This is a genomic window from Paralteromonas sediminis, from assembly GCF_003820355.1.
Taxonomy (GTDB): domain Bacteria; phylum Pseudomonadota; class Gammaproteobacteria; order Enterobacterales; family Alteromonadaceae; genus Alteromonas_F; species Alteromonas_F sediminis.
Genome location: NZ_RPOK01000004.1, coordinates 286,696 through 344,366, shown reverse-complemented (window position 1 = coordinate 344,366; position 57,671 = coordinate 286,696). Strand labels below are relative to the sequence as shown.

46 protein-coding genes (2 of these 46 only partly in view) are annotated in these 57,671 nt (G+C 44.9%); 16 read left to right on the top strand and 30 right to left on the bottom strand.

Annotated elements, in window-relative coordinates; translation table 11 throughout:
* The 13 genes from DRW07_RS13680 to DRW07_RS13620 all read right to left on the bottom strand — a co-directional run.
* Positions 1–2,500: the 5' portion of a PAS domain-containing protein gene (locus DRW07_RS13680; protein ID WP_124028491.1), read on the bottom strand. Its footprint begins 1,988 nt before the window's first position; 2,500 of the gene's 4,488 nt are visible here — the first part of the coding sequence; the start codon lies at positions 2,498–2,500; the stop codon falls past the left edge of the window.
* Between the two features lie 120 nt (positions 2,501–2,620).
* Complete coding sequence (locus DRW07_RS13675; RefSeq protein WP_124028490.1) at positions 2,621–3,865, bottom strand: tetratricopeptide repeat protein; 1,245 nt, start codon at positions 3,863–3,865, stop codon at positions 2,621–2,623.
* A complete protein-coding gene (locus tag DRW07_RS13670) occupies positions 3,862–4,557 on the bottom strand; it encodes an energy transducer TonB (protein WP_124028489.1) in 696 nt (231 codons plus the stop codon). Before DRW07_RS13670 ends, DRW07_RS13675 begins: the two co-directional genes overlap by 4 nt.
* Complete coding sequence (locus tag DRW07_RS13665; RefSeq protein ID WP_124028488.1) at positions 4,526–4,933, bottom strand: ExbD/TolR family protein; 408 nt, start codon at positions 4,931–4,933, stop codon at positions 4,526–4,528. The genes DRW07_RS13670 and DRW07_RS13665 overlap by 32 nt, the downstream gene beginning before the upstream one ends.
* The gene (locus tag DRW07_RS13660) at positions 4,926–5,477 is read right to left on the bottom strand and encodes a MotA/TolQ/ExbB proton channel family protein (RefSeq protein WP_124028487.1); all 552 of its coding nucleotides are present in this window, start codon (positions 5,475–5,477) and stop codon (positions 4,926–4,928) included. Before DRW07_RS13660 ends, DRW07_RS13665 begins: the two co-directional genes overlap by 8 nt.
* Before the next feature lie 5 nt (positions 5,478–5,482).
* Positions 5,483–6,889: a MotA/TolQ/ExbB proton channel family protein gene (locus DRW07_RS13655; RefSeq protein ID WP_124028486.1), complete on the bottom strand. Its 1,407-nt coding sequence runs from the start codon at positions 6,887–6,889 to the stop codon at positions 5,483–5,485.
* On the bottom strand, positions 6,886–7,656 hold the full coding sequence (locus tag DRW07_RS13650) for a DUF3450 domain-containing protein (protein WP_124028485.1): 771 nt from the start codon (positions 7,654–7,656) through the stop codon (positions 6,886–6,888). The genes DRW07_RS13655 and DRW07_RS13650 overlap by 4 nt, the downstream gene beginning before the upstream one ends.
* A 148-nt stretch (positions 7,657–7,804) precedes the next feature.
* Entirely contained in the window at positions 7,805–8,980 is a 1,176-nt protein-coding gene (locus DRW07_RS13645; protein ID WP_124028484.1) for a DUF5009 domain-containing protein, read from the bottom strand.
* A gap of 137 nt (positions 8,981–9,117) precedes the next feature.
* Positions 9,118–10,302 carry an acetyl-CoA C-acyltransferase family protein gene (locus DRW07_RS13640; protein ID WP_124028483.1) on the bottom strand — a complete coding sequence of 395 codons (1,185 nt, stop codon included), beginning with the start codon at positions 10,300–10,302 and terminating at the stop codon, positions 9,118–9,120.
* A 113-nt stretch (positions 10,303–10,415) separates the two neighbouring features.
* Complete coding sequence (locus DRW07_RS13635; RefSeq protein ID WP_124028482.1) at positions 10,416–11,753, bottom strand: amidohydrolase; 1,338 nt, start codon at positions 11,751–11,753, stop codon at positions 10,416–10,418.
* 98 nt (positions 11,754–11,851) lie between these two features.
* Positions 11,852–13,870 (bottom strand): S9 family peptidase, encoded by a 2,019-nt coding sequence (locus tag DRW07_RS13630; protein WP_124028481.1) that lies wholly within the window; start codon positions 13,868–13,870, stop codon positions 11,852–11,854.
* Between the two features lie 88 nt (positions 13,871–13,958).
* Entirely contained in the window at positions 13,959–14,660 is a 702-nt protein-coding gene (locus DRW07_RS13625) for a LytR/AlgR family response regulator transcription factor (protein WP_124028480.1), read from the bottom strand.
* A gap of 6 nt (positions 14,661–14,666) precedes the next feature.
* Complete coding sequence (locus DRW07_RS13620) at positions 14,667–16,382, bottom strand: histidine kinase (RefSeq protein ID WP_124028479.1); 1,716 nt, start codon at positions 16,380–16,382, stop codon at positions 14,667–14,669.
* A gap of 204 nt (positions 16,383–16,586) precedes the next feature.
* Between DRW07_RS13620 and DRW07_RS13615 the strand changes: the two genes are divergently transcribed.
* Positions 16,587–18,329: a beta-lactamase family protein gene (locus tag DRW07_RS13615; protein WP_240630636.1), complete on the top strand. Its 1,743-nt coding sequence runs from the start codon at positions 16,587–16,589 to the stop codon at positions 18,327–18,329.
* Positions 18,330–18,422: 93 nt separating this feature from the next.
* On the top strand, positions 18,423–20,747 hold the full coding sequence (locus tag DRW07_RS13610; protein ID WP_124028477.1) for a TonB-dependent receptor: 2,325 nt from the start codon (positions 18,423–18,425) through the stop codon (positions 20,745–20,747).
* On the opposite strand, the gene DRW07_RS13605 is transcribed toward DRW07_RS13610, so the two are convergent.
* Both DRW07_RS13605 and DRW07_RS13600 read right to left on the bottom strand, forming a co-directional pair.
* A complete protein-coding gene (locus tag DRW07_RS13605) occupies positions 20,735–21,151 on the bottom strand; it encodes a hypothetical protein (protein WP_124028476.1) in 417 nt (138 codons plus the stop codon). The two genes, DRW07_RS13610 and DRW07_RS13605, sit on opposite strands and share 13 nt — an antisense overlap.
* Positions 21,141–21,383, bottom strand: coding sequence for a sugar ABC transporter substrate-binding protein (locus DRW07_RS13600; RefSeq protein ID WP_124028475.1), 243 nt, complete (start codon positions 21,381–21,383; stop codon positions 21,141–21,143). The genes DRW07_RS13605 and DRW07_RS13600 overlap by 11 nt, the downstream gene beginning before the upstream one ends.
* Before the next feature lie 208 nt (positions 21,384–21,591).
* Between DRW07_RS13600 and DRW07_RS13595 the strand changes: the two genes are divergently transcribed.
* Positions 21,592–21,972 carry a hypothetical protein gene (locus DRW07_RS13595; protein ID WP_124028474.1) on the top strand — a complete coding sequence of 127 codons (381 nt, stop codon included), beginning with the start codon at positions 21,592–21,594 and terminating at the stop codon, positions 21,970–21,972.
* A 3-nt stretch (positions 21,973–21,975) separates the two neighbouring features.
* Here DRW07_RS13595 and DRW07_RS13590 read toward each other — a convergent pair whose 3' ends face one another.
* Positions 21,976–23,187 (bottom strand): helix-turn-helix domain-containing protein, encoded by a 1,212-nt coding sequence (locus tag DRW07_RS13590; RefSeq protein ID WP_124028473.1) that lies wholly within the window; start codon positions 23,185–23,187, stop codon positions 21,976–21,978.
* Between the two features lie 143 nt (positions 23,188–23,330).
* Between DRW07_RS13590 and DRW07_RS13585 the strand changes: the two genes are divergently transcribed.
* The 3 genes from DRW07_RS13585 to DRW07_RS13575 are packed head-to-tail and all read left to right on the top strand — an operon-like array spanning position 23,331 to position 27,164.
* Positions 23,331–24,506, top strand: coding sequence for a hypothetical protein (locus tag DRW07_RS13585; RefSeq protein ID WP_124028472.1), 1,176 nt, complete (start codon positions 23,331–23,333; stop codon positions 24,504–24,506).
* 17 nt (positions 24,507–24,523) lie between these two features.
* The gene (locus tag DRW07_RS13580) at positions 24,524–25,885 is read left to right on the top strand and encodes a PDZ domain-containing protein (protein WP_165870508.1); all 1,362 of its coding nucleotides are present in this window, start codon (positions 24,524–24,526) and stop codon (positions 25,883–25,885) included.
* 49 nt (positions 25,886–25,934) lie between these two features.
* Positions 25,935–27,164, top strand: coding sequence for a DUF885 family protein (locus DRW07_RS13575; RefSeq protein ID WP_165870507.1), 1,230 nt, complete (start codon positions 25,935–25,937; stop codon positions 27,162–27,164).
* On the opposite strand, the gene DRW07_RS13570 is transcribed toward DRW07_RS13575, so the two are convergent.
* On the bottom strand, positions 27,161–27,907 hold the full coding sequence (locus DRW07_RS13570; RefSeq protein ID WP_124028469.1) for a S1 family peptidase: 747 nt from the start codon (positions 27,905–27,907) through the stop codon (positions 27,161–27,163). The genes DRW07_RS13575 and DRW07_RS13570 overlap by 4 nt on opposite strands.
* A gap of 324 nt (positions 27,908–28,231) precedes the next feature.
* Between DRW07_RS13570 and DRW07_RS13565 the strand changes: the two genes are divergently transcribed.
* The 4 genes from DRW07_RS13565 to DRW07_RS13550 all read left to right on the top strand — a co-directional run bounded on the left by DRW07_RS13565 (position 28,232) and on the right by DRW07_RS13550 (position 33,336).
* A complete protein-coding gene (locus DRW07_RS13565; protein ID WP_165870506.1) occupies positions 28,232–30,754 on the top strand; it encodes a reprolysin-like metallopeptidase in 2,523 nt (840 codons plus the stop codon).
* A 280-nt stretch (positions 30,755–31,034) separates the two neighbouring features.
* Positions 31,035–31,865, top strand: a complete 831-nt coding sequence (locus DRW07_RS13560) for an NmrA family NAD(P)-binding protein (protein WP_124028467.1) — start codon at positions 31,035–31,037, stop codon at positions 31,863–31,865.
* Entirely contained in the window at positions 31,862–32,287 is a 426-nt protein-coding gene (locus DRW07_RS13555; RefSeq protein WP_124028466.1) for an anthrone oxygenase family protein, read from the top strand. Before DRW07_RS13560 ends, DRW07_RS13555 begins: the two co-directional genes overlap by 4 nt.
* A gap of 80 nt (positions 32,288–32,367) precedes the next feature.
* On the top strand, positions 32,368–33,336 hold the full coding sequence (locus DRW07_RS13550; RefSeq protein ID WP_124028465.1) for an AraC family transcriptional regulator: 969 nt from the start codon (positions 32,368–32,370) through the stop codon (positions 33,334–33,336).
* A 13-nt stretch (positions 33,337–33,349) separates the two neighbouring features.
* On the opposite strand, the gene DRW07_RS13545 is transcribed toward DRW07_RS13550, so the two are convergent.
* Both DRW07_RS13545 and DRW07_RS13540 read right to left on the bottom strand, forming a co-directional pair.
* The gene (locus DRW07_RS13545; protein ID WP_205665402.1) at positions 33,350–33,868 is read right to left on the bottom strand and encodes a DUF3750 domain-containing protein; all 519 of its coding nucleotides are present in this window, start codon (positions 33,866–33,868) and stop codon (positions 33,350–33,352) included.
* Between the two features lie 105 nt (positions 33,869–33,973).
* Complete coding sequence (locus DRW07_RS13540) at positions 33,974–34,804, bottom strand: helix-turn-helix transcriptional regulator (RefSeq protein WP_124028463.1); 831 nt, start codon at positions 34,802–34,804, stop codon at positions 33,974–33,976.
* Between the two features lie 264 nt (positions 34,805–35,068).
* On the opposite strand from DRW07_RS13540, the gene DRW07_RS13535 reads away from it, so the two are divergent.
* Complete coding sequence (locus DRW07_RS13535) at positions 35,069–35,500, top strand: hypothetical protein (protein WP_124028462.1); 432 nt, start codon at positions 35,069–35,071, stop codon at positions 35,498–35,500.
* A 19-nt stretch (positions 35,501–35,519) separates the two neighbouring features.
* On the opposite strand, the gene DRW07_RS13530 is transcribed toward DRW07_RS13535, so the two are convergent.
* The 7 genes from DRW07_RS13530 to DRW07_RS13500 form a co-directional block, all read right to left on the bottom strand.
* Positions 35,520–36,788, bottom strand: a complete 1,269-nt coding sequence (locus DRW07_RS13530; protein ID WP_165870505.1) for a sensor histidine kinase — start codon at positions 36,786–36,788, stop codon at positions 35,520–35,522.
* The gene (locus tag DRW07_RS13525) at positions 36,775–38,142 is read right to left on the bottom strand and encodes a sigma-54-dependent transcriptional regulator (protein ID WP_124028460.1); all 1,368 of its coding nucleotides are present in this window, start codon (positions 38,140–38,142) and stop codon (positions 36,775–36,777) included. Before DRW07_RS13525 ends, DRW07_RS13530 begins: the two co-directional genes overlap by 14 nt.
* A gap of 74 nt (positions 38,143–38,216) precedes the next feature.
* A complete protein-coding gene (locus tag DRW07_RS13520; protein ID WP_124028459.1) occupies positions 38,217–40,685 on the bottom strand; it encodes an FtsX-like permease family protein in 2,469 nt (822 codons plus the stop codon).
* Positions 40,682–41,398, bottom strand: a complete 717-nt coding sequence (locus DRW07_RS13515) for an ABC transporter ATP-binding protein (protein WP_124028458.1) — start codon at positions 41,396–41,398, stop codon at positions 40,682–40,684. Before DRW07_RS13515 ends, DRW07_RS13520 begins: the two co-directional genes overlap by 4 nt.
* 4 nt (positions 41,399–41,402) lie before the next feature.
* Positions 41,403–42,653, bottom strand: coding sequence for an efflux RND transporter periplasmic adaptor subunit (locus tag DRW07_RS13510; RefSeq protein WP_124028457.1), 1,251 nt, complete (start codon positions 42,651–42,653; stop codon positions 41,403–41,405).
* A 212-nt stretch (positions 42,654–42,865) separates the two neighbouring features.
* Entirely contained in the window at positions 42,866–44,002 is a 1,137-nt protein-coding gene (locus DRW07_RS13505) for a trypsin-like serine protease (RefSeq protein ID WP_124028456.1), read from the bottom strand.
* A gap of 309 nt (positions 44,003–44,311) precedes the next feature.
* Complete coding sequence (locus DRW07_RS13500; protein ID WP_124028455.1) at positions 44,312–45,754, bottom strand: NADP-dependent isocitrate dehydrogenase; 1,443 nt, start codon at positions 45,752–45,754, stop codon at positions 44,312–44,314.
* A gap of 146 nt (positions 45,755–45,900) precedes the next feature.
* Between DRW07_RS13500 and DRW07_RS13495 the strand changes: the two genes are divergently transcribed.
* Positions 45,901–46,812, top strand: coding sequence for a LysR family transcriptional regulator (locus DRW07_RS13495; protein WP_124028454.1), 912 nt, complete (start codon positions 45,901–45,903; stop codon positions 46,810–46,812).
* A 132-nt stretch (positions 46,813–46,944) separates the two neighbouring features.
* On the opposite strand, the gene nhaD is transcribed toward DRW07_RS13495, so the two are convergent.
* Entirely contained in the window at positions 46,945–48,846 is a 1,902-nt protein-coding gene (nhaD, locus tag DRW07_RS13490) for a sodium:proton antiporter NhaD (protein WP_205665401.1), read from the bottom strand.
* Positions 48,847–49,424: 578 nt separating this feature from the next.
* On the opposite strand from nhaD, the gene DRW07_RS13485 reads away from it, so the two are divergent.
* Together DRW07_RS13485 and DRW07_RS13480 are read left to right on the top strand one after the other, a co-directional pair.
* On the top strand, positions 49,425–49,976 hold the full coding sequence (locus DRW07_RS13485; protein ID WP_165870504.1) for a YfiR family protein: 552 nt from the start codon (positions 49,425–49,427) through the stop codon (positions 49,974–49,976).
* On the top strand, positions 49,969–52,401 hold the full coding sequence (locus DRW07_RS13480; protein ID WP_124028452.1) for an EAL domain-containing protein: 2,433 nt from the start codon (positions 49,969–49,971) through the stop codon (positions 52,399–52,401). The genes DRW07_RS13485 and DRW07_RS13480 overlap by 8 nt, the downstream gene beginning before the upstream one ends.
* Positions 52,402–52,488: 87 nt before the next feature.
* Here DRW07_RS13480 and DRW07_RS13475 read toward each other — a convergent pair whose 3' ends face one another.
* Positions 52,489–53,775 carry a DEAD/DEAH box helicase gene (locus DRW07_RS13475; RefSeq protein WP_205665400.1) on the bottom strand — a complete coding sequence of 429 codons (1,287 nt, stop codon included), beginning with the start codon at positions 53,773–53,775 and terminating at the stop codon, positions 52,489–52,491.
* 151 nt (positions 53,776–53,926) lie between these two features.
* Positions 53,927–55,522: an ABC-F family ATPase gene (locus DRW07_RS13470; RefSeq protein WP_124028451.1), complete on the bottom strand. Its 1,596-nt coding sequence runs from the start codon at positions 55,520–55,522 to the stop codon at positions 53,927–53,929.
* A 208-nt stretch (positions 55,523–55,730) separates the two neighbouring features.
* Here DRW07_RS13470 and DRW07_RS13465 point away from each other — a divergent pair, with 208 nt between their 5' ends.
* Both DRW07_RS13465 and DRW07_RS13460 read left to right on the top strand, forming a co-directional pair.
* The gene (locus DRW07_RS13465; protein WP_124028450.1) at positions 55,731–56,249 is read left to right on the top strand and encodes a YybH family protein; all 519 of its coding nucleotides are present in this window, start codon (positions 55,731–55,733) and stop codon (positions 56,247–56,249) included.
* 125 nt (positions 56,250–56,374) lie between these two features.
* Positions 56,375–57,460 carry a serine hydrolase domain-containing protein gene (locus tag DRW07_RS13460; protein WP_165870503.1) on the top strand — a complete coding sequence of 362 codons (1,086 nt, stop codon included), beginning with the start codon at positions 56,375–56,377 and terminating at the stop codon, positions 57,458–57,460.
* Positions 57,461–57,507: 47 nt separating this feature from the next.
* Here the strand turns inward: DRW07_RS13460 and DRW07_RS13455 are convergent, their stop codons facing one another.
* Positions 57,508–57,671: the final stretch of a class I SAM-dependent methyltransferase gene (locus DRW07_RS13455; protein WP_124028448.1), read on the bottom strand. 874 nt of this gene lie beyond the right edge of the window; only the last 164 of its 1,038 coding nucleotides appear in the window; its start codon lies off the right edge, out of view; it ends in the stop codon at positions 57,508–57,510.

The window sequence follows — 57,671 nt, the reverse complement described above, 5'->3', positions numbered from 1 at the left end:
GTTTTTCGTGTTCTTCTTTCAACAATTGTGTTGTTTGCTCGCTTTCAGCCAATTGCTCTTGGGCTTCTTTATTTCTCCGCTCACTGAACTGCAATGCGTCAGCAATCTGATTACGCTGTCGCTCAAGGTGGTTAACTTTATTACTGGAGGCTTCTAGCTGACTTTCCAATTCAGCATTAGCATTTTGACTTTGTGCTAGTAGCTCCCTGTTCCTTTCATAATCACTCTGTAACTCCGACAAATGGTCGGTGATATCTTCATGGGCCTGTTGTAATTCTTTTATTGTAGAAAGCTTTGTCGCCAAATCACTTTCAGCAGCTTCCAGTTTTTGTTGTGTACTTTCTAGTGTTTGTGCGCGACTCGCCAGTAAATCCTGACTATTTTGCAACTGTCGCTGCTTTTCAGCGACTTCTTTTTCTGCCGCCTGACGTAAATTTACTGCTTCAATTCTCGCTGCATTAGCCTTTTTCAGTGCCCTTAGATCAGTCCACATGCACAGCGTAGCGCTGTGTTCTGCTCGACTAAAAAGCGGTACCAAAGTAATCTCACACGGGAGCGTTTCGTCGTGATGTTCATGGGTCCATGAGAAAGACAATACTTGCTTATTTTGCTTGAGTTCTGCAAGGTGCTGGGCCATTTCTTGTGCGTTTTTAGGGCTGGGATTGATTACTTCACTGGCCGGCGACAAGCCTAGCAGTTCGTCTTCTTTCGTTATATCGAAAAACGCACAAGCAGCAGGGTTTAATTTAGTGAAACCATCGTCGTTTAATAAACCGATAGGCATATTGCTATAGGTGATCAGTCGCTCAAGCTGGTGATTTAAATACTCCTGTCTTCTGGCGTCTGTTACCCAGCATACGTAGGCATTTTCGCTGAGTTTATTCACATCTAAACGGGTAGAGAAAACATGGCCATTGGCGTCGATGAAATCGGCCTCAAAGTCTTCGAGTTTTCCAGCCTTGTGCAGATGTTTGGTGGCAACCACCGCGAGCTCAGGTGTATCGAAAAGTGCAGTAAATGTTTGATTAAGCAGGTTGTCTTCTTTCAGTTTTAGTTGGTCGAGCAGCGCCTGATTTACGCGTTTGAACTGGTATCGGTTGTCAAAAATACCCACGCCAATTGGCGCATTGTCGAGAAGCTCTATCACGGTTTTTTCGTGTCTTTGCGCTTCAGCTTCAATGGCTTTTATTGCGGTGAGATCTTCAATTATTACAACGCAACCTTTGTGTTGGGTTGCCGTCATCAGGGGCGCAAAGTGCATGTTAACATCGAGTTGACGACCGTCTTTCATTGTGAGCAGCGCTGACTTCTGGGCGGCTAATGTACCTGTTGCACCTGTATGCAAAGACTTAAAGTAATCATCAAAAGCATCAATATCTTCCAGCCGTTTATTTTTGATACGGTTAACATCTACTTTGAACAAAGTGCCCAGTTTTCTGTTGCATTCGACAATTTGGCTGTTTTCATTCAATACATACATGGGGAAAGGGCTGGCGCTGAGCATGCTTTGAATTAATTTTTGCCCCGCTGCGAGTTTTTCTTTGAGCGAGTGAAGCGGCAATAGGTTAGTGACAACCAAAGTCGCTGCGCTCACGGTGTCCTGATCACCAATAGGTTTGATCTGCGCAGAGATCGAGATGGGAATGATGACCCCTCTAACCAGTATACTTATGTCTAGAGTCTGGTTTTCTCCGTCCTGCAGTTTTGTCCAGAAGCGTTTGAAAGTCAGTGAATCATTATCGTTGAAATACTTGTGCAGCGTGTCTAGTGACAAGGTGCTATTAGGTTCAAGCTTTAAAAGCTCGCATAATGCATTGTTGGGCGTCAGTATCTGGGTTTCAAAGTCTGCATTAGCAATAAGTGTATCGGCATTATCCAAAGTTTCACACAGGTGTTTCTTATCTGCTTCAACGGCAGACAAGTCGCTTTGAAGTTGATTAACATCGTCGATATGAAGGCTTGATGTTATGTCACCCAGCGGCTTTTTGTACCTTACCCAGCGCAACCTGGCATGGCGTTTGTGGTATCCAAGTTGACAGTACAATGTAATCTTACCGGACGATGATTGTTGCGCGTCCTGAAGCTGGCTTGCAAGCTCGTTTTCACACACAGATAACACCGGCTTTCCTACCAGCTCTTCTAACTTTTTCTCTAAAAAGTACGCCGCTGATTGATTAGCGTAGCGGATTACATTGTCATCATCCAGCTGCAAGATACCATCTATAGACAGGTCAATTTGTGCTTGAATTTGTTGCTTTTCTTCCTCGGATGCCTGAAGAGCGGCTTGGCCTTTTTGGGTTCTCTTGAAAAACGTGAAAACGGCCGCTATTAAACCCATAACGGTGATACCGATGAGGCTCAATAAGAGAATAATACTGCTATCGCCCAAGCCGCGTACTGAAGCCGTTATAGCGTAGGCACAGGTAGGCTTTAGCATTACCGCAAGTAATGCCAAGGAATAACTGAAGATTGGCCATCGGCTACATCGAGATGCTGTCATAATGTCTCGTTCTTAAATCGGTGAGATCACAATACTCAAGCATTAACTATATAAAGGAGGCAGACAAATTCAAATCACTGAATGCGTTGCAAGGTGTAAGTTTTTATACGTTTTCTCTGCTTAGGTGGCAGGCATCATGCTATCGCGTTTTCTTTTTTCTCTGGTGATATAGGCAATCCACTGCTCTGCATGACCTTTTGTATCGGCAAAGCGCGCTGCACGTTCACAGGCTTCAATAGCCTGAACAAATTGTTTTAGTTTAAAGCGTGCCATTCCAATTAATAGCCACGCTTCACCGGCTTTTTTGTCTGTTAGACCCTTGTCCAACCCAGCCATTGCTGCCGGGACAACGCTTTTCCATTGCGCCATATCAAAAAGGACATATGCCTGCTTAAGGTAGTTTTCGCCAGTGTCACCTAGTCTGCCTGCGTGCGCATAAGCACTTGCCGCCTTTTTACGTTCAGCAGCCAACTGCCAGGCCTGAGCCAATAGTTCGTAATCTCTCGCTGTCGCTTTTATTTTACCTTCGGTGAGGGCTTTATGGAGCACCATAGCACCTTTGTAGGGGGTTTTTTCTGACATGTAAAGACTCGCCAAATTGCGTAACTGGCTGTATTCGTTCAATTTACCATCGTCGTACAAGGCTTCCATCAATACGGTTTGCTTATCAAGTCGGTCAAGTTGACCATAGATAGAAGCAAGATAAAGAATGTAGCTCTTTTTTGGGTATATACGTATAAGCTCTTCTAAAATTGCTGGCATTTTGTCCAATGCACCAATTTCAAAGTGGGCGGCATTGATAAGCAAAAGAATATTTTCATCCGGCTGTTTTTGCTGTTCATAAGCCAGCGCTCGTCCTGCTTCGCCGGCAGCGAGGGTTTCCTTCCATTGCTCTAACTTGTAGTATGCCTGAGCAAGCAACGCGTAATTAAGCTGGTCAGGTGTTTCGGCTATTGCAACCAGTTGTTCACAATAATTTTTTGCCGATTCATAGTCGTCCTGCATCATGTGCATTTGAGTTAACGTCTTCAGGGTTTGCTCCAATAATCTGCTTGGCATGTCACCTTCTGATAGCAAGACTTGTGAAAACGCCTTGAGCGCACTATCGTTATCGCCCTGTTTGTAATAAAACGTGCCCATCAACGTGTATGTCTGTGCCCGTTCATAGGGCGTAATACTCTTTTCCAACACTTCATTTAACAGTGTGAATGCCTCATCATAAGACCCTTGCTCTGCTGCAATTTGTGCCTTTTCTAATGGTTTAAACACTTTAATACTCAAGGCGTATGATTTTTCTTTTGCCTGTGCAAGGTGTGCAGTACAAATCATACAACTCATAATGAAGATAATGATCCTGATGTTCATTCTTGCGACTCACGTTTTACTAAAGTGTAATTGAACAAGTTGTAAATGCCGGGGACTTCGATGGGCTTACCATCGACAACACGAGGTTTATACTTAAACTTTTTCGCTGCCATAATGGATGACCGGGCAAAGATAGGTGGGCAGCTTCCCTCAACGGTTTCAACGTCTTTAGTGGCACCCGTTGTAGTGACAGTAAACACCACTAGGCATTCCCCTTCTTTGCCTTCTGCTGCCGCTTTAATCGGATAGGTTGGTGCTACCTTGACGATGGGAAGGTATTCTCCGTCCCCGGTTCCAATGCCGGTACCTATTGTCATTCCGACGTCGGCAGACGCAGTAGGCATGGAAACCTGAAGCGCTGTCTCACTCATACTCTGGTCAGAAGACTGCGGTGTGGGAGGCGCGGGCGGCGCTTCTTGTGTTTTTGGGCGCTGAGGCCGTGGTGCTTTACGCTGTGAGCTTTCCTCTCGTTTTATGCGCACAAAATCCAACATGTTGGCTCGAGGCGTATCTATCAGCTCCTGCTGGCTAAATGCAATCAATACGTGCATAAAAAGTGTCAACAGACCCGCGACAACAATACCTATAGCCGCTGCAACAAGTAGCCGAAACGGTAAGAGCCGGTCAGATGTAATGAGTATCGGTGCATGGCTCATACGGTTAACTCTTATCTGCGGCCAACGCGATGTCATACACACCGGCTTTGCGAGATGCGTCCATTACCTTGACCAATGTTTCATTGCGCGATAATTTGTCTGCTTGGATTACCACAATTCCTTTGGGGTTTTCTGCATGCAAGCGCTCGATGTTGGGCCGCAACGCTCTAAGGTCAACTTCACGCCGGTTAATCCAAATTTTATTGTTCTCGTCGATAGCAATAAGTATGTTGGCTTTTTCTTGAACGACAGAAGTTGAAGCCTTAGGCGCATCGACTTCAATACCGGAAAGTTTGACGAACGTCGCAGTGACAATGAAAAAGATAAGCATGATGAAGACAACATCCAGCATCGGCGTGATATCAACACTGGCTTCCTGGTCTTGGGGTTGCTGAAATACAAACTTACGCATGATCTGTTTCCTTGTTACTTGACACCTGAAGTCGTTCCTGGAAAGCAAGCTTTAGGCTGTCAGCTTTGTCAGACAAATAATTGCTGATCATCAAACCCGAAATGGCAACAACCATACCGGCCATGGTTGACACTGTTGCTTTGGAAACACCTCCAGCGGTAGTTCTGGCGCTGTTGTTACCAGTGACAGCAAGGGCGTCGAAAATCTCTAGCATTCCCATCACAGTACCCAGCAGCCCGAGTAAGGGACATACTTTTACGATAGTTTGTATGAGTCCAAGATTACGTTTGACTTCACGGCTTACTCTGCTTACCAGAAGACTGCGTAGTTCATCGTTATACCAAGGCTGAGAAGGTGATAATTGCTGCCATACTGTCAGTAGCTGCCTTTCACGTGATGGTAATACCAGCAGCATAAAAACCAATCGCTCCAGTATTAGTGCCCACATCAGAGCGGCCATGAGAATAATCATTAGCAAAATATCACCGCCGAGTTCCAGCATATCGCCAAACCAGGGAAACGTGTTATCGATCAAGACAAACATAGTCGCTACGCCGGGCTTTCAGAACGCATTGCAATTAACGCCACGGCTTCTTGCTCAATAATCTGGGTGATTTTAGTGGCTTTGCTGTTTACCAAGTTGTGCAATAGCAGGGTAGGTATAGCAACGATTAGACCCAACACTGTGGTGACAAGCGCTTGCGAAATACCCCCAGCCATTAATTTGGGATCACCCGCCCCAAATAGTGTAATGGCCTGAAAAGTAATGATCATGCCGGTAACTGTGCCTAATAGTCCTAAAAGTGGCGCGACGGCGGCACTAATTTTCAAAAATGATAATCCACGGTTAATCGGAGGCACCTCTCTCAATACAGCTTCGCCAAGTTTGATTTCCAGATGATCAAGATTCTCAGATTTATTGTCTTCGTAGGCTTGTATAATCCGGCCAAGTGGATTATTCCCAGGCTTACTAAGGTGATTAAGTTGGTTTTGTATTCTGTTGTCAAGGTACACTAAGTAAAGGAAACGGCCTATTGCTAGAGCCACAACAAGTGCCCCAAGCACAACAATGACATAGCCGATAACACCGCCCTGTTGCACGCGTTCAGTAAGTTGCGGAGCGGTTCCCATTAAAGCGATCAACTGACCACGTATAGGGTCGATTGTCATGGGGATGACGCTACCATGGTTGTCGGCTAGGCTCTCTGCGCCTTGCATGTAACGGGAGGATGGCTGACGAGGGTACTCTACTATTCGGCCTGTTTCGGCAATTCGCTGAAAATATTTTTGATCAGACACTAAGTTAAACGTACCTACGCGAATGACATCTGTTGTCACTTCTTGTCCGGATTGCAGCAATACGGGCTGTTTGGACTTCACTATTTTACCTGATTCTGTCATTTCTCTTTGCAATTCAAACCACAGCGCCTCAATTTCCTGTACAGAGGGAAGCTCAGTAACTTGCCCCATTTTTTCAGAAAAGGCATTTAACCGTGCGCTGCGATCAGGGTAATGAATTTGCACCAGTGAATTATCGAATTGACCCTGGGCGTCATTTGCTACTAGCTGCAATACGCCAAATAGTTCTTTGAGCGAGCCTAGGCGCTCAGTGAGTCGCTCTTTTAACAGGGTAATTTGCTGTTCATTGTCTTCAAAGGTTTGTTCTCTCTGAAGGCTTAAGGCTTCAGCTGCTTGACGAGTATTCTTTGCATCTTCAAGCAGCTGCGACTGTTGTTGCTTGTTCTGATTGAACGTATTTAAACGCTCCTGATTAATCACTTGGTCAGCTCTGTGACCGTGCTTAACTTTTTCGAGTAACTCGTCTACAGAGATACTGTTACTGTTTTGAGATGATTTAGTCTCTTGCGCGTATGCTTGCCCTGTCGCAAAGGTGAGCAACACGAAGTAACATGCCATAAAAAGGACAAAAGCAGGGAGGAGTTTGAACGTTTTCATGGGCGTTCCTCTATCGTCGCAAAGAGAGGTAAGGTGATCAGCTCAGGTGAAATTTCTTCTTTCGCAATCTTTAAGCCTTTCAAAATATGACGTTTATATTGGTTCTCAGTAAGTGGTTGCCATTGCTTTGTCTGATTGTTCCAAAAACCCACACGTTCGCCAGCTAGGTCACGATACATCAGACCTATTCTACCGATACGTAAAAAATCAACGGCAAACTGCTCATCAGCCAATGTGACTCGGCCTTTGTAAGACTCAATGGTGTAACCATATTCATTCTCGATCTGATAGGCTTCAAAAACACGTCGGGTTTTTTCAGAGGTGGTATATTCCGCTTTGGACAAAAGTTCGCGTAAGCCCGCTACTCTCTCCTCCCGCTCGTTGAGGAGAAAAGGTACATCTACTGCCACAAAAGTGTCTAATGCATCAATCATTCGCACCAGTAGTGGCATTATCTGGCGTTCAATCTGCGTCGCATTATTAATGGAAGTATCAAGCTGAGAAATCTGCGATGCTTGGTCGTCTAATTGACGTTGTAGCATGGCGTTGTACATATTGAGGCCGTCAATGAGATACAGCTCGTCCTGATAGGCTTCTTCTAATGACTCAATTTGTTCCTGTTGTTTGTCTACCGCTTTTTGTGCTGCCTGGTTGTCTTCCAGCCTTTCAAGCCCTTTCTTAACCAGTGTTTGGGTTTTGTCCTGAGCTTGTATGTTAGCACTTGAAATCAGCCCTACTAGCAGAGTTATCCATATTGCCAATCGCATGGGTCCACCTGTTGTTATTGTTGCTTATTATCTAAAAAAGCAAAAACGCGAAGTGAACACCAGTTAAACAAAACAGAAGTTTGTTTTAGATCATGTTACGGCATGAGAATGGTGAGCTGAGAGGGCTAAAATTTGAGCTGTAATGCTTCTATAACTTCAGTCTCACACCCAGTTTGTTTAGACCAGCAACCAGTGCCATCATGGTGATTGCGAAAACCGCACTCCATAGAATTCCGGCTACTCCAGACGACAGGACGTCAGGACGAATAGTCCAACCGAATGTCCCCATTGCAGCCAATAAAATATAAGGCAGAATATAAATAAGTAGAGGGTTATTGGCCGCTGGCTCGAATAAGGCGCACCAGGATTTATAGTGCTTTACTTCGACAACCCAGTAGACAATGGCGTACAAACTAGCGCAATAAAAAACGCTCAGTAAGGCCCAGCTGGGCGTGGCCCAGATTTTAGATACGTCCCAAATAAGGCAGGCCGCATAGGCGAGCAAACCGGTTATCGCGACAAACAAAAAAATACCTGCGCCACGCCGCTTAACACGAGGGCTAAAGCATATAAGTGACATAATGAGACCAGACAATACCAACGCAATATGCGTATTGTTGCGGTTTTCCTGCACGATGACACCTATCAGGCCCTCTTGCCCATGAAGACGTTCCAACAATGCAAACAGACCAATAAAAGACAGGCCAATTGCACTCAACACTACTACACGTTGTCCTGCAAGCAAGTAACATAAGAGAGAGGCAATATAAGCCCAACCAATCAAACCTAATATTCCCCACCACTGTGGTGTCATCCAGCTTTCATTAGGACCCTCATAAACCCAGGCCATAGCTAAAAGGCCTATGGTTCCCAATGAGCGAAGTGAAAGGATTTGTGCAGCAGACCAGTGCTTGGGCACACTACTCCAAAGCGCTAGTACAGAAAAATACATAACAAGAGACCAGAGCGCTATGCTTATTGGCATAGCACTTTCATCATAGCCTCCGATACTGTTCACCATATAAAAGCCAATAACGATAAGACCGAAGGCTCTTATTAGTCCATGTTTTAGGATAGCTGTGGGATTGTCTCCCTTATTTTCTCTTGCCTGCACGGCAAAGGGAATTGACATACCCACGATGAACAAAAACGCCGGAAAAACCAAATCGACAAATGTCATGGCGTCGGCGTCGGCAGGCATGTGCTTCATCCAATCGGGGATATTCGCAATGCCCGCGAGTTCGTTAACAAAGACCATTACCAAAATGGTAAAACCACGGAAAACATCAATGGAAAGGATACGGTTATTGGGCAAACTTTGCATAAACTTCCTTGAATTACAACGCTGTCATTGGAAGTTACCTTGTTGAGATTCGCGCAGCAAGTAGATTTGTGTAATAAAAGTGAAGAACGCGCGGAGCCTTGCGCTCGGCGCGTTATGTTGCGCTATTGAGACACTATCTAGAGGCGCTCAAATATCACGGCAATACCTTGTCCGCCACCAATACACATTGTGGCCAGTGCGTATTTTCCGCCGATTCGTCTGAGCTCATGGATGGCTTTAGTCGCAATCACTGCGCCCGATGCACCAATGGGGTGACCGAGAGCAATGGCACCGCCATTAGGGTTAGTTTTGGCTGGATCTAAGTCAAGCCCTTTCGACACAGTTAATGCTTGTGCTGCAAAAGCTTCATTAGATTCTACGACGTCCATATCCGCAATCGATAAACCTGCTTTTGCAAGTGCTGCTTTAGACGCCGGAATTGGGCCTTCTCCCATTACATCGTTGGGAACACCCGCTACCGCATAAGAAACTATCCGCGCCAGTGGCGACAGGTTCTGCGCGTTGGCATAGTGTTCACTGGCCAAGGTTATAAATGACGCACCATCGTTAATGCCAGACGCGTTGCCCGCCGTTACTGTTCCATCTTTCTTGAAGGCGGTGCGCATACCAGCAAGCTTTTCTGCCGTGGTATCGGGTTTAACGTGCTCATCTGTGTCAAATACCGTGACGCCTTTTCGGCTTTTCAGTTCCACGGGCACAATCTGGTCAGAAAAGTACCCTGCTTCGATAGCCGCTTGAGCTCTGGCGTGAGACTGAGCAGCAAAAGCGTCTTGTGCCTCCCGGCTGATATCCCATTTGGCAGCAAGGTTTTCAGCCGTTATGCCCATATGGCCGACACCAAATGGGTCGGTCAGTGCAGCGACCATCATGTCTGTCATGGTACTGTCGCCCATTCTGGCACCGGCTCGCATTGCGGTTGATAGGTAGCCGCCGCGTGACATGACTTCAACGCCACCGCCAATGGCGAGTTCGTGATCGCCAAGCATGATCCCCTGCGCCGAACTTACTACCGCCTGAAGGCCTGAACTACATAGCCGATTTAGTGCCATGGCTGTGGAATCCATAGACATACCTGCCTGTATCGATGCAACGCGCGCCACGTAGGGGAAGCGGGACTCAGTAGGAATGGTGTTCCCGACAATCACAGACTGGTATTTTTCTGCCTCGACGCCAGACGCGTTGATCCCTTGCTTTAACACTTGTCCAGCCAACTCACAGGGTTCAATGCCTTTGAGGCTACCTGAAAAAGTGCCAATTGCAGAACGCACGGCACTTAATACAACAACACTATTTACACTCATAATCCTCTTCCCATCTTAAGTCGTTGACTAATCAATAAACTGCTTGCTCGTCAGTATAGTAAGACAGACATGTGACGAAATGGCTATAGGACATTAGTGGTATGCAATTTTCTTTATGGCTTCTTCAGAAGTTCTAACAGCGCATGAATGGTAGACTCAGTACCCACTTTTACACTGTCCGGTGAGACTTTAAAAAATGGACTGTGGTGAGAAGGTATAGTGGTTTTTCCTTCCATGGCTGATTGCCATTCTTCAGTCGGTGTTCCACCTACACTCCAATAAACTGCAGGTATGTCGTAGCCGTTAGTGAAATAGGGAAAATCCTCAGCGCCCATGCCTGTTGGCGGCACAGAGACAACCCGTTCTTCGCCCATCTGTTGCTGCCAGGTTTGTCTTAATCGATTAACGAGTTCATCGTTATTTACTGTAGGGGGGGTACTTTCGACAATACTGATCTCTGGAAGTTTATCTTCGGGCAGGCCTGCTGCTCTAGCCAAATTCTCCGCAATGCGCTGAATGCCATTGAGTAGTATCTCCCTAGTTTCAAGGTTGGTATTTCTGACGGTTAACTGCAAGACGGCTTTGTCGGAAATGATATTGTGTTTGGTTCCGCTGTGAAATGAACCTACCGTAACGACGCCAGGTTGACGAGGGCTAAGCTCTCTTGATACTAAAGTTTGTAAAGCTAAAACAATTTGAGAACCGAGCACAATGGGGTCTTTTCCCGCATGCGGGCTAGCACCATGAGCGCCTATACCGTGAATGACCAGGTCAAGGCTGTCTGAACCGGCATACGGTGAGCCATTTAGCACATTGACGTAGCCAAGCTCACCATTGGAAGTGACATGAAATGCGAGGGCATAGTCAGGTTTACCAAAAGTGTCCCAAAGTTTTGCATCCATCATCTGCTTGGCACCCATGATGCGTTCTTCAGCGGGCTGACCAATGAGCATCAGCGTACCCGACCACTTATCTTTATTGGCTGCCATATAACGTGCCGTACCTATAAGGCTCGTGACATGAACATCATGGCCACACGCGTGCATTACAGGTACCTGGTTCCCGGTTATTGGCGAAATCTGCGTGGCTGTAGATGCGTAGGACAGCCCCGACTTTTCTTCTACAGGCAAACCATCCATATCAGCGCGCATCATGACGGTTGGGCCTTCGCCATTTTTCATAACAGCGACTATCCCAGTAGAAGGTAAACCATCAATGTCGACACCAACATTTTCAGTCACTGTGAAGCCAACAGCGCTTAGCTCCTGGGCGAGGCGGGCTGCTGTTTTATTTTCAACCAAAGAAAGCTCAGGGTTTTGATGAAAGTGTACAAATAGAGCTTGAAGATGTTGCTCATAATCACGGGAAACAGCGGTGCTGACTTCATCAGCAGACAAGCCTGCAGAACAAAAAATGAGTGAAACTGCGGTTACGAGCCATTTATTCTTCATAGCATTTTCTCTTGGTGTTTTCTGACTGAATAAAAAGGCTAACAGATACCTCGCATTGGAGTAAGGTATTTGTTAGCCAATAACCTGTTAATGGTGACTTAATGGCGATCGAACCAATTTATGATGCGTCGCAATCGTTCTACAAGACTGACTGGGGTACCAGAACGGGAGAGTGAATGGGTTTCTCCCTTAAAAATAACCATTTCTACTGGCACGTTATTGGCTTTTAATGCATAGAACCATTCCTGGCCTTGACCAATTGGCGTGATCATATCTTGGTCGCTGTGAATAATAAGGGTAGGTGTGGTGACATTATTTGCATACTTAAGTGGAGACCGATTCCAATAATAATCAAAGTTGGTCCACAGGTTCCCACCAAACTCCTTGGTCATCTGATAAGGGGTAAACTCCTGCGTGCCTGCTTCTGAAATCCACGAACTCACGCTGCGTTGGGTAACTGCTGCTTTGAAACGATCGGTTTTTGTGGTGATCCAGTTAGTCAAAAAACCACCGTGGCTGCCACCTGTAACATACAGGCGCTTTTGGTCAACCCAAGGGTGTTGCGCCAATATGTGTTCCAGAAACTGTATATTGTCCTGATAGTCAGCGCCGCCATAATCTAGGCGAACAGCCTGGCTATGGGCTAATCCATAGCCACTGCTGCCACGATAATTGACATAGGCAACGGCATAACCCTTTGCCGCATACATCTGATTTTCATGGAACCACTGGTGACCCCACATGCCTCCTGGACCACCCTTTATGTTGAGAATTAAGGGGTAGGATGCATCGTTTGTGAACCCGATAGGTTTGTGTATGAAACCGTGCACATGCATGCCTTCATTATTGGTAAACCATTCATCATCAGCAGGCGATAAGGCCTTTTTGTTCAAAAGTGCGGTGTTAAACGTTGTCAATTGTGTCAACGCTTTGTCATTCAAGTTCAGTCTGTATATCTCAGGTAACAACGTGGCGCTCTCCATGGTAAATAGCAACACGTCTTTATTCTCAGCCACTGCGAGATGTCTGATTGTTTTATCGTCAGGCAGCACTGCTTTGACTTTTACGTCTTCGATGTCGGTGACAAACAAGCGGTTTGCGCCTTTGTCATTGGTCGTGAAGAAGAGTGATTTTCCGTCAGCCGACCAGTGAGAAAACGCTGCGTCCCGGTCAAATTCAGCGGTCAGGTTGACCGTTGTGCTGTCGCTTTTCCTCAGTAGCAATTCGGCTTGAGCATAGGTATCTTCACGGTGCAAATACACTAACGATGATCCTGCTTTAGCCGGGTTAACGTTGAACTGTGCACCCGCATGCGAGGTAAGTGATGTAATGGCTTCTGTTTCAATATCAAGCTGAAAGATATCGCTATTGTTATTTCCTTCGTATTCAAGGCCTGTCTTATTGGCGTGAAAGTATATCTTGGTCCCATCCGGTGACACTCTTGGAGCATTTACGTTCCAATCATCGCCGTGTGTTAATTGCCCAAGTTTTTTACTCTCTATATCGAACAGGAATAAATGACTGCGCTTGTTACTCAGATACCCAGAGCCATTGGCAAGGTACAAAGCATTTTGCACAACAACCATGTCTGGCTCTGCACGTTGTGCAGATGCTTCTTTTTCTTGGTTGGCATCTTTCTTTTTCGCGTCAGCGTCAACCCGCAGCGTTAACAGCAATTGATTTCCATTTGGCATCCATTGGAACGCTGATATGCCGTTTTCTACATAGGTAACTTGTTTGGCTTCTCCGCCATTGGCCGGCATAGTGAACACCTGAGCGTTATCTTCGACAGGACGAATAAACGCAATTGACGAGCCGTCTGGGGACCATTTTGGTGAAGAGTCTGATGTACCCTGAGTGAATGCACTCACCTCATCCTGATCGCTTATTTGATAAATTCTGGTGTGGCGACCTGTACCATCCTCGTTTACCCATGTCTTCACAAATAGCGCTTTGCTGCCGTCGGGTGAGATTTGAATATCTCCAGGAAAAATGAAATCAAAATAATCCTCAGGTATCAGCCCTGATGAATCCTGCGCCTGTGCTTGCGGTAGGGCGGCTAAGACAGTTAAAAAACACAATGCAACTACGGTAATCGGTAATGCTTTATTCAACATCAATAGGTCCTTGCGCTAGTATCCCGAAGGGATCAGTGGAGTCTGGTAAAGAACATAGCGCATTCTTTTCTCAGTTTACATGGTTGATTCAGCATTGAACGCCTATCTGTGCCTTTAGTTTTTTCACACGAGTGCGTCCAATAGGTAGCTCAGTTGAGTCTTTTAGTTGTAGTGAGTACTTGCTTCCTTCTGCTGCGCAGATTGATGCAATCGCGTCAAGTCTAACCGCGTAGGAGCGGTGAATTCTTACAAAATTCGTGCCTAATAGTGTCAGAAGCCTGTCTATGTTTTTGTCATGTACCACGGTTTCACCGCATCGTGTGATCACATCGCAGTAGTGACCAGAAGCTCTTAGGTAAAGCACATCCTCAACGGGTAATAACTGAATCTGGCCTAATTTTTTATAGCTAAGAAATTTGCATTGCGCGTTAGGATTTTGCTCAGTAAGCCTAGCAACAGCTTGGTTAATGCGCTCTTGTGTGAAAGGCTTTCCAATAAAATCGAGTACGCCAAACTCGAAGGCCTCAATAGCTCTGTCGGTATTGGCTGAGACGACAATAGTGTGAAAGCTCTTACTCAATTGCTCTTGCAACAACAAGAAACCATCATTGCCATGTAAGTTCAGGTCAAGAAACAACACGTCGATTGAATTGTCCGACACAAATGCCTGAGCATCATCCAAATTGTCCAGGTGTGTTAACTGTTGCAACTCCTTTCCTATTGCCGATTCAATGAATCTTCGAAGACGCTTTGCGACCATGAATTCATCTTCAATCATTAAGACCTTCATGTTTACTCAATCCTCGAAGGTTAATGGAAAGTGCAAATTGCACACCCAATACTCGCCTGTAGATTGTGCACTGTGTTGCCAGCCAGACCCAAAGCTTTCGTTCATTCTGGCTGTCATATATTGCAAACCTAGTCCGGTATTTAAAGCATTTGATGGAGAGGGGTGAATGATAGGTGACCGAAATTGCAAAGAGACCACTTTTTCCGTCAACTCAATTTCACAGTCAAATTCTACAGTATTGTTGCCATAACGATTGTGGGTCAGGGCATTTTCCAGCAGAGTGAGTAGCACACCAGGTGGTATCATGATCGACTCTGATGGCGTGGTGAGCATCAGTCTGTATGTACCTTTCGAACGATATTCCAAGACTTTTAGATGTGCGCGGCAAAGTGACACTTCTTGAGCTAGAGAGATTCGTTTTTCTTTAGCAAATGTAAAGATATTCCTAAACTCTTCTGCTAGTGCTTGAACGAACTGTATTGCCGTTTTGGGTGACTCTTCAATCCATTCTTCAACGGCGGTAAGTGTATTCAGTATGAAATGAGGCTGCACTTGTCGTTTCACTAATTCAAGCTCTAACCTGCTTGCTGTCAATTGTGTCTGCAAAAGTTGCCTCTGCTGGTTAACCATAGACTGGCTTAATATGTACAACATTAAGCACACAAACACGCTAAAGGATACAAAGAAGTATTGTTCCATGTAAAAATGGGGATTAATTAATACCGGTGATACAACCAGTATTAGTCCGGCCAGCATACTCTTGGCATAAGGTTGAGTTAAGTAAATTGCTCTAATACTTATGGCCATAGATACGCCAATGGAGACCAGAAATATCTGCAGACTGGTGGCGTCATATCCAGTAAACAAAAACAACAATGAGATTTGCAAAATTAACGCAAGGGTTAGCCAAGCCAGTATCTCAGGAACGCGAAACTTGAACAGTTTTAGCGTGAATACTACCAGTAATAGGGCAACGACGAACGTCAGGAGTAATACCAGCTGCAGTCTGGGGATATGCCAGTGATAGGCGTACCCCCACAACCCCCGCCAGGATTCAGTCATAAACAAAGCAACGATCGTCAGGCTGAGCAAACTGAACACCAAATAGCTGCTTTGTTTTTCAGATAACACAAAATGTATTAGACAATAACAGCTCAGTAATAGGAGTCCACCACACATCAGAATCGGTAAGAAGTGATCGCCTACTGAAGATGGAGCCTGATCGTTTTGATCAAAAATAAATGCCCAGAACATGCCAAAGTCTTGTTCAGGTTGGTTGTGATGCGCGGAAAATTGTAGCAGTAAGGTATGTTTACCTTTGCCCGAAAGATGCACTGGAATGGCCAGTCGTGACTCTATGTTCCCCGCAACTTCTGTCTTCTTTGAGTTTCCGGGCACACCATTACTACCAATAAATTCGCCGTCCCACCATGCATGGTAAGAGCCTAACGCTGCAACAAATAAAGACTGCAAATTGGCTTTATCTTCAGGAAAGTCAAATTCAACGAAGATCCATAAGTTTCTCTCTTGCAAGGGAAGTCCCGGAAATGCGCGTTTTTGCATCCTTTCTTTGTAAGAGGGCACTGATTGCCTGTTTTCGCCGTTATTAGGCATATAGAAAAAGTGTGAAGTCATAGTGCGCTCTTCGACTACGATAGTCTCGCTGAGCCCCATCTGACTGAAGAGCAGCAAGATAAGCCAACAGTATTTTACAAGGCGCATTAAATTTACCTGTATTTGAGCCGAACACCATCATAGCAGCTAGCGCTATTAAAAATGAGCAGTTGACGAAGAGGATGAGCAGTTGAGGTATTTATACAGTTAAACCACTGGTAATCCGGCTAGTCTTTTTGTTCACCTGATAGATGGAGAACGAAAATGGTACGTTTAAGTTTCAAAACTGCTGCACTCTTTTTGTGTATAAGTGTGAGCTCATACGCAGTCACAGAGCACCCTTTGGAAAAAGTACTACTGGAGGATGGTTCGTTAGTCTCTTACCAAAGTTTGTTAGAAGAGCACAAGTTAACCGGTTTGAGTTTTGTTGTAGTCGATGACTACCAAGTTGTCTTTCAGAAACAGTTAGGCGAAAAAGCATTTGGTAGCGAAGAGTATATCGACGAGAACACCGCATTTTCCACCGCTTCCATTACCAAAGGCATCGTCGGGACTTTGGCAGTTATGCTAGCAGCAAAGGGTAAGTTGGACCTAGATGCCCCAGTATCAAACTACCTAAAGCGCTGGAGCCTGCCAACATCGCCTTATACTGCTACTACGCCAATTACGCTTCGACACTTGCTCAGTCATACCGCTGGCACCACGCAACACGGATTTGCTGACTTCTATCAGGGCGACGATATTCCTACCCTGATCGAGAGTTTAAACGGTCAGTTGCCCCGCTATGACAAACCTATTTCTGTAACATTCACACCAGGCTCAAACTGGTCTTATAGCGGTGGTGGTTACGTAATCGCTCAAGTGGCAATCGAAGATCTCATGGGCCAGAGCTTAGCCGAATTAGCAGCCAGCATGCTCTTTGAGCCATTGGGGATGAAACATACTACGTTTTACCAACATGGTGATGAAGGGTTCCTAACTAATGTTGCCAAAGTGCATGATCACACGCAGTCTGTGATTAAAACGGGCATTCCTATTTGTCCCCAAATCGCGCCTTCTGGTATGTGGAGTACACCCTCTGATATGGCTAAATTTGTCATTGAAATGCAGCGCGCACTGGCCGGTGAAAAAACAAAGGTCATATCGCAGGCAGTGGCGGAAAAGGTGACTATGCTGGAAACATTAGAAGGCGTCGGCGGATGGAGCCTTGGGTGGATGCGCTATGAGGGGTATGGCAACGTAGAGTGGTTCTCTCATGGTGGCTCCAATACCGGAACGGGAGGACATGTCATGGGCACTATGAAAGGCGGAAAAGGCATTATGATATTCGGCAATGGCCCAAACCCTTCCCGCATTCCTGTCATTAATAAAGTCAGAGATAGTGTAATTGCACAGATGGGGTGGTCAGCGCAAATAGAGGGTCAAGAGAAGGCATTTTCCAGCAGTCAAATTAAGGCGTTGACGGGTCGATATCTGGCGCCGTTCAACGATGTCGTTGAAATCCGATTCAAGGATAAAGGTTTGCAAATGATTAGCCGCTTTTTTTCTGCGGAAATGTACCCTCTTAAACAAGGAAAGTTTGCTATGGACGATTTTATCAATCATTTCTCGTTACAGATGAATCCTGCAGATGGCAAGCAGTACATTACCTATACACGTGAGGGCACAGAATTGTTGAGCTATGCCATGCTCAAGTTAGACAAAGACCAAAAGCTACCTGCTGAAGTGGCAAAAGGGGATAATGTAGAGGAAACCTATGCTGCCTACAAACAATGGAAAACAAGCCATCCACAGTCTCATTTGCTGAGTGCCAGGACGATTAATCAAGAAGGTTACAACGCATTAAATGAGGGTGAAGTTGACACCGCAATTACCTTATTTACCGTTTATACGAAGCTCTATCCGGAGGATGGCAATGCCTTTGACAGTCTGGCTGAAGCCTACAAAGAAAAGGGTAATGTTGAGTTGGCGATAGAAAACTACCAACGCTCTATTGCATTGAACCCCGAAAACGAGCACGCAAAAAACATTCTGGAAACATTAACCAAGCGCTAAGTTTCCACTTTAAGGCAATGAGTGTGGTGTCTGTTTTGACAGAACAAAAAACGCGAGCTTTACTTAAACGGTAGTATTAAATACCAAGCCCCTATGCGTTCTAATTATTGTCGATTATGTATAGCTAGTTTTGCAGCGCTGAGCTTTAATATCAGCGCTCAAAATAATATTGACGCGTTACTGGACCTTTCCATTGAAGAGTTGCTTGAGCTCGAGATACAGGTTGCTTCTAATGTTGTCACTGAGCTGAGAAAACAACCTACGTCTATAACAACCATTACTGCAGATAACATTCGCTTGTCTGGCGCGAGAACCCTGAATGAGCTGTTGACAATCTATGTGCCTGGCTTTTTTCTAGTCGAAGACCAAGATGATACGATCGCTGGATTTAGAGGCGTAGTACCCGATAACAATTCTAAAACCATGTTGCTGCTCAATGGAGAAAGCCTGAATACAGAATGGTTCTGGGGCGCGCCCGATGCATTGCTAAATGGCGTTGAATTGGAACTCATCGAGCGAGTTGAAATAATAAGGGGGCCAGGCTCTGTAACGTTAGGCCAGGGTGCGTTGCTTGGCGTGATTAATATTGTCACGCGCAAAAATAAGAGCAACGGTGCCAATGTGATGCTAAAAGCCGGAGAAAATGGCTATCGCAAAGCCACATTAGACGTAACAGTAAAAAACGAAGATGTTATGGCGTTCCTTTATCTGTCTAAAGGTGACTATAACGGGCAGAAAATGGAAAACAGAGGATGGGCTCAGTCGCGATTTGATCAAGGCTTAAGCGTTTATCAAAGAAACCACAAACTCAAGCGTAGCGACCATCAAACCCTCTTTTCCCAAGTTACCTACAAGAACGTAAACATTGACCTCTATCACTTTGAACAAGGAAGAGACTTATACAACTTCTATCGCGATAGAGAAGTAGTTAGGCAGACCTTAAATGGCGCATCAATTCAATATGCGCATACTTTTAATGACGCAATCCGCCTTAAGGTCAGCGCCAGATATTCAAATGATGAATACCAGCTGTTTTCTCACGGAAACAATATTAGAACGCCAGAACGGCTTTATTTTGAATCTGTTGCAAGCCAATTTTCCTCGTTCTCAATGGCAAATGAAAGGGCTGATGATAGTGTTGAACCTGATTTAAATATGGGAGGTACAGGTGAAATTCGTCAAGGTGTCAAACTTTTACTCAATTGGGATAACCCACTGCCTGGTCATAAAATAGCGCTTGGCACCGAATATGTAAGCTACCGTTATGGACGAACAGACTCAAACGGCCACAATTATATTTTAAATGAAGAAATCCAACTGCTTGGTTTTTCAAGTGACGGGCAAGGGGGATTCATCCAAACCAATGACCTGAATGAGACCAATACTTGGGCCAAACCCGCCAGTGTGGCTATCCGTAGTATTTTTCTCGAAGATATTTACCAGTATAGCGATAGCCTTGACCTATTTGCTGCATTTAGGTTCGATGACCATCCAAATTGGGGCTCTCAACTCAGCCCTCGAGTTGGTGTTTTATATGATGTTGAAAAAACTCACCTGTTCAGGCTGACTTGGCAAACCGGCTTTAGGGGAGCGGTAGGCGTGCAGTTTACTGGCGGTTTTGTGCAGGATGGCCTGCTGGCGCAAAGCAATTTCCCAATCGCAAACGCGTGGGCGGATTCTTACGGTGATTTCAATTTTGATGGCATTGTGGGTAATGCGACAGAACAGTTGTCTTCAGTGGAACCCGAAACAATTGAGAGTGTTGAACTGTCTTATCAGTACTCAAAAAATGCGTTGCAGTTTAGTAGTGTTATATTTCATAACACCTTTCAAGATATTCTCGCTGCCGATGCCAATGGCTGGGTAGGGCTTGAATTTGGTGACAAGATTGGTACAGATGACATAGGAACTTGGGGAGGCAACTGGTATTACCAAAATCAATCAGGCAAGCTTACACAACGTGGCGTTGAACTTGAATTAAGATATCAATATGAAAATCTCAAATTATCGGCCAGCCACGCCCATGTAAGTGTTGTTAATGCGGACCCTGGCGTCATAGGGGGGTACGTTTTACCTGGTAAAAAGGTGGCTGCTTATCCAGAGGATGTAAGTCGATTACACATTAATTACGCTACGGAATTAGCGTTAGGCCAACTCTCTATCAACTATGAGCATGTTTACTTCTGGCAGTTCCATGCACCCACAGGCGTGACAGTCAGTGGTGGCACAATAGCAAACGTGGGTGTTGGGTTAACGCTTCCCTCTGTAAAGAACCTTGAGCTTAGTGCAATTATTAAAAACCTATGGCAAGAAGATTCCCTCTACCCTATCAATGGCACGGGTGATTTGTTGGGTGCCAATGGCACGCCAGCTATAGAAAAGCGAAGTGCTTGGCTGTCATTGCTCTATTCGTTCTGACAAGCTTGCTCACCTATTAAAATTTTGCCCGTCAAACAGGCAATCGTCACAAAAATACAATACAGAGAGACCGAATAGCTATAAGGCTTCCACATTTCACCGCTATTCACGAAGTGCAAGACTAGATTGCCTGACCAAACAACACCAATTGGATACCAAAACAAGGTCAACCAAAATGAAGACCATGCCATATAGCGGAGCAGCGTATTTGCCGTTGCCAAATGCAGGCTGATCAGGGATAAGCCAGTTAACGAGAAGGCAATAGCAAGATTTCCAAGCGGAAAGCGACCTAATATTAACATTGAAAGCCAAGCGGCTTGGGTCAGTAACCCATAAAGGGTGATTAGGAACACGATGACAATCGACAGGCAAAGGAACCAGAACGGATTGGGTCTACTGTTCATCTTGCAATTCCAGCGTGTTGTCTTTACAGGTGGATGCATTTTCAACGGTACAATAATGGAAGTCCAAATAATAATGACGCTTGTCAGGTAATTGCCCTTTGGTCAGGTAAGAAAGCATAAACTCAGCACTTAGACGCCCCATTGCAAATGGGTTTTGGCCAATATTGACAGTAGATATGCCTCGCTGCAATGCAGCCAATTGAACTTGCTCAGTGTCTGTAGAAGCAATCACTTTCTTGTTTGCTTTGATTTGCTCGGCAAAAGGACGTAAACGTGTTGATACTCTTCATTAAATTGTGCAAAACCGGTGGCGATAAAAATGAGCGACCCATATCCTATTTTGCGTCAACATAGGCGTTTGTATTAAGTTAACTATTAGAGTGTAATAGAAGAATAACGCTGAGTAAAAGATGCGCCATTAGAGGCAATGAGGATAGGAAATGCAGGAGACCGCACATGGCAATTTTTCGATTGAAGTAGATGGACGCTTGTTGATCAACCGATATTCAGAAGGCTTTAATATTGTCGGTATTAATGCGCTCACTTCCGCATTACTTGATGCTGCTAAATCGCTTGATAAATGGGTATTGTTGCAATTGCCAGAACCAAGTGCAGGTCTAACTAATGACGCTATTCCTGTCATGCTTCACGCATACAATCAGCTTCAAAAAGCAGGTTGTGTCGCGGTAGGTCTTCACGATAACAGTTTATTTGTACGTGCGGGTTATACGCACAAAGGCATAACCGTCACGCTTCCTTTTCTTATAGACAAAGAAGAGAGCAAATTACGGTCATGGTTAATGGCTAGATTAGATGATTAACGCCTATGTACCGGTTTTTTCTTCGCTAATAGATCGTTTTTTGTAAGCAGAAGGCGTGTATTGCATCACGTCTTTGAACGCTTTAACAAAGGTAACTCGGTTACCAAAACCCGATTCCAGCGCAATCCTCTCCAATGGCCAGTCAATGTTGTTATCGTCTATCAGGGCAACGGCATGCTGAACTCTGTAGCCATTGATCAGTTTATAAAAGTTAGTGTTCATGCTTTGGTTAATAACTTGAGACAAGGTATGTGAGCGTATCTCTGTGATGTTAGCCAGCTTAGTGAGAGACAGCTTATCGTCCAAATAAAGCTGTTGCTGCTTTATTTTGGTCTCCAATTCGCTTGCGATAGCATTCAACGTATTTTCGGGAAGTGCTGAATGCAGATATTTTACCTTTTCTGCTCCTTCGTCTGTAACCGCAGCTTGAGGTGATTCCGAATGCAATGTCTGGTACAAGGTTTTTTCTTCTGGTTCAAAGACAAGGTCGGGTTTTTGCAAACCAAAATAACCTAGTGTAAGAACAAAAAACGCCACACAAAGCAACCAAATGTCACTGACCAGAGAAAGTGTAATAATACCAGCAAACTGCTGAGCCAAAAACAGTAATACCCACACCGCTTCCAGCGCAAATAATGCCATGACTGTCACGCGAAGACGCACAAGTAACGCGTGACTGTTGTCAGCCCGAAGCGATTCAGATGCGTCTTCAAATTGACCGATGCTTCGCCAACTAAACCATAAATAAGTCCCCAGATGAATTTTCATCCCAATAAGAATAGCAACCACGGCCACAGGTAATACTGATGGACCCGTTGACGCAAGCACGTTGTCCCACATAGCAGACTTCTCTTCCAGTGAGCGCCAGAGCCCTTCTGATTGATAGAGCCACAACGCAGCAGCGGGAATGAAATGAAGCGGCCAGTATCTAAGAGCTAGAGGGAAATAGCCTGTCACTTTGCATGTGTATAAAAAAAATACGGGGCCAAATAACAACGCGGCACCGGGTAAAAGACCCATGAAATGTCCCAAGGTTGTATACGATTGTGTATACAACACACCGCCTTCGAACAGTTTATAGCCCATTATCAGCACCATGAGCGCTAATATTTTGCCTGCGCCATTTTTGTCAGAGCGTGAGAACAGAGAAAATGCCATTAAACATGCATGGCTAAAGGCAATAAAATAAGCAATGCCCAAAAAGGTGTGATTCATGGTATGGCCTGACAATTGACACGTGTGATATGGCTATAATTTACATAATTTACTTAGCAATTATGTAAACCTCAGCCTAATTTTACACATTTTACGCGCTAAATGGGTTAATGGCATCTCGTTATAACAATAATGAGGCGTCCATGCTTAAACACTCGCTGGCAAAGATGATAATCATACCCGGTTTAGTCTTAACAACTCTATTTACGAGTTGGACAACATTGGCATCTAACACTGAAAACGCAACTACCGCATTTTATCGGCACATAATGTTCAGAGAAACGCCCTATGCCACGTATCGGGGAATACATCCTGTTGTTGAAGAGACCGCACCGTATTTTGCGCATTACCAATTTACGCATGATGATAAAGGAAGGGTGACAAGTATTCGATATCAAATGCAGGAGAACCTTATTTTTGGCAACCAGGTTTGGGACTCTTTCATCTGGTTTGCACCCCAAGTCAACATCGATTATGGACCTGGCAAGGAAGTTCACACCTATTTTGACGTAAATGGACGACAAATCGCCGCGCATGGTGATGTGTATTCGGCCCATTACAGTTTGGATAAGTCAGGCAAACGGCAATCATTGCATTTTTACGATGAAAACGGTGAGCCAAGCCAAAATGAATGGAATATCCATCGTTATGAGTGGCGGCATGAAGGTGGTTATGTGTTTGAAAAAAGATTTAATTTGGCAAATGAACAGCAGCCTTTACGCCCTGAATTTGAGTTTTATGAGGTCAAGTTAGACTATGACAAAAACGGACAACTCGCTTTCGTCTATAACCTTGGTCTTGATGGCACGCCGACTAACAACAGCTCTGGTGCCGGTATAGACCGCATCACTTATGATCAGAACGGTAATTTTGTGCGTTGGCAGGTATACGATAAAGAGGGTAAGCCTGTTGAAGGCAATCGCCCCATGGTACACCTCGGCGAACATTTATATGACGAGTTCGGGAATAAAGTGGGCTTAAGGGGCTATGACAGGTTCGGCAAGCAGATACCGTTTAGTTGGGGAGCCTTTGAACACAGTGCAACGTTTAACGAAAGGGGCAACCAGATCAGGCAGCGCATTGTTGATGAATCCGGGAGTACGCTCCAGTTCTTTGCCAGAAAATACACGCCTGATCACAGTAAGATATTGTATGTTCAGTCGCTCAATGACAATGAAATGGTTACTCACAGTCCTGCATTAGGTGGCGCGGCTCAGGTCAGATATCAGTATATCAGTGACGGCAGCTATAAGATTGAGCGTCTCAATGCAGATGGCAGTGTGTTTACAGATAACAATCAGTCTGCCAGTAGTCAATAAATATGAGGAAAATGAATATGAACGTTAAATATGCAATATGTTTGCTGGCAGGGCTAGTTTCAGTAAGTGTTCAGGCGAAAACTGTGCTTGAACGAACCTTGTTTTTAGGGGTTTCTCCAGTGACCGCAGAAGAAGGTGAAGGGGTAGAAGTACAAAGTATGCATCCGGCGGGTACAGGTGTGGTTTTAGGTTTAGAAAGCGGCGATGTGATTAAAGCCGTCAACGGCGAAAGTGTTGCCGATTTCTCTTCACTGGTGAATGTATTGGGGAAGATAACAGAAGGCCAGAAATTGGTCGTGAAGGTAGAAAGGGACAATACAGAGGTTGCATTGACGGGTAAGGCACAATCTCGGCCCAAAGAAGCTGGTGAGGGTTATCAAGTAGAGTATGGAGAATTTGATTGGCAAGACAACCATATTCGCACAATCACTTATCATCCTGCTAGTCCACGCAAAGATAAGGCCGCTGTTATGTTTATTCAGGGCTATACCTGCGGTTCAATTGACTATGGTATGGCACCGGAAATAACCATAACGCAGTTACTTGCCACCTATGCACAAGCAGGCTTCACCGTGTTTAAGATGGAAAAGCCGGGAGTGGGTGACAGCAAAGGTCCACTGGAATGCAGCCAGATTGACTTTGATACTGAAAATGCAGCTTTTATTGCCGGACTTAAGCACTTCGCTTCTTATGACTATGTTAACCAAGATAACTTGTTTGTCTTCGGGCATTCATTGGGTGTCTTACACGCGGGTGTGATCGCTGAGAAAGGCTTGGTAAAAGGCGTCATGGGTTATGGTGGCGTGCTGAAATCTTGGTATGAGTATTTACAAGATATCTATGCCATTCAGTCAGTTCGTTATTTCGGTACCAGCGAGTCGCAGGCAAAAGCTAACGTAAAAACAGTGCAGCCCTTTTTGGACGCTTGGCTAAATTCGGACAAAAGCTGGGAAAGCCTCATGGCCCAAGATGATGTTAAACAGGCCGTGACGTCAAATTTACTGCCGATACAGGGAGAGTTGGTCTTTCAACGTCACTATAGCTTTTTTAGAAGTCTTAACCGTTATGATTTTAAAGCGTTGTGGTCAAACAGCCAATCTCATGCACTCCTCTTGCATGGAACTTATGACATACAGGCGATTGACGGAGCGTGGGCAGGACATATTGCGGAGTTAATTAACAGCAACACAGACAAAACCGCACAAGCTGAAATGTTTCCTCGAACAGAACACGCACTGATGCGTTACGACGAATTAGCTGACCTGCAACAAGCAATGCGTGAAGGCGAGAACAGAGCCGGTAGCCCGGGTGATAAATATAACCCCGACATCGCTTTACGTTCGCTGGCGTGGATGAAGACTATTTTACAACAACATTAAGGTTACTGGCATGGTTGGTCTAGTTAATTGTAGTAGGTGGTGTTTGCCGATGCTGATGTTTGTCAGTATCGGCAATGCGTGGGCACTACCATCGAATTCAGATATTTTGTCTGATATAGAAGACCTGCATTTACATCGAACGGAAATGCGATTTGGCGAGTATATTGAAAGACTTCAGCGACAGGATCTCACGACTCAGCAAGACCTGATTCAGCAGCTCACGGCACAATTTGCGCTAACCGCCCAGGACGAGCTAGACGAGTGCAGACTGTTAAGTTTAGAAGATGCTCGATTTGCACTTTCATTGGCTAAGGAAAGGCTCGCACTGACGCAGTCAAACCATTTTTCTGATCTTACTTACAACGGCAACTTTTCAGCTATGCAAGACGGGCAAGCGTGGTACGCCCACTGGCTTAAGAGTTGGTTGCAGTCATCAGTATCTACAGCAGAGCTAGAAAAAATTGCCCTTGCAGAACTTGAGGAGGTAGCAAAAAAGCGTGAAGAACTGAAACGCTCTAACAAACCTGGCAATAATGCAAGCATCAAAGCTGCAGATAAGCCGGTTATTATCAATGCGTTTAAACAGCGTGAAAATACTGTGTATGCGTATACAGAGTCTCTATTGGGTAGCCCTTATCGGGCGTCGGCTATAAATATCGTCGAGTCAAATTTGCCTAAGAGTTTTCCTGCTCCAGGCATCTACAATACGGCTGAACAAGAGTTTATCTATCATCTACACACAGATAACCTACCTGTCAAACATATGGACTGGCTTTTTTTACATGAGGCAGTACCGGGCCATCATTATTTTAGTCAGTATGCTTTACATGAAGCGACATGCCCGGCATTGAATCATCTGCGTGTTAGTACCCTATTCACAGAAGGGTGGGCTGCTTATGTGGAAACCCTAGGGGAACAACTTGGGCTGTATAATGATACCAGCAGTCTGTCCTATGCCTTGGATTGGCAAGCTATGCGAGCTGTGAGGGTACTCCTTGACGTAGGTATACACACGAAAGGTTGGGATGATAAAAAGGCGCAGGCGGTATGGATGGCACACATACCTGAACAACAGCCGATTATGCAACGAGAGATAGATCGAATAAGGCGATGGCCGGTCCAGGTTATTACTTACGTTTATGGCAAAGCTATTATCGAAGAGACAATTTCGGCGATGCGTGCCAAGCATCCTAACCTGTCAATTGCAGAAATTCACCGGTTGATCCTTGATCGCGCTCCATTTTCGCTGAATGCCTTATCTTCCTTGCGAGGCCACTAAAGGGTGGCCAGTACTTGTTTTAAGTAATCAAGGTTGGCAGGTGCAAAGTCAAAGCCGTCACCTGACTCAGAACGCATTACATTCGATACAATACCAACAAGTTTTCCCGATTCATCTAATACAGGGCTACCGCTCAGGCCTCTCAACTCGCTGAGTTGAAGATCGTTCATGGTAATTCTAAGGTTTGCGCCGTCTTTTTTCAGGAACTCACCGGTATATTCATCCTGAGAGCACCTTTCAGCATTTGCATAGCTACAGCCAAAAGCCGTGAGCGTTTCGCCTTTTTTTAGGGGGCTGTTACGCAGAGAAAGTACTTTCAAATCAGACTGATTACTTTCAACCTCAAACACTAGCCAGTCTTTTTGCAGTACTTGCATGTCTAGTTTCTCGGTATCATCTTGATTGAGCAATTTCCCTAACCTGACCGCATTGTCAGGTTGCTTATTAGGGTGAATGGTCCAATTTTTTACGTGTTCTTCGATTGAGACTGACGCCATAGTTGGTGTTTTTGCCTCTAACAGTGCATGTTTTACCGTAACGGCATATACCTTGTCGTTATGTGTAATTAAAAAACCATTACCAACAAAAGCTTTGTTGTACTGGTGGTCGTGGAAAACTAACTTATTAATACCTGAAAGATGCTCGGCATTTACCGAATGCGATTGCAATTGAAATAACAAAGCTGACAGTGCACAGATACTCCATTTTTTATTGATCACAACTATTTCCTCATTTGTTTTCATTCCTTGAAATATACCTTTGTATTTATCTAGGCTTGATAATCTCAATGTAATTTTACGTCTACTGACGAAAAATAACCTTTAAAAATTAGTTTGTTAGTAGAAGTGCTACTGTATATGTTTCTCGTTTGAAAACTGACGTGCGATCTCAAAACTGCGGAGTTGCGTATAGATTTTCATCCCTAGTCCACTGCGTTGACTCCTTATTGTGCAATGCCTTTACATAAACTAACCAAGCACAGGGAAAACCGCAATCTAAAGCTATTGACGCTCTATCTATATCCAGCAAGGAAAATTGATACCCCCCGTCGTTTTGAGGTACGAAGTATGTACAAGTCGAGTACTAAATTATCATCCATTGTAGTGTCCTTTGTCGCACTAGTTTTGTTCTCCGCTGGTGTTTTTGCATCACCAACGCCACTGTTTGAAAAGTTGAATTCGGCGCCAGTAAATAAACTGCCGGAGCACGTGTTAAATCAACACGAAGTAAGAGTAAATCGCCAGATATTACAGAGCAGCGAAATAGCTATTGCTTTGCCAGAGCATCAAGACAGTATTATTGCGGTAAGGAGCTATATCGAACGACGAAAAGCCGGTACCCATATTTGGGTAGGGCATGTGCAGGGTGACATGGCAGCAACTGTCATTATCACCTTTAAGGGTATGCAGGTTTCTGGGCTCATTCAATGGCAGGGCAAAACCTACAGACTCAATACGAATCAAGCTGGAAAGCAGCTCCTTTATGAGGTAGACATTGCGTCCTTACCTAGTGAAGAGCCCGATGGCATTTTGCCTCTTGGCGATAGCGCTGCATTAGAAGGGGCTTCACCGCAGACTGATTCAGTTGTTGCCGACAATGTTATCCAAGATTTGTTAGTTGTATACACCCAAGGTGCGTGTAACTACGCGGGCAGCTGTGCCCAGTTAGAGGCAGACATTGATACCGCAATTGCTGATTTAAACAACGCTTACGCGCTTAGCGGGATTAACATTACAATGAATCTGGTCGGCACGCATCTGACTAACTATACAGGTACGAACGCGAGTGAAACTTTGGGTGCATTGCGCTCAACCACAGATGGCAACATGGACGAGGTTCATCAGGTTCGCGATAATCTAGGGGCTGACATAGTTTCTCTTATCTACGACGGGCAGGGTTGTGGTATTGGCTATTTGGGTTCCAATGCGTCGTCCGCGTTTAATGTGACTGATGTTCCCTGTATGGTAGGAAATCGTACGTTGGCTCATGAAATTGGCCACAATCAGGGCGCGCATCACGACAGACAGACTGTAGGTGGCGGTGTCGCGGGTGCCTATAATTATGGTTTCAGACGATGTAATGATGGTTCAGTGGATGACATAGGGACGCCTTACTTTCGCACTATCATGGCTTACGGGTGTGCAAGTGCATCAAGGGTTGGCCGGTTTTCAAACCCCACTCTTACCTATTCTGGCGTGCAGCAAGGGGTAGACCCTGCAGCAGCAACAGTGGGAGCCTGGAATGCCAGAACACTCAACGAGTCAGCGACTTACGTTGCCTCTTTTCGCGCAACCCAATCCACCACACCACCTCAGGCTCCGACTAATCTCGACGCTACAGAAATCAGCTTTAATAGTGTGAGCTTAACGTGGCAGGACAATGCTAATGACGAGAATGGGTTTGTTTTACAGCGTCGTACCTCAGGGGGAGCTTGGCAAACCATTGCTTCCTTGGCACAAAACACGCAGTCTTTCACTGATACAGGTTTGGTTGAACAAACCACTTATGAATACCGTATTGCCGCTGACAATAATGCGGGGTTCTCTGACTATTCAAATACCGTATTGGCTACAACACTGACGCAACCAGATAGCATTACTGAGTATGCCGAGGGAGAAATTTTTGGTACCGGCCAAATAACCAATACTTATATGGCTACATTGGGCAGCGATGGTGTTACTCAGGTCATTTCTGAAAGTAGCTCTGGTGGTCCCAAACGCTCACGCCGTCAGTCTTTTGTGCACACCTGGCTATTCAATGTGGCCGGTGGTGCTGGTGGCGTTACCTTTAAAGCAAATGCCTGGGTTTCTGACTCTGAGGGTGCGAATTTCAGTTACTCTGTTGATGGAGGCTCGAGTTGGCAAGCATTGTTTACCGTATCCAGTCAATCTACTGACAATGTAGAGGTCGCATTGCTCACCGATGTCAGTGGTGATGTCTGGGTGAGAGCAACAGACGCTGAGCAAAGTAATGGTGAAGCTGTCGACAGTCTGTATGTTGATAATTTAGAGATGGTATCGTCTACGTCTGTACCGGTTGCGCCAGCGTCTCCCTCGTCACTATCTCTGATAAGTGCATCAGCCAGCACGGTCTCATTGGAGTTTATGGATAACGCGGATAATGAATCAGGCTTTTCACTCTATCGAGCAACAACAATCCTGGCCGAAAATTGTACAGGCGGTAGTGAAGTCGCTACTGTGTCCAGTAAAGATGGCACTGGCTTGGTGACAGCAGAGGATGTTGCTGCCCAAGCAAACACTACCTATTATTACTGGGTGCGTGCATTCAATGCAGGTGGAGAATCTGACTTTTGCACAAATACTGTGACTGTGACCACTGAGCAAGCTCAGGCTGAATTGAGTGCTCGTGGATATAAACAAAAGGGTATTCAGAACGTCGAGCTTACTTGGTCAGGCGTAACGGGAGACAGTGTTGATATCTATCGCGATGGTCAATGGCTAAGAGCGACATCCAATGACCTGCAGGAGGTGGACAACACAGGCAATAAAGGTGGCGGGACTTATCGCTACCAGGTTTGCCAACAGGGTAGTCAGGCAGCATGTACCAACACTGCTACAGTATCGTTTTAACGTCTATTTGTGGGATATCACACGGGTGATATCCCCAGTCCCTTTTTTCATTAACAACGCGCTTTTATCTCTCTTTAACCGCCCTAGCTTTTCATTTTGATGATGTGTTTGGCATGGAATTGGCCAACAATTTCGCAATAAGCCCACTATTATGCACGAACGATAGATTTCTGAACTCGCTGCAATTGAATGTGTACGCCAGGTCAATTATTGACCAAAGCCAATCGCTACACTGATTTCACACATTAAGTAAATACACAGCTTATTGGGAGCGAAGCAAATGACACAATCAACACAGCATTTAATTATTGGCGCGACAGGTAAAACGGGTACAAGAGTTCTGGAAAATCTGCGTGAGAAGGGCTTTTCAGCCAAAGGTGCCAGCCGTCAGGGTGATGTACATTTTGACTGGAATGATGAAAAAACCTGGGCCAGTGCACTGAATGGCGTCGACTCAGTTTATCTGACTTACTATCCTGACCTTGCTATTCCCAAAGCGCCAGAAGACATTTCTCGCTTCTGTGCGCTAGCTAAGATACGCGGTGTGTCACATATCACACTGTTGTCTGGTCGAGGTGAGCCTGCGGCACAGGTTTGTGAAAACATTGTCAAGCAATCGGGTTTGAGCTGGACGGTGGTGCGCGCGTCTTGGTTTAATCAAAACTTTAGTGAGGGTATGTTCCGAGATTACATCTTAAACGGTCGGATAGCACTGCCTGTGGATCACATGCCTGAGCCCTTTGTCGATATTGACGATATCGCAGAAATCGTTGTTGAGTCACTTACTGATGACAAACACAATGGACAGTTATACGAGGTGACAGGGCCTGAACTACTCAGTTTTAAAGCAGTCGCAGACACCTTCAGCCGCGTTCTGAACAAGCCTGTGGTGTTTGAACAAATTTCACTTGAGGCATTTCAACAAGGTTTAGAAAGTGCCGGAGCCGACAAAGGCGCTATCGAGGCGCTAACCTATTTATTCACAGAAGTCCTGGACGGCAGAAACGCTCACACCTGCGAGGGAATTCCGCAGGCGCTAGGACGCCCTGCAAAGTCATTTGATGACTTTGTACGCGACAACGCCCATTGGTTTGAAGGAGTGAAAAAATGAATGTTGTGGAAACAGTAATGCAATTGAGCATGATGAGTATGATTGGCATGTATGGCATCTTCTCCAATACTATCATAAAGGCGTTAACCGCAACCTCAAAGGGGGCCGCGGCCATGGTTGAGATAAATCAGGTTATTCTCAACCCGCTGTTTAAAGTCATTTTCTTTGGTTCGGCATTGAGTGCCTTGTACTTTTTTATTTTTAAAGAGGGTGGCTTAGCTGTAGCAGGCATACTGTTTTTTGTGGGTACCTTTATGGTAACAGTTGTGAAAAACGTGCCTATGAATAATCGCCTAAAAGCCGCCTCTGAGCAGGGTGACCTTGAAACTTACTGGGAAGAATATGCTTCACAGTGGAACCGTTGGAATCATGTTCGGACGCTCAGTGCATTTTTATCAGGAGCCCTGATATTGATGGCGTAAATCTGCACTAGGCTGTAGCTAGTGTTCTTCAATATGCTGGTTTATAGTGTTAACACCTTATTTCGCCAGAGGGCGCAGGTATGGGCTTTGATGTCGATAAACGCGTGAGTACAAAGATTTCAGACCACCCAGTGGGCAAATTGCTCAATGGCCTTCGAATGGAAAGCGCGTTCTTTACCCACTCAACCTTGAGGCAGCCTTGGGCACTCAGTATGCCAGTCATGGCTAATTGTATGATGTTCCATTTAGTGTTGGAGGGGGAAGCACATTTCCAAATTGATGGTGAATCATTCAAACTAAATAAGGGCGAGTTTGTATTGTTTCCCCAAGGTGATGGACACTGGCTTTCAGATGGTCACTGTTGCACTTATACCGCCTTACATGATTTGCCAATTCAAGCCGTAACAGAGCGTTATGAGACCCTTGAATATGGCGGCAATGGCGAGGAAACCACGCTGATTTGTGGGGTAATGCTGTTCCAACATCCGCTGGCTATAAAAATTCTCGGTATACTACCAGACAAGATCGTTATCGACGCGTCCCAACATGATTCAAGTCATGTTGTGAATACAATGAGTGCACTGATTGGCAACGAAGCGAAGAGCATAGATGTGGGCGCCGAGGCGGTTATCGCAAGACTGGCTGACATTATTGTCATTGCCGCAATGCGCGAACATCTAGGGCAGTTGGGTGACAGTGAATTAGGATGGCTTAACGCATTGCAAGACGACAGGATTGGGAAAGCAATGACTCTTATTCACGATAAGCCAGCTAAACATTGGTCACTGGAAGAACTCGCTCTGGCAGTGGGTATGTCGAGAACTAGCTTCGCACAGCAATTTAAAAAGCTCGTAGGAAATTCCCCCATGGAGTATTTAACAGAATGGCGTCTTTCTCTGGCTTATTCGCAATTGCAGTTGAGCAAAGACTCAATGCTATCTATCGCTTTGGAGATTGGATATCAGTCTGAAGCAGCATTTTCCAGAGCGTTTAAAAAGGTCATTGGGAAGAGTCCCAGTGAAGTTCGTAAGGCGTATCAGATCGAATAATGACCTATTAAGGTTATTCGACGTAGCCACTACCAATTGCGCTGAATGGCAAATCCAGTTCCATTTCAGGCACTTGTTTGCCTACCCAAGCAGTAAAAGTATTGCTGTTGGGGCCTGGGAAAACCGTGTATTCATTGGCGTAAGGGTATGCGTCGACTGCCGCTTTTATTTTTGGCAACATGAGCTCTGCTTTTTCGCCGACTATAGACAATACTTTCTCTGGCTTAGCGCCATACCAATATCTATCGGGCGTTTTAGTTGTTTGGCGTCGGACAGTGGGCGTCCGCCAGCCAACGACTTCGAATACGGTATACTGCTCAACATTGGGTTCTTTGATGGCAATCCAAGTGTGCACAGCAAACCATCCGCGCCAACTAAACGCATCGGCGGCGTAAACTTCGACAATAGCATCATGAACGAGCGAAGGATCATAAGCTATGCCAGCAGGTGCTCGACTGGCTGTTCGCCAGTCACTGCTTGAACAAGCGCCAAGTGTGAATATTAGGAAAATGCAAAATACTAACTTATTCATTACGTCTCTCCTGAACATCCTTTTATATAGTTGGTTTTGCTTTAGATGTAACGCATAAATAGACAGACCGAATAACCCGTTCGATAACTAACTGACCATACTAGGCTATGCGGGCATTTTCGTAGGCAAAGGCGGTGTGAGTGGTGCCGATCTTGCTAATTGCACCCAAATACTGGGAGATATGCCCACAAATCGTTTGAAAAAGCGCGTAAAGTGGCTTTGATCGCTGTAACCGAGTTCTAATGCCACCTCAGCAATAGTGACTCCTGACCCCAACAATGCTTTGCCAAGCACGATTCTAGATGCATGGATATGCTGAAACAAGGACACACCAAAAACCTGTTTAAATTTACGAGAAAGTTCGTATTTATCAAAGCAGAACTGAGAGGCGACCTCTTCCAGAGAAAAGGGACAGCCTAGGTTGTTCTGAATATGCGTTTTTGCGCCTGTTAATCTTGTTAAGTCACGATCAGATACAATGAGTCGTTGACCGAAGTATCGACAAAGTGAAGAGGTTAAATACGCTAACCAATGTGCATAAGCACTTTTTGGTATAGGGATTTCTAATTCTTTAAATAAAAAATCAGTATGTTCAAAAACTACATTTTTTGTATTTGCAATATGCGATATTTTGGGTGCAACACATCCCTGAGCCGCATGAATAAAATCAAGGGTATCAATGTAATGAAATCTTACTAATGATGGGACCTGAGTCACAGAGCTAAATGCGTGGATTTCGCCCGCTGGTATGAATACGCAGTCTCCAGCATTCAGCCAGTTCGCGCGTTCACGGTGATGCAACTGTATTTTTCCCTGCTTGAGAAACGCAATAATGTGAAATTCACGCTGATGTGCCGTAAAAGCTTGACTATGCAAATACGTTTCAAAACGTTTATTGGGAAATTCCCGCACCCAGCTAGACTCTGTTGTTTGCATTGGCGCTTCTTACTATATAGGTTTGCTAAATTATAACCGAAGCATTTGCTGACATGGAAAATAACCTGTAACTACTTGTTATGATTTAGTGAGCCAGCTTGTCCGTTGTTTAATGCGCGTTTAAACAGGCACAATATCATTCTATCAACATGATAAAGCAAACCCTTACACTCTTGATGTGTTACAACAAGAATAGTCCTGTGTGATTGAAGACTGTACCTACTTATCTTGATCCTTGAACAAAAAATATACCTAGGGAACACTATGAAGTATTCAGTATTTTGGCTGCTATTATTACTTGGTTTTTGTGCTTCATTTCAGGCTTTTGGGAGGTCTGATAATAGCAGTATTCGCCTGTTAACTGATCGTAGCAGAGCCACAAATGAATTGAGAGTTTACATCCAAAATGTTGGTAATGAGGATATTAGTATCGTTACTAGCGGGTTGAGCGTGATGGTGTCTAGTGACCGCTATGAAGTATCGCCAGATAGGCACGTCTTGGTCGGAAAAGAGGGGCTTATTGAATTGAAGGAAAGTTTGGCAGACTATTCACTGGTTCTCCTGCGACCGGGTGAGACAACGTACCTGAAGGGCGTTTCTATTAATGCTGAAAAAGGTACGGTGCAATACTATGTCAAAGCGTCTTGGGCAGAGCTGCATCAGGTTTGGGGAGGAAGAATAGAAGCCACTTTTTGAATTGGCGCTGCTTGCTATTTTAGAGCGGCCAGCTAAGAGCAACTTTGGCACCACCCGCAGGGCTATTCGACAAACTTACCTTGCCATTATGCTTATTTAATACAGCCTCAACAAACGCTAGGCCAATACCGGCACCGTTGGCTTTGGTGGTAAACAGTGGCGTGATGGCGTTTTCAAGGTTGGAAAAGCCACTTCCGTTATCTTCAACACATAAATGTTGTCGTTGTTCGCTCAAATAGTGACTAATACGAATGTTGGCGCTTTGTCCATCACAAGCCTCTACAGCGTTTTTAACCAAATTCATAAGAACTTGGGCTATCAGCTGAGGATCGGCATAGCAGCTCGGTTGTCCAGAAAATTCAATGGTGTCGCCGTCACGCAATAGCACTTTTGTTTGTTCGACAATCTGTTCAATGTCAAACAATTCTTTTTGCGGCTCTGGGATTTTCGCCACTTCTGCAAATCGTTGCACAAAGGTTAACAGGCCATCTGCACGAGCCTTTACACGCACTAAGACCGTTCGAATTTGATCCGAGTCCCATTTCTCCATCGATAAAAGGGTTTCGGCCATTGATGACATTGGCGTCAGGGTGTTTCTTAACTCATGGCTTAATACTCTGACCAAATTTTTCTGAACTGCTTGCTCACTTTGTTTTAATTCGCTTGATATGTCGATAGCGGTAAACAAATGTGAAGACTGGTCCATGTAGCGCAAGGTGCTGGACTGACATCGCCAGTTTGGCGTAAGGGCTGGGTGTGAATATTGTTGTTTTTTTAGCACAAAGCCCAATTCGCTCGCGGTCATCCCTTGCAGTAAACCTATGTCAGTAATCTGATAGGCTGCACGGTTCGCATAAATTAAAGTCTGGTTAGCATCAAAAGCGATAATAGCGATGGGAATATCTTCGAATAGCTGGGTAAAGAGTGCTGAGAGGGTTCGGTTCTGCTCCATTTGGCCCTGACTTCGTTGATGTAATAATGTGATTTCTCTGCACAAATCATCGAACAATACAGACTTCCCAAGGCGAGAGGGTTGTATACCCGATTCGCCCATCGCGAGACTTTGCGTGTAGGTAGTCAAGCGCATCAATGACGATGACCATAACTGCCATACTTTCCAAGCTGACCAACAAAGCGGGTAGGAGAGCACGCACAGTAGTGTTGCAATAGCTAGCAGTGACCAATCCAATGCATAAGCTATTGCCCCTGCCATGCCCATGAATACGCAAACAAGCACACAAAGAGCCGCTTTGATTCTGAACTCCACTGAGCCGCTACTCAATGTCAAAATCCTCTTTGTCGAGCTGGTATTTTTCCATTCGTCGGTACAATGCATTGCGGGATATACCCAATGCTGAAGCTGCTTTACTGATATGACCTTGATATTTGTTCAGGGCTTTTTTTATCATGTCGAGCTCTATGTCATCCAGGTGACGCAACTCTTTATCCTTTATCTGTTCTTCACTGCTGCTTCCTGACAGCATGATATGTGACGGGGTTATTTCTTTATCCCGGCATAAAATGACTGCGCGCTCGATAACATGGCTAAGTTCTCTAACATTTCCAGGCCAAGGGTAACGACTTAACTGAGCAAGCGCTTGTGATGCTAACGAAAGCGATGGCTTGTTATATTTGGCTGAAAATTTCTCGATAAAGCGCAAACTCAGGTCATGGATATCGTCGGAACGTTCACGCAGAGGCGGTAATTCAAGCACAAAAGTGTTGAGTCTAAACAAGAGATCACGTCTGAACTGACCGGTATTGACCAAGTCATCAAGGTTAGCATTGGTTGCACTGATAAGCCTGATATCGGCTTGTAATGTGTGGCTTGCACCCACAGGTTCATACTCACCCGTTTCCAGTACTCTTAGCATTTTGGGTTGTACTGCAGTGGGTAGTGTCCCAATTTCATCTAAAAACAAGGTGCCATGGTGGGCGAGCTCAAAACGCCCTTGGCGGCTGTCTTTCGCATCGGTAAACGCGCCTTTTTTATGTCCAAATAGCTCACTTTCAAACAGGTTTTCAGGTATTGCACCCATATTAACAGATACAAATGCCTGATCATGTCGACCAGATAACTCATGTATTCGCCTGGCCAGTAAAGACTTTCCCGTACCATTCTCGCCCAAAATAAGAACACTGGCCTGGGTGTCGGCGACTTGTTCAATCATCAACTCCATGCGTTGCATTGACGGCGAGTTGGCCACCCAGGGCGTTGCATCTTGTTGGACAGCCGCTTTGGAGGGGGGGGCGGTAGGCGCACGCTGATGAATGTGTTTGCTCACTATGTGCAACAGCTTTGTATTGTCCCAGGGTTTTTCGATGAAATCACAGGCGCCTTGCTGAATACCCTTTACCGCTAACTCGATATTTCCCCATGCTGTCATTAGTAAGGTAGTGATCTTTTGATGTGTAAGCTGAGCTAACACTTCAAGCCCTTCTGCACCGCTTGTGGTATCTCTGCTGAAATTCATATCTAACAGAACGAGATGGGGCGTGTGTCGTGAAATCACCTGTGCTAGCTCTTTTTTACCGTTTGCTTCCAGGACTTGATAGCCCTCATTAGTCAGCAGCATTGACAAGGCTAAACGAATATCATCGTCATCATCGACAACTACAATTAAACCTTTTGAAAATTGCATAGCACCTCTTAAAAAAACAGCCCCAAGAATTTGCATCTTGAGGCTGTCATAGTGTTGAAAAAAAAAGGGGATGTCTAGAGCTCTCTTAATGCGCGCATGGGATCTTTGCGGATCACTGCCCATCCGGGTATGGCAATAGAAAGTATCATAACTGCCGCTAAAAGAAAGTTAATCCCCGCTGTTGCAGTCCAGTCAAAAGCGGGCGCGGTCTCAAACATATTAAGTAGGTACTGGTATGCGGTAACGGCAGCCGCTAAGCCTAAACCCAGCCCTATTACCAGCATCCAAACTGAATCCCTGAGTAGCAGCGTGAGCAAGGCCCTTTGCTTAGCACCTGTTGCCATGCGAACAGCCAACTCATAACGCTTTTGACCTGCAGTCATTTGGCTAAGACCGGACACACCAATAGCGGCCAGTGTTAATGTGAGTGCCGCCAAGCCCATGACGACATACATGTTTAAGCGTGTGGCTTGAGTAACGCTTTGCCAACGTTGCTGCATAGAGGCTACCTGGAGTTCACCCAATCGTGGATCGACGCCCTTAACCAGTGGTACAAGTTTCTCAAGATCCAATTGTTCACCCTCTGGCATCAATACAACCGCTGATAACTGATTGATGGTCATTGCCACAGGTGCACTGAAATATATTTCAGGTGCATCAACAAATATGGTGCCACTTGGCAACGGATTGATATCTTCTACAATGCCGACAATAGTGAAAATGTCGCTCTCTTCCTGACCCATTTTCAGTTCAGTGTTCACCGCGTTCTCCCAGTTTGAATCACCTACTCTTTCCATCGCGAAGGATTTAGTGATAAGAATATTGGGTAAGTCAACATCTTCTGGAGTCAAGTTGCGGCCTGCTAAAACGTCTATCTCAAAAGTGGATAACAGACCAGGCGCCCACAACATAGGTCGCACCATCATAGTGTCTCCCGTATCAGGATCAGGAAATGCATTCATTAATACGTTGGCGGTTAAGGGAAGCGTGGTTGTGTCTATTATTTCCCCTCCTGTCGCTGATAACCGTTGTGTAAAATCACGACGCAATTGTTGCAATTCACTGCCTCGGTATTGCTCGAAGTCATTCAAAGAGGCCGCCCATTCTTCATCACTGAATTGCATACTTACTTCATAGGCATTGGGCATGCTATAGCCCAAATCTGAATAGACTTGTTGGTAGCTGTCTTTAACTGATGCAATGGCACTGGTTAACAAGACACAGGCAAGGGTGAGTTGTATAACCATAAGCAGTTTATTAATGGTTTGCTTTTGCTGTGCTGGCGTACCTTTACCACTGGAGTTCAGGCTTTCCGTGAGGGCTTTTTTATCAACATTCAGTAGCGCAATGGCAGCAAAAATAAGGTTGATAAAAAGAATAATGGCAAAACCGATAGAAACACTGCCTGTGGTGAGTGATATCTGGTCCAATAATGGCAGGTTATCTCCCGCCAGCGTTGGCAATATTTTTATCAGCCACCCTGTCGTGATCAAACCCAGTACCGTGGCCATTAGAAACATGGGCATGTTTTCAGTAAAGATTAAACCACGTAGTTTGGCGACAGAGGAACCCATACAAATTTGAATAGAAAACTCTTTGGTTCTGCTTTGATAATGGGCAATAAACATATTCAGCAGATTCAAACATGCCATGGTAAGTAGGCAAACCATGGCAGTGAGTAGCAGAAACACCAATCGTTGACTGTCACCGATAAATGCATCTCGATAAGAGGTCAGTTCTCCTGAAACTGGCTTGCTGAGTAGAAACTGTCTTGCTTGGTCGATAGCAATGTCGCTGTTGACATAATCGACAAACCAAGTTTCTAAATCCTTGGCTTTCGGTATTGCATCGAAGGTACCGCGTACAAAGGTCATAGAGCCCATGCTCATTGCAATTGAGTCTGGCGTTTCCAGTGTTTTATCTAGGTCTCTGAATCGCCAAACTTGTTCGGTGAGTTGGTCGTCAATATTCTCTAAACTGATACTGGTAAAGTTTTCAATTACCCCTAAGATTGGGAATTCCCTTCCTTCGAGTCTTACGGTTTGTTTAGATAAATCCGTTGTACTTGCATAGGAAGATTTCCATAGGCTTTCCGAAATCCAAACCCCTTCTTCAGTGTTGCCCGCGTCTGTTCCTAACCCTTGTAGTAAGGCCAGTCCAAGCGTTTCGGGTGATCCTGAAACCGCATTGTATTGCATTACGGTGATTGCAGTACCACCCACTTCTACTTGTGTGTCGCTTGCACTGACATGTCCCCATGATAATTCATCACCATAGTGCTTTTTTAAAGATGCGACTCGACGAGGGTCACTAAAAAAAGGCACATTAAAACCCTCATTGAGCTCCATACTAAGCTCAACCTGGTACAAATCTTTTTCATTGATATCAGGTAGAGGTTTAAACAGTAATACATTGGCAACCGATACCACTGTTAATACAGCCGCCAACGTCAAGCCTAATGTAGTAATTAACGGCAGACTTAGCCTAGGCAAAGTAAATATTCGCGCGATACCTTGCTTAAACGCGTTGATATATATCCTCATGCGACTTCCTTTTCATCGTTGCTACGAACCTGCTTCTCACCCACAACTTTGCCATCTAGAAGCTGAATCTGGCGGTCGGCCAGTGCGCTATAACGAGTGTCGTGCGTGACCATTACAATGGTGGAGCCTTGCTTGTTTAAGTCCATTAATAGTTTCATCACAGCATCACCATTTTTGGTATCTAGGTTACCCGTTGGCTCATCAACCAAGATCAAGTCAGGATTTCCCACCAAAGCTCGGGCTATGGCCACGCGTTGTTGCTGTCCACCTGAGATTTGGTTGGGCTTATAATTTGTCCTATGTTGCATGCCTACCTTCTCAAGGGCATCGATGACTGCGTTTTTTATCGCTTGGGATTTCTCCCCTCGATGTTCTAGGGGAAGTGCAACGTTTTCGAAAACGGTCATGCTGTCGATAAGATTAAACGACTGAAATACGTAACCAATATGTTGGTTGCGCACTTGTGTTCTTTGATCCACATTCAAGCCCCTTGTCTCTATGTCACTGATGAAATAGTTGCCATCACTGGCACTGTCCAACAACCCCATAATGGTTAACAAGGTAGACTTTCCACAGCCTGAGGGGCCTGTTATTGCCACAAATTCGCCCTTATAAATATTCAGAGATACCCCCTGTAAAGCATGTGTTTCAATCTCTGTCCCTAAGAATTTTTTATGAATATCCTGCATACTTACTACGATATCGTTGCTCATAGCCTTACCCTTGTTGTTCAATGTTAATTGTTGAATGTGGTGCCCATGCATCATGCATTTGCGAAATCAGTTGCTCGTTTGCTTGTAAACCTGACTGAATGAGAATCTTTCCCTTGCTCAAATCACCGAGTTGAATTTGCCTCTTTGTGGCAGTGGACGGGTTACTATCGGGTAACACAAATCTCTCCAGCTGAGATAACGGTCGAAGACCTGCAGTTTGTTCTACATAGAGTGCATCGGTGACGGTTTGCAGATAGATTTGACCAGTAACAGGTGCAAGCGGCCTGGCATCAGTAGGCAATTCACTGGTTAGTGCGACTTCAGCTAACACCACGCCATTTGTTACTAATGACTCAATGCGGCTTATTTGCCCCGCAATGTGTCCTTTTCTGGTACTAAGCTCAACGGGCGCCCCCAAGGTGATTTGATCGGCTTGGTGCTGCGGCACCCGCAGCCGTGCCAGCAGTTTTTTGTCAGAGCCTACCCGGCCAAGTTCAGCGCCCTGTGGCAGTGATTGCCCAAGTTCAACCTCCAAGCTTTGTAGCGTACCGTGAATACCCGCTTTCACACTCATGTCGTCAAGTTGCTTTTGCAACAATGCGACTTCTTGCTGTTGCTGCTCCAGTGCTATTTGACGCTGTTTTAGTTGAAAAGCCTGCACCTTTAAGAAGTGCTGATATTTTTGTTTTTCAAAGTCCAGTCGTTTTGCTTCTTGTTTTACAGACAGCTTTGCGCGCTGGAGTTCAAGTTTGGCTGATACGCCGCGCTCGGTAAGCTGAGTGTTGACACTTAATTCTAATTTGGCGCGTTCTAGGGCGGCCTCAATATCGGCTATTCTGCCTTGATAATCTAGACGAGCATTTTGCTGCTCCAACTCAAAAGAGCCTAATTCCGCTTCACTGGATTTATAGTCGCCTAGCGCCCCATGATAAGCTTGAGTTAATTCAGGGTTAGCCAGGGACAAAATTACCGTATCAGGCTCAACCAATGCACCAGGCCTTACATAAATAGCCGATACTTTGCCGGAAGCTTGCGAGGTCAACATCCTTTCTTCAGCTGAAAACAGTTCACCAAACGCCTGACTAAAAAGTTCGAGCTCTCCCTGCTCTACGGTGAGCAGCGTAACGTCTTGGCTGGCAACGGTAGGTGAGCTCTCTGATTGCGTAAAATAAACAGCGACCAACACCAGAAGTGCAACGACTGCGCTTAAGTACCAAGGTGTTCTAGAGGTCTTCTTTGTTAATTGAATATCCACACACGTGTTCCCAATTTCACTTTGTAGTAACTATGAAAAAGACGTGCCAATATAAAAATCATTAAAAAACAATGTGATACGGAAGTGGTTAGGGTGTTGTTCGGTTTTGTCTGGGCGGAGACAAACAAAATTGTTCGAAAACGAACAAGAGAGAAGGGTTAAGGATATTAAAAAGCCGGCTTAAAGCCGGCTTGGATTTGAATTGGGAGTGCTTAGGCCGATTGACGACGTGCTCTTAATCCCATGCCTAAGAAGCTTAAGCCGAGTAGCGCAATAATGCCTGGCGCCGGTACCATGGCGTCTTCGATAAATTTGGCGTGGATATAAGTAGGCACATAGCCACTGTATTCGCCGAAGCCAGAATTGAAGAATTCATCAGCATCTCCAAAGCCTTGACCAAATGTCAATCCGTAGCTGTTAACACCTGAAATCAAGCCATTGATGAAATTAGGGCCGCCAGAATCACCGCCGGAAACGCCTACTTCAATATCACCAAGACCAGTATCGGCAAACGCCAAACCAGCGCCCACTGCCGCTGCAATACGACCTGACATATCGTTTACTGGGGAGCCGCTGTCAAAATCAGAAAGATAAGAGAATTCAACATCAGCCGTACCAAAAAAGCCGTCGAAAAAGCCATTAAAAGCGGAGTTACCCCATGCATAATCATAGGTGTTGTAGCCTTGACGTAAGCGGCCGGTTGCGCCAAAACTGCCAGCGCCATCGCCCATGCGACCATAACCGGCAACATTAAAGTCTTTTCCTGTCAGGTCGCCTTCGTCATAGATGTAATGTGATCTGGCCCAGTCTGGGGCATAGTCAGACAACGTAAGAACCGCAATGTCATTTTGGTCAATGACTTCGCCTGTATACTCTTCGTGAACCGTGTATTTCGACACGTCAATCTCAACGATGCCCGGCGGTCTGTTGTAGATTCGTTCCCAAGGCGCTAATCCGCCTTCGGGCTGGAAAAATACACTGGTAGACAGCGGGTTGGCTGTGCCTGCTCCACCTGAAACACAGTGTGCCGCTGTCAAAATGGAGCGTCGGTCACTCAGTAACGTGCCTGAACATATAAAAGCGCCATTTTCAGTTTGCATCAGCATACCCACTACACCACTGTGCTCAGGGTACGAGGGATGGTAAATAGGGTTACCTACTGGGTCAAATGTGACACCGTCAAATGTGGCCGTGCCACCCGGCGCTGCGCCCGTTAATTTGTTTGATGCTTGCCATTGTAAGCCTTTTGATTCACCACTAACGATATAGCTGGCGTGAGCGGACGTCACTAGGCCTGCCCCAACCGCTAGTATCGCGAGCGCTTTGTTACATGTTTTTTTAATTGTCATATTTTAATGATCCCAAGATTTAAAACTGAATTTGGCAACTGCAAATGTTCGATATTTTTTTTATTGTGTTCATAACATCAACAGCGTCTGTTGCCCTTATCGCAGACGGCAAAAATACTGCAATAAAAGTGCCAAGTTAATGCATTGTTAAATCCCTTTTAAATTCAATAAAAACAATGTCTTATGAGTGTAAACTATTGGTTACGATGCGGGCTGTAAATAATTCCGACACTCTGTCTGTTTTGTGGTCAGTGGTGAGGGTGTTTTTGATGATTTGGCGCCCGCTGAAGTAGCAGACGCCTGTGCGTACTAGCCATGTACGGCAGCATAACCAGGCTCACCGTCAAAGGTGTACAAGTTTTCGGTCTTAACTACATCAAAACCTGCATCGTGTAGGCGGGTTTGCAAGGCCAACACTTCCGCAAAATCCAGATTATTGTTTGGCGCAACGAACCTGCATCGCCAATGGTCTGTGCAGAAGGTTTCTGGTAAACCCTGAGGCCAGACTTTTACACCTCTATTGGTAATAACCTGAAGTTCAACATTACTTCGCCCTAATGAATACAGTTTATTGCCTAATTGCGAAGGGTCTCCCTCTTGCCATTGCAAGAAAATGTCGATCCCAACTAGGGTCTTATTCGCGGGCGCTTTTCTGATGGGGTGGGGGAGATTCAAAGGGTTGGAACCCTCATAGTTTACCGCCGGTAATTGTTGCGGTAGGCGACCCAATCGAGCAATGACCGCATCGGCAAATTCGTCTGTACCAACCTTAGTCTTGCTAATACCTTCTTTGTACACATCGGCAGTATGAATGCCATCCTCAAGCGTACATAGCCAAGCATTGTGGATCTTCTGGGCAATGTCCCCTTGACCGATGTGGATCAGCATTTGAATTGCACCGTGAATTAGGCCTGAAGGGTTAGCAATATTCTGTCCGGCAAGGTCTGGAGCTGAACCATGTATGGCTTCAAACATGGCACATTGACTACCGATGTTAGCAGAACCCGCCATTCCCACTGAACCTGCTATTTGTGCTGCAATGTCAGAGACAATATCACCGTATAAATTTGGCATTACCACCACATCAAACGCTTCAGGCGTATCTGCTATGCGTGCGGCTCCTATGTCGATGATCATACTGTCCTGCTCGATATCAGGATAGTCTGCGCCTATTTCTTTAAATACTTTGTGAAAAAGACCATCAGTAAACTTCATGATGTTGTCTTTAATCATACAGGTTACCCGTTTTCGTCCCTGTTGCCGTGCATATTCAAACGCATAGCGTACTATGCGCTCACACCCAGGACGAGTAATGAGCTTAAGACACTGATACACCTCTTCTGTTTGGCGGTGTTCAATACCCGCGTACAAGTCTTCTTCATTCTCGCGAATGATAACTAAGTTCATATCCGGGTGTTTAGTGTTTACAAAAGGCGCATAAGCAATGCAGGGCCGTACGTTTGCATAAAGACCTAATGCTTTTCGCATGCTCACATTAAGACTTTTATAGCCCCCGCCTTGTGGCGTAGTGATAGGTGCTTTTAGAAACACTTTAGTACGACGAAGTGATTCCCAGGCGGCACTGTCAATACCATTGGTTTGTCCGCTCAGGTACACCTTTTCTCCAATATCGATATATTCCGGTGCAATCCTCGCACCCGCGGCTTCAAGGATGTGCAACGTAGATTGCATAATAGAAGGGCCAATTCCATCGCCAGTGGCTACAGTAATGGGGACAAGGTCTTGAGTCATACATGCGCTCCGTAAATTGTGTTAATCCATCGTTTTAGGTTGATGGCAGTGAGGTTGTGTAAGATTGTACTCATCAATGGAATCTAGAATAATGGATTTTATGTATATAATGCATCTATAAAAATAGATATTAAATTGATAAACACATGAGAAAAACATTTCATACTAGACAGCTAACCTTTCGCCAACTTGAAATATTTAAGACCGTGGCTGAGCGGAACAGCGTGACAGAAGCCGCTCAGGTTTTGCATCTTGCGCAATCGACCGTTTCCACTCAATTGGCCAAATTAGTCCAGACAACGGGGTTTGAATTGTATGAACAAATAGGCAAAAAGCTCTATTTGACTGGCGCTGGTAAGGACATGCTTGCAGCGTGTCGGGACATGTTTGATGTTCTCGACGCACTAGAATCTCGATTTGCACAGAGGGCCGGCTTGTCTGTAGGCCATTTGCGAATATCTGCGGTAACAACCTCTAAGTATTTAGTGCCAAACTGGTTGGGCTCATTCTGCCGTCAGTTTCCCGAAATTGAACCGGAATTCAATATTGGTAATCGCGCAGAAATTATACAACGACTTAAGGCAAACATGGATGACTTGTACATTTTCAGTCACTTACCCAAAGAGCTGGATATACATGCAACGCCCATCACTGATAATCCATTAGTATTGATCGCACCGAAGGGACACCACTTAACTACGTGTACTAACCTGAGTTGGGAGCACGTTCGCAAAGAGCGCTTTTTGATCCGTGAAAAAGGTTCCGGTACGCGACATGCGGTCGAGGCTTTTTTCAATATGTATGGCGCGCCGCTGATGCGTCCGTTGGGCATTGCGAGCAATGAAGCGATTAAAGAATCTGTGGTTGCCGGTTTGGGAGTCGCAATTATCAGCCGTCATGCGCTGAGTCACATGGCACCTGGCAATTTGGTTGAACTAAACGTAAAAGAGTTTCCAATACCAAGCACCTGGTATTTAGTGACACCGAAAGGAAAAGCTATGTCGCCAGTCACTCAGGCCTTCAGCACACATGTTGATGCTATGTTGGGATGCAAGTAATCCTGATTCAATAAAATCAGCAGCGGTCAATTTTTTTAGCCTAAGGAGGGGGAGACTTGATACTAAAAAACTGGGCTAATGTATATTTCCATGGCAGCGACAGTTGGGGCTGCCGCTGCATAACAGGCGTTGTTACAAACCACTGCCATTGATAAGAAGGTGAACACCAATACTGGCGATATAACCCAGAGCAATCACAGGTGTCCATTTGAGATGCGCCGCAAATGTATAAACCCCTCGGGCAGTGCCAAGAAGCGCTACGCCGGCAGCGGATCCAATCGCTAACATACTGCCTCCCACGCCGGCAGTCAGCGTGACTAATTGCCACTGTTCTAATGGCATTACTGGGTCCATGGTCAATACCGCAAACATCACCGGAATATTGTCTACAATGGCCGATAGTACACCAACAAGCGTGTTGGCCCACACAGGACCAAGGTCGCTGTACATGAGTTCTGAAATGATCGCCATGTAGCCAAACTGACTTAAGCCTGCCACACATAGGATCACACCATAAAAGAACAGTAATGTGTCCCATTCTGCACGAGAAACCCGTTCCATAATGTCAAATTCTTTCACATTGGCACGTTTCTCGGTCATGTCTTCCATAATTTCCAGCGACCCTACTGTATTGCCGTCACTGTCTTTAAGTTTAGTAGCACTAAACATGATATAGGCGCCTGATTCGCCCAGGTGCTCAAAGTAATCTGCGGCATCATAGGCTTCGCCGTCAAGGGGGTTGTCTCTGTAAATATTTTTGTAGTGCTGACGAATACCTACACCCGTATTATCGTCCAAAACGATATCGGCCATGGTCGGACGCTCGGATTGGTAAAAGGCTTTCCAATGGTTTTTGGTACCAATCATCTCCTCCGCTTTCACACCGGAAAGGGCTTCAAGTGCTGGGTTCCAGTGAGTTACTGTATGGTTTTTGTCTAGAACAAAGGCTGGATAAGGCTGATCATTTAGGTTTTCACCCACATCTTCACCAAAAGATTCCAATACACTTAGTGGGTGCTGATGAGACTCTCTTATGCCGCCAAAAATTGAGTCTGCAGCCAATGTCCGCCCTTCTATGCGTTTTAGATAAAATGAGTACAACCCAAGATACCCTAGACCGAACATCATGCCTGCCGCTGGCGGCAGGTGGAGTGCACCGTGGAAGGTAATGGCAGTAACAATCGTTGCCAAAAACAGAAAAATCATAACAGGTGCGCCTCGCTTCATGTAAGACTTTTCATTGGTGGCTTTTGGTGTGCCTTTTGGCAATGCAAAGCTCATGATGACGGCGGGTACCAGCCAATTAACTAAGGAAGGAACAAAAAGCGGTAGAAACTGCAAGAATTCAACTTTTCCTTTTTGCCACACCATTAACGTTGTTATATCGCCAAAGGGGGAAAATGCACCCCCTGCATTTGCTGCAATCACCACATTGATGCAGGAAATAGCGACAAAGCGAACATCTTTACCGCCAACAGCCATAACCACTGCGCCCATTAATAATGCAGTAGTAAGGTTGTCTGCGATGGGAGAAATGACAAATGCTAACGCACCGGTTACCCAAAAAACCTTTTTCAACGAATAGCCACGGGTGACAAGATAAGCGCGCAAAGCCTGAAACACATTGCGCTCTTCCAAGGCATTAATGTATGTCATTGCAACCAGCAAGAATAAAAACAGCTCTGCATATTCAATGATGGCGTGTTTGATTGCGCTGTGAGCCTGGTCTGGTATTCCCGCATCTTTAAATGCCAATGCGACTAAAATCCAAATTATCCCCGCGGCAAATAGTACCGGTTTACTTTTAAGTAGGTGAATGGTGTTTTCTAGGGGCACAAGTGAGTAAGCAAGTACAAAAACGGCAATAGCGGCATAGCCATAAAAAGTGGCGCTGAGTTCAGGGATTGTGATAGTCGAACTAGCGGCTCCAGCTTCTGCCAATGCAGCAAAAGGAAAGAGTAGAAAAACTAGCGCGGTAAGCACAATTATCGGCAATAAAGAGGTGAACTGAGGGCGAGTCAGTGGCGAAAACATGGTGTTGCGATCCAAAGGTTTAAAAAATTGGTGGGGAAACTACCACTATATGAAGGAAGAAGCTATTCAACCTTGGTCGCAGACATGATTTTCTTGGATGCAAAGTGAGCTCTTTTCGCAGTGGAACGTCCAGTTTGCTTCTTGATATAGCGCAAAAAGGAGGAAAGCTTTTCTGCAAAAAATGTAATATTTGTCTACACTTATCCGAAGAAAGTAAGCTCATAGTAGACCTATATCAACATAAAACAACACCTCTTTTAGGTGGAAAAGTAGAATGTAAATGAAGCGAATTTTTTCAGCTGTAGTTATCTCTTTTCTCTGTCCTCATACTCTATTGGCTGATCAAAAATCCTTTGATTCCCTGTTTAACATGTTACTACAAGAGCTACTGAACGTGAGGGTGGCAATTTGGTAGGAAGTACCGCTTTTAGCTTTTTATTTCTTTATTGAATGCTGTTCAAAAAAAGAACTACTGCCGATGATTTATATTTGTGTTATGAATAGCGGTTAAGCTGAGATAAATATTGTTAAGCATGAACGTAAACGCCGCTAGGGCTCAAAACAAAAGCGCAACATTAGTGACAAAAACATGGCTTTGTTTTTGTGCTTGGACTTTGTTTTTTGCTAGTGTGCACGCCGCCGAGAATGGTGAAGCGCAAAATGAGTCTCTCATTCGTGCGGCGGTGGTTTTCGGCATTTTGCGGTTTGTGGATTGGCCCGAACAACACGCGCCAAAAGACATTATTAATTTATGTGAATATGGTGAATCTGAGGTTGCTGAGGCGATTCGAAGTCTTAACGGCAGCCGGAAAGTGGGTAAGCGCAAGGTCGTTGTAAAAACCTTAAACAAAACCAACACAACTGAGCTATGTCATGCGTTATTAATTGGTGAAGAATCTCCAGCTATTCCGCTACAAAAAACTCCCGCCCTAGCGTTTTGTGATAACTGCGAACAAGAATATCGTGACATGACATCTGTTGTATTGAAAAGAAATGAAAACCTCGTGCAGTTTGAAGTAAACCTAGATCATTTAGATCAACAAGATATCCGCTTAAGTGCCTCGGTCATAGAGCTCGCGAGTAAGTGCTATTCCAGTAACCCATCGATTAAAGGCTGCAGCAATGACTGAGAGTAGCCCCAAAAAGCTCAGTCAGGTTGTAGTCAAAGATGCCTTTATTGTTATTGTCTTTGCCTTGGTCGCCTTGGTGTCGGTATTTACGCTTTACTCCTACAACCAGGCCAAAGATAACCTTTCAAACGACCTTAAAACACTGGCAAATATTCTAGGCAACCGCTCTGTTGCCGCGCTATTGTTTTTAGACAAGCGTCAGGCCGAGGCTAACCTGAAGACTGCGCAATATAGAAAGAGTGTCTCTATATCTTGTATTTTTGACCGTGATGGCAGGTTATTTTCTGAATACTCCCGACATGAAATCACGCAATGTCCAGAATCTGTCAACATAGATGCTGAAACAACTAGGATCACAACTCATTACATTGAAATTGAAAAACCCATAATCGATGCCGATGACACGGTTGGCTACATTCTTATAAGGGCAAGTAAGTCCAGAATTCAGGATACCGTGGCTAATGCATTTGTGTTTTCTGCATTAGCGTTGGCACTTGTGGTTTTGGTCGCATTTTGGGTGCTAAGAAAGAAAATTGGCAATGTACTCAAACCATTATCCAGCTTGCATCAAACTGCTGAAAAAATGTCGCTCAATCCTTTCTCTCCTGAGCGAGCTAAAGCGTTCAGTAATGATGAGGTTGGACGATTGGTGAACGTGTTCAACAGCATGTTAGATAACTTAAGTACTGAAAACACAGCACTGCAAGAATCTGAAAATCGCTTCCGTTCTTTAGCCAGTAATTCGCCGATTGGTATTTATGAACTCGATACGAAACTCAATTTTGTATATACCAACGACAAATGGCGAGAGTTGACACACTATCCCAATATTCAACATTTGAGTGTTTATCAGAAATTTATTGAGGAAAAAGGTGCTGAGCTGCATGCCTCCATTGTAGAGAAGGCCAAACTTACACTTGAATCTCAGTTGATTGAATACGAGTTCAGGCCAAAAGGTTTGGAGGGGTCGCGTATCTTTTTAGAGTACGTGGCGCCGGTATTTTCACCCTCAGGTGATAAGTTATTTAGGGGGTATATTGGTTCTTTAATGGATATCAGTGAACTAAAAAATGCGCAGTTAGAATTGGAGAAACTGGCGTTTTATGATCCATTAACAAAACTGCCCAACAGGCGCTTTTTCCTCGACCATCTGGCATTATCACTAGCGGAAAAGCAACCTGAATCTAAACATATTGGCTTACTGATGATCGATATCGACAACTTCAAAAAAGTCAATGATACGCTTGGTCACGACGCTGGTGACGAGATGTTAAGAGTGGTGAGTAAACGATTGCGAAAACTGGTCGCCGAGAAAGACCTGGTGTGTAGACTAGGTGGCGATGAATTCATCATTTTACTTAAAGATATTGATCAAAGAGTGGCGCTTCAAAAAATTTCTGATCGTGTTCTAGAGGTTATTCGCAAGCCTATTAATATCCGTGGACATGATATCAATGGTTCAGCATCAATCGGTGTTTCTGTGTTTCCCGAAGATGGAGACGATGCGCATGCGTTGATGAGAAATGCTGATCTGGCACTCTATTTATCCAAAGACAATGGCCGCAACCGTGTTTCTTTCTTTTCTAAAAAGTTAGAAGATATCATTCATGAGAAAGTCAGAATTGAAAATAAACTACGTAAGGCTATTTCCCAAGGTGAACTGAGTTTTCATGTTCAACCAAAACTGTCAATTGCCCAAAACAAACTGATATCGGTGGAAACCCTGATGCGTTGGTATGACCCCGTTGAAGGCATGATCCCTCCAGACCGTTTCATTTCTGTTGCCGAAGATACCGGACTTATTGTAAAGATGGGTGACTGGTTAATCGAAACTGTGTTTAGCACCATACGGGCGAATTTAGACGACATTAACAAAGTAGGGTTGAAAGCATTTGCTATTAACTTGTCGGCGCGTCAATTCTATAGCAGTACCTTAGTCGACAATATCGCTGGCTATCTAGAAAAACACGCGATCCCCGCTCAGATGATCGAGTTTGAGCTTACCGAGTCTTCCGTTATTGAAGATGTCGAATTGGCGATTAGAATCATGCAGCAGCTAAAAGATCTCGGATGTAAGATTTCCATCGACGATTTTGGAACCGGCTATTCGTCTTTGAGTTACTTAAAAAGGTTGCCAATCGACGCAGTTAAAATAGACCGTTCTTTTATTTCAGATATCCCCCAGGATCAAAATGACGTTGAAATATCAGCGGCCATTATTGCCATGGGGCACAATCTAGGATTAGAGGTAGTCGCAGAAGGTGTTGAAACTGAAGCTCAACTGCGCTTTCTGAAAGAGCACCAATGTGAATATGCACAGGGTTACTACATTGCTAAGCCCAAACCGCTTTCGAGCCTGCTTGAGGAAGCGGAATCAATTAATGCTTCCTTTCATCCAAGGCCGGTAGCGACATCAGTGCGTTAGTTACAGTCCAATAAATGCCTATGATTTGTGCGGCTGCAAAGAGTGTAATTCCAATCAGCAGCCGGAGCAGTTTTTAAGCTTCTAATGCTAGGCAGCTTTTTGTGCGTCGGAGGGCTTTGTACCGTTGGGCTTTCTACGATGTCCATTCCCCTTGTTGAGGCCACTCTGTATTTTTGGACGTTTTGGTTTTTTGGGCTTTTTTACTTTTCCGGTTAGGTCAGTTACCGGTAAAGACTTACTCACGGAGAAGCCTTCTTCGGCGCGTCGTGGAATAGCCAGCTTGATGAGCTTTTCGATGTCAGATAATTGCTTGCTCTCTTCATTGCATACCAATGAAATGGCTAAGCCAGATTTTCCTGCTCTGCCCGTCCGGCCAATGCGATGAACGTAGTCTTCAGCAACATTAGGAAGATCGAAATTGATAACAAATGGCAACTGAGCGATATCAATCCCCCTAGCGGCGATGTCCGTCGCTACTAACACCTGAATGCTATTGTCTTTAAAATCTGCAAGGGCTCGAGTTCTAACATTCTGACTTTTATTTCCATGAATCGCCGCCGCAGGAATACCTTGCTTAATCAATTTAGTGGTCAGCTTATTGGCTCCGTGTTTTGTTCTGGAAAACACCAACACCTGGGAATAATGATTTGACTTGATAAGGTGAATCAGCAGCTTTGTCTTATCGGCTTTATTCACTTCATAAAGGCATTGCTCGATACGCTCAACCGTTGAGTTTGGCGGCGTGACAGTAATTTCTGCTGGGTCATTGACGAGGTTCTTTGCCAAAGCACGAATGTCGTCAGAAAACGTTGCAGAGAAAAGCAAGTTCTGGCGCTTTTTAGGCAAAATAGCCAGAATGCGTTTTATGTCGTGAATAAACCCCATATCTAGCATACGGTCAGCTTCATCCAGAATAAGGGTGTCGAGCTGATCGAATTTGACGGCATTCTGTTTATACAAATCAAGCAATCTGCCCGGCGTTGCAATAAGAATGTCGGTACCCCGCCTCAGCTTCATCATTTGGGGGTTAATTTTTACGCCGCCAAAAACAACATTGTAATTGAAAGGCAGGGCATCACCATACTTCATGACATTATCAAATATTTGAGACGCTAACTCTCGCGTAGGGGTAATAATTAGCGTACGGACCTGATTGCTACGAGCCTTAATTTTTTGCTGTTGCAATCTATGCAGTACAGGCAGTGTAAAGGCAGCTGTCTTCCCTGTTCCCGTTTGTGCCGCGGCCATAATATCTCTTCCAGCTAATACCGCCGGTATAGCTTGTTCTTGAATGGGGGTGGGGTGCTGATAGTGATTCTTTTTAAGAGCAGTAAGTAGCGGCTCGCAAAGGCCGAGAGATTCAAATGTTGTCAATGATATGTCTTCTGTGAGTTGTTTAAGAAGTAAAGCAAGATGACTTGCAAAGCGGCGGCAAGGATACAGGAGCGCGCTAAGAAATACCAATAATAGTTTAAAAAATAATCAGGGGTGGCGTTGACTCCTCCCCCTGATAAGATAAATTTAATCAGCCTTCTATACCTTTACTGACAAGGTATTCATCATAAGTGCCCTGAAAGTCGGTTATTTTGCCGTCTTTGATTTCAATAATTCTGGTTGCTAGTGACGACACAAACTCCCTGTCGTGAGAGACAAAGAACAAGGTACCTTTGTAGGATTCAAGAGCCATGTTTAGTGACTCAATTGACTCCATATCCAAGTGGTTAGTAGGCTCATCCATAAGCAAAATGTTTGGCATTGCCATCATAATCTTGCCAAAAAGCATGCGGCCTTGTTCACCACCAGACAATACGTTGACTGTTTTCTTAATATCATCTGCAGAAAATAGCATGCGGCCTAAGAAGCTGCGGATTGCTTGTTCATCATCGCCTTCCCGACGCCATTGACTCATCCAGTCAAACAAGTTTAGGTCAGACTCAAAATCACTGGAATGATCTTGAGCATAGTAGCCAATCTTGGCATTTTCAGACCATTTTACTTCACCTGAATCTGGCTGCATGTCGCCTTGTAAACAGCGTATTAACGTAGTTTTACCTGCGCCATTCTCACCAATTATTGCCACTCTTTCACCCACTTCAACGATTAAATTGAAGTTGTTGAAAAGTGGGCCCTCATCGAAGCCTTTACTGAGATTGGTTATTTCAAGGGCATTTCTGAATAGCTTTTTTTCCTGTTCGAAACGAATGAAAGGATTAACCCTGCTGGATGCTTTGACTTCTTCAAGTTTAATCTTTTCAATTTGCTTTTGGCGCGAGGTCGCTTGACGTGCTTTTGATGCATTGGCTGAAAATCTCGCAACGAAGGTTTTCAATTCGTCTATTTGTGCCTTTTTCTTGGCGTTATCGGCCAGCATTCTTGCACGCGCTTGTGTGGCAGCCAGCATATATTCATCGTAGTTGCCTGGGTAAACTCGCAGCTCACCATAATCAAGGTCGGCCATGTGCGTACACACTGCATTTAGGAAATGCCTATCGTGAGAAATGATGATCATGGTTGAGTCACGTTGGTTGAGTGTCGTTTCAAGCCAGCGAATCGTGTCTATATCTAGGTTGTTAGTCGGTTCGTCTAACAACAAGAAGTCGGGATCTGAAAATAACGCCTGTGCTAACAATACCCTTAGCTTCCATCCTGGTGCGACTTCGCTCATTAGGCCATAATGCTGCTCCGTTGGAATGCCTACGCCAAGCAGCAATTCACCCGCCGCAGAATCAGCCTCATAACCACCCATTTCGGCAAAGTGGGTCTCGAGCTCGGCAACCTTCATGCCGTCTTCTTCGCTCATTTCAGGTAAGGCATAAATACGATCACGCTCTTTTTTTACTTCCCATAATTCAGTGTGCCCCATAATGACAGTGTCAATAACAGAGAAGTTTTCGAAAGCAAATTGATCCTGATGAAGAATCCCTAAGCGCTCTCCGGGATCATAACTGACGTTGCCAGCTGACGGTGTGAGTTTTCCACTTAGGATCTTCATAAACGTCGACTTACCGCAACCATTGGCGCCGATGAGGCCGTAGCGATTGCCGTTGCCGAATTTGACAGAGATATTTTCGAACAATGGCGCAGAGCCAAATTGCATGGTGATATTGGCAGTTGTGATCACTGTGTGTAATTCCGATGTAGAGTTCAACAGATAGGCGGCGCATTCTACCTGATACAAGTACAAATCTCATGAAAACTTAGCAATGGGTTTAAAGCGCTTCGTGGTGACTGTAAATCTCAGCCTAAACTTACATGTTCGCATTCACTAAAGGTACGCTAATAGTGCTCTTCAACTTCTCTTTTCTTAACAAAAACGCAGGGGCTTTGATATGAAAAAAAACGGTCTAATGGTGTATTTACTTCTCTTGGTTTGTCAGCTGACTCTCGCGTCTGAGAATGCCCACTTAGGAGAAAACACCGAATGGGATGATGAGCAATCAGCGATTATTGAAGTGAGTCGCTGGGTTGCATTGGCCCCGAAAGAGGCTGGTTTTCAAGCCTATTCTGACTTGTTTCATCCGGACTTTACGAATTGGTATATGGCGGGTGATGAAAAAAGTGTTAGAGGTCGCGATGAGTATTTATCTTTGGTTAAAGATTGGTTGGAGGCTGGGAACCATGCAACATACAGTGAAGTAACACCGGTCAGCGTAGATGTCATCGGTGATATTGCTTACATAAGACAAATAAAAGAAGAGCATTTTCACCATCCTGATGGGCCGCCCACCATGTTTATCGGGCATTTTGCCAGCCTGATGAAAAAGTACAAAGGTAAATGGACCTTTTATCGCACCTCTTTTGAAACCCGCTATCGAGGACCAAGAGCATCTTATGAACCATCAGAATAGACCCATATTACAGCAAGAAAAATAGTCAGGTCAGTGTAACCATTTAAAACGTTTCTGCGTCTAATTATCTTTAACCGACAAAAATGTTATCGGAAATACTTGTGCATAAATGGATGAAAACGGAAATGAAGTTAACACTGATCAAGCTTTCGCTGCTAGCGATACTTTTTTGCTATTCAATTCTTGGGTGGAACAACGCATTTGCACACGAGCAAATCGAAAAACGGGTGCTTTCATACATGCAGGAAAAAGGTATACCTGCCTTGCAAATAGCCGTTGTGAAAAATAGTAAGATTGTTTTCGCAAATACGTATGGCAAAGCTGACCTTTCATTTGAAGTTGCGGCGAATGACGATACTGTGTTTGCCATTAACTCAATGACTAAGGCCTTTGTTGGTGTGGCGCTGATGCAGTTAGTAGAACAAAAAAAGGTTCGCTTAACTGACACGTTAGGTCAGTATTTTGATGACATTCCAGCTACCTGGCAACGAGCAACTATTGCGCAACTCATGGCTCATCAGTCGGGGATACCGGACGTTATGGATGACATGGCTAGACCTCGATCACCGTATGGTTGGGAATCTACATGGCGTGAAACACTGGTTGCAGACCGGGAATTTGAGGAAGGCGAACAATTCAATTATAACCAGACTGGATATGTCCTAATCGGAAGACTGATAAGTCGTTTAAGTGGCCAGTCTTTTCAGGACTTCATTACTGAAAAGCAATTACAAAAAGTGAGTATGCCAAGGACGGCCGCAGCTGGCTTCAATCACTATGCGGGAATAATCAGTAATTCAGCGACCGGCTATACACGCTTTTCCGGACCTGAGATGCAACGCTTGTGGGAAGCATTTCCCGAACCAGTGCAAACAGCTGCGGGTATGCAGTCTACGGCAACAGAATTGGCAAGTTGGCTAATTGCACTACAAAGCAATGTTCTGCTTAAAGAGCCTAAAAGCCTACAAACTCTATTTACACCCGTTAAGCTGAACAATGGCTCTACTGCAGCATTTGGTGGGCCATTTAATGGTTACGGTATCGGTTGGCCATTATCCGTACAAGAAGGTAAAACAACAGCTATCGCTTTAGGTGGCGCCCGATCAGTCATGGCTGTTTATCCTGAAACGGGAGTGTCTATTGTTATTTTGACCAATCTTCAAGGCGGCTTTCCTGAAAGGTTACTTACCGATGTTCACGATGCGATATAGTTTTCGTACTCCAGACTAGTATGCGTTGCTAGCTAGAGGATATGCCTTCAAAATGTTGCTTTCTTGTGAAGCTGAAACTCTATCTGACGTTTTTTATTATCCACAGAGACAATAGTGAGTTGACCAAATGGGCGAAGAGCATTTTCTAAATTTATATCTTGGCCAGGACGCCATAAATAAAGCTGGCCTTCTCGAATTTCAAAATTCCATT

Bases quoted from the DNA above. Each gene is read 5' to 3' on its own strand.
- DRW07_RS13675 (WP_124028490.1), bottom strand. From the start codon at position 3,865: ATGAACATCAGGATCATTATCTTCATTATGAGTTGTATGATTTGTACT.
- DRW07_RS13670 (WP_124028489.1), bottom strand. From the start codon at position 4,557: ATGACATCGCGTTGGCCGCAGATAAGAGTTAACCGTATGAGCCATGCA.
- DRW07_RS13665 (WP_124028488.1), bottom strand. From the start codon at position 4,933: ATGCGTAAGTTTGTATTTCAGCAACCCCAAGACCAGGAAGCCAGTGTT.
- DRW07_RS13660 (WP_124028487.1), bottom strand. From the start codon at position 5,477: ATGTTTGTCTTGATCGATAACACGTTTCCCTGGTTTGGCGATATGCTG.
- DRW07_RS13655 (WP_124028486.1), bottom strand. From the start codon at position 6,889: ATGAAAACGTTCAAACTCCTCCCTGCTTTTGTCCTTTTTATGGCATGT.
- DRW07_RS13650 (WP_124028485.1), bottom strand. From the start codon at position 7,656: ATGCGATTGGCAATATGGATAACTCTGCTAGTAGGGCTGATTTCAAGT.
- DRW07_RS13645 (WP_124028484.1), bottom strand. From the start codon at position 8,980: ATGCAAAGTTTGCCCAATAACCGTATCCTTTCCATTGATGTTTTCCGT.
- DRW07_RS13640 (WP_124028483.1), bottom strand. From the start codon at position 10,302: ATGAGTGTAAATAGTGTTGTTGTATTAAGTGCCGTGCGTTCTGCAATT.
- DRW07_RS13635 (WP_124028482.1), bottom strand. From the start codon at position 11,753: ATGAAGAATAAATGGCTCGTAACCGCAGTTTCACTCATTTTTTGTTCT.
- DRW07_RS13630 (WP_124028481.1), bottom strand. From the start codon at position 13,870: ATGTTGAATAAAGCATTACCGATTACCGTAGTTGCATTGTGTTTTTTA.
- DRW07_RS13625 (WP_124028480.1), bottom strand. From the start codon at position 14,660: ATGAAGGTCTTAATGATTGAAGATGAATTCATGGTCGCAAAGCGTCTT.
- DRW07_RS13620 (WP_124028479.1), bottom strand. From the start codon at position 16,382: ATGCGCCTTGTAAAATACTGTTGGCTTATCTTGCTGCTCTTCAGTCAG.
- DRW07_RS13610 (WP_124028477.1), top strand. From the start codon at position 18,423: ATGCGTTCTAATTATTGTCGATTATGTATAGCTAGTTTTGCAGCGCTG.
- DRW07_RS13605 (WP_124028476.1), bottom strand. From the start codon at position 21,151: ATGAACAGTAGACCCAATCCGTTCTGGTTCCTTTGCCTGTCGATTGTC.
- DRW07_RS13595 (WP_124028474.1), top strand. From the start codon at position 21,592: ATGCAGGAGACCGCACATGGCAATTTTTCGATTGAAGTAGATGGACGC.
- DRW07_RS13590 (WP_124028473.1), bottom strand. From the start codon at position 23,187: ATGAATCACACCTTTTTGGGCATTGCTTATTTTATTGCCTTTAGCCAT.
- DRW07_RS13585 (WP_124028472.1), top strand. From the start codon at position 23,331: ATGCTTAAACACTCGCTGGCAAAGATGATAATCATACCCGGTTTAGTC.
- DRW07_RS13580 (WP_165870508.1), top strand. From the start codon at position 24,524: ATGAACGTTAAATATGCAATATGTTTGCTGGCAGGGCTAGTTTCAGTA.
- DRW07_RS13575 (WP_165870507.1), top strand. From the start codon at position 25,935: ATGCTGATGTTTGTCAGTATCGGCAATGCGTGGGCACTACCATCGAAT.
- DRW07_RS13570 (WP_124028469.1), bottom strand. From the start codon at position 27,907: ATGAAAACAAATGAGGAAATAGTTGTGATCAATAAAAAATGGAGTATC.
- DRW07_RS13565 (WP_165870506.1), top strand. From the start codon at position 28,232: ATGTACAAGTCGAGTACTAAATTATCATCCATTGTAGTGTCCTTTGTC.
- DRW07_RS13560 (WP_124028467.1), top strand. From the start codon at position 31,035: ATGACACAATCAACACAGCATTTAATTATTGGCGCGACAGGTAAAACG.
- DRW07_RS13555 (WP_124028466.1), top strand. From the start codon at position 31,862: ATGAATGTTGTGGAAACAGTAATGCAATTGAGCATGATGAGTATGATT.
- DRW07_RS13550 (WP_124028465.1), top strand. From the start codon at position 32,368: ATGGGCTTTGATGTCGATAAACGCGTGAGTACAAAGATTTCAGACCAC.
- DRW07_RS13545 (WP_205665402.1), bottom strand. From the start codon at position 33,868: ATGAATAAGTTAGTATTTTGCATTTTCCTAATATTCACACTTGGCGCT.
- DRW07_RS13540 (WP_124028463.1), bottom strand. From the start codon at position 34,804: ATGCAAACAACAGAGTCTAGCTGGGTGCGGGAATTTCCCAATAAACGT.
- DRW07_RS13535 (WP_124028462.1), top strand. From the start codon at position 35,069: ATGAAGTATTCAGTATTTTGGCTGCTATTATTACTTGGTTTTTGTGCT.
- DRW07_RS13525 (WP_124028460.1), bottom strand. From the start codon at position 38,142: ATGCAATTTTCAAAAGGTTTAATTGTAGTTGTCGATGATGACGATGAT.
- DRW07_RS13520 (WP_124028459.1), bottom strand. From the start codon at position 40,685: ATGAGGATATATATCAACGCGTTTAAGCAAGGTATCGCGCGAATATTT.
- DRW07_RS13515 (WP_124028458.1), bottom strand. From the start codon at position 41,398: ATGAGCAACGATATCGTAGTAAGTATGCAGGATATTCATAAAAAATTC.
- DRW07_RS13505 (WP_124028456.1), bottom strand. From the start codon at position 44,002: ATGACAATTAAAAAAACATGTAACAAAGCGCTCGCGATACTAGCGGTT.
- DRW07_RS13500 (WP_124028455.1), bottom strand. From the start codon at position 45,754: ATGACTCAAGACCTTGTCCCCATTACTGTAGCCACTGGCGATGGAATT.
- DRW07_RS13495 (WP_124028454.1), top strand. From the start codon at position 45,901: ATGAGAAAAACATTTCATACTAGACAGCTAACCTTTCGCCAACTTGAA.
- nhaD (WP_205665401.1), bottom strand. From the start codon at position 48,846: ATGTTTTCGCCACTGACTCGCCCTCAGTTCACCTCTTTATTGCCGATA.
- DRW07_RS13480 (WP_124028452.1), top strand. From the start codon at position 49,969: ATGACTGAGAGTAGCCCCAAAAAGCTCAGTCAGGTTGTAGTCAAAGAT.
- DRW07_RS13465 (WP_124028450.1), top strand. From the start codon at position 55,731: ATGAAAAAAAACGGTCTAATGGTGTATTTACTTCTCTTGGTTTGTCAG.
- DRW07_RS13460 (WP_165870503.1), top strand. From the start codon at position 56,375: ATGAAGTTAACACTGATCAAGCTTTCGCTGCTAGCGATACTTTTTTGC.